This is a genomic window from Variovorax sp. FW301-JW7 (assembly GCF_058788795.1).
This window is the reverse complement of sequence record NZ_JBYTBC010000003.1, coordinates 679930-732431: the sequence shown is the minus strand read 5'-3', so window position 1 is coordinate 732431 and position 52502 is coordinate 679930. Positions and strand designations below refer to the sequence as shown.

Below are 52502 nucleotides of genomic sequence, written 5' to 3'. Positions count from 1 at the left end.
TCATCGCTTCGAACTCGGTGCCCTTTTGCAGGTTGTTCAGGTTCACCACGTAGGCGTTGTGGTGCTTGCCGTGGTGGAACTCGAGCGTTTCCTTCGAATACTCGGGGGCCAGAGCGTCGATGGCGTACGGCAGGGGTGGGAGCACATGTTCCATGGTTTTTTCTCGTGGGTTGGTTGTCGGGAATGAAGGATTCTAGGAAGTAATCAGGGGGCCGGCGTCGGACGTGTTCCCGTCGCGCCGCCGGGCGTCACGATCAGGTCGACCGAGCCATCCGAAAGGCGTGCGACCACGGCATCGCCGGCCTGCAGACTGCCTGCGCTGACGACCGCGCGACCTTCGCCGTCGGTCAGCAAGGCGTAGCCACGCTGCAGCACCAGGGCCGGGTCGAGCAGCCGCAGGCGCAGAGCCACGCGCTCGAGCCGCTCACGCCGCTGCGTCAGCGAGCGCGCGAACTTCGCGGAGAAATCGGTGGCGATGGCCTGCGGCACCTGCGCCAATCGCTCCCGGCGCGACAGCACCGCATAGTGCAGCCGCTGCGCGTGGTGCGCCAGCCGCAACTGCTGGCGTGCGACCAGGCCCGATGGGCGGCCCAGCCGCGCCGCCGCCTGGTCCAGCCGTTGGCCGAGCACGTCGAGCCGCCCGCCCAGTGCATCGCCGAGCCGCTCATCGAGCAGATCGAGCGCGCCAAGCCACAGGTCGCGCGGCGCGCTGACGAGTTCGGCGGCGGCCGTGGGTGTCGGCGCGCGCAGGTCGGCGCAGAAGTCGGCAATCGTGAAATCGGTTTCGTGCCCCACGCCGCTGATCACAGGCACGGGACTCTGCACGATGGTGCGCGCCAGCGTTTCGTCGTTGAAGGCCCAGAGGTCCTCGATCGAGCCACCGCCGCGCACCAGCAGGATCACGTCGACGGCCGGCTCCAGCGTGTAGAGCGACTGCAAGGCGCGCACCAGCTCGCCCGGCGCGCTGGCGCCCTGCACTGCCGCCGGCGCCAGCACCACGGGAATATGTGGGACGCGCCGCCGCAGCGCGGTCACGACGTCATGCAGCGCCGCGGCGCCCAGCGAGGTGACGACGCCCACGGCACGCGGCATGGACGGCAGCGCCCGCTTGCGCGCCGGATCGAACAAGCCCTCGGCTTCGAGGCGCGCCTTGCGCTGCAGGAACTGCTCGAACAGCGCGCCCTGCCCCGCGCGCCGCAGGCTTTCGACCACCAATTGCAGGTCGCCGCGCGGCTCGTACACCGCCAGCCGACCACGCACCTCGACCTGGTCGCCGTCACGCGGCGTGAAGTCGAGCAGGCCGGCCGCTCGGCGGAACATCGCGCAGCGCAGCTGGCCGGATTCGTCCTTGAGCGAGAAATAGCAATGACCGCTCGACGCACGCGAGAAACCCGAAATTTCTCCGCGCACCGAGACCGGGTTGAAACGCGCGTCGAGCGCATCGGCCACCGCGCGGCACAGCGCGCCCACGGCCCACACGCGCGGCCCGGGCGCTGCATTCGGCTCCCTGAAGCTCATCGCGCCCCTCCGCCACCGACCGCCACTCTTCCACAACGGGCGCTGCGCCCCCCACTTTGGAGGGGTATGGTGGAACAGATGCACGAGTTCTCGTGCAAGCTGTTGATTTCATTAAAAAAAGTGCTGCTCAAAATTCAATCGATCTAACGAAAAGCCCGTCCCATGCGGGTTCGGCGGCATTGCGCCACGGGTTAATCACAAAGTTATCCACAGAATCTGTGCGTCCTTGCCGACACGCAAACAAGCCGCGAGCCGATGGTGGCTCGGTGGATAATCGCCGCGCATTTGCAGTCTACGGGCCGGAGGATTTTCTTGTTTTCCATCATTGTTGCCGCGGGCTGGCCAATCTGGCCATTGCTCGCCTGTTCGGTCATCGCACTCGCGCTGGTCATTGAACGTTTCACCAGCCTGAAGACCGTCAAGGTCCTGCCGCCGAAGCTGCTGGACGAGACCATCACCGTGTCGCGCGGCGCGGTTCCCGGCCCGGATGTCGTTACCAAACTGGAAAGCAACTCGATGCTCGGCCAGGTGCTGGCCGCCGGCCTGCGCGCGCTGAACGCCAACCCGCGCTGCACCGAAGAAGACCTGCGCGCCGCCATGGAGGCCTCGGGCCGCACCGTGGCGCACAAGCTGGAGCGCTACCTGCCGGCACTGGCCACCATCGCCTCGGCGGCGCCGCTGCTCGGCCTGCTGGGCACGGTGATCGGCATGATCGAGATCTTCGGCTCGCAGTCGCCCGGCAGCGGTGCGGTGGGTTCGGGCAACCCGGCGCAGCTGGCGCACGGCATCTCGATCGCCCTGTACAACACGGCCTTCGGCCTGATCGTGGCCATTCCGACGCTGATCTTCTGGCGCTATTTCCGCAGCCGCGTCGACGAGTACCTGCTGAACCTCGAACTCTCGGGCGAGCGCTTTGCGCGCCACCTGAACGCCCTGCGCAAATGAGCTCGCGTGGCCGCATGCAGTTTCGCCACGGCGCGCGCGACGAGCCGGAGATCAACCTGATCCCGTTCATCGACGTGCTGCTGGTCGTGCTGATCTTCCTGATGCTGTCGACCACCTACAGCAAGTTCACCGAGATGCAGCTGCGGCTGCCGACCGCGGACGTCGATGCCCAGCGCGACTACCCGAAAGAGGTGATCGTGGCGGTGTCGGCCGACGGCCGCTACGTGATCAACAAGTCGCCGCTGGCGGACCGCAGCGTCGACACCGTGGCCGCCGCACTCGGTGCCGCCGCCACCGGTGGCAAGGACAGCGTCGTGATCATCAGCGCCGATGCCGCCAGCCCGCACCAGGCCGTGGTGACGGTGATGGAGGCTGCGCGCCGCGCCGGCCTGATGCAGATCACCTTCGCCGCCCAGTCGACGGCCCAGGCCGGTCACTGAGTGTCGACCGGCGCGCGGCTGCAGGATGCCTGGCTGCGCCGCGGTGCGCTGGCCTGCCTGCTGTGGCCACTGTCGCTGGTCTATGGCGCCCTCTTCGCGCTGCGGCGCGCCTTCTATCGATGGGGCTGGCAGAAAACCGGACGCGTGCCAGTACCCGTGATCGTGGTCGGCAATGTGATCGCGGGCGGGGCCGGCAAGACACCGGTCGTGATGGCGGTCGTGCGGCATCTCCAGGCGCGCGGGCTGCGTGTGGGCGTGGTGTCGCGCGGCTATGGCCGGCGTACCGACGACTGCCGTGAAGTCCTGCCGGACAGCGATCCGCAGGACGTCGGCGACGAACCCGCGCTGATCCACCATGCCACCCGCGCACCCGTCTTCGTCGCCCCGCAGCGCATCGAGGCCGCACGCGCCCTGCTCGAGCGGCACCCGGCCACCCAGGTCATCGTCAGCGACGACGGCCTGCAGCATTTGGCGCTGGCCCGCGACATCGAGATCTGCGTATTCGATGACCGCGGCGTCGGCAACGGCTGGCTGCTGCCTGCCGGCCCCTTGCGCGAGCCGTGGCCGCGCCGCTGCGACCTGCTGCTGCACAGCGGCGAGCGGCCCGCCTTCGCCGGCGGCTACACCGCCACCCGCGAACTGGCGCCGTACGCCCTCGCGAAGGACGGCCGTCGCATCCCGCTCGACACGCTCGCCGGCCAGCCCGTGATCGCGCTCGCCGCCATCGCACGGCCGGAAGCCTTCTTCACGATGCTGCGCGCACGCGGCCTGACGCTTGCGGACACCTTCGCGCTGCCCGACCACCACGACTTCACCGGCTGGCAACGCCCGGCCGGTCCCGCCCTGCCCCTCGTCTGCACCGAAAAAGACGCCGTCAAGCTCTGGCACCAGGCACCCGACGCGCTTGCCGTGCCGCTGCACTTCGAACCCTCGCCGGCGTTCTTCGCAGCGCTCGACGCAAAGCTATCATCGCTCGATGGATACCAAGCTGCTTGAACTGCTCGTCTGCCCCGTCACCAAGGGCCCGCTGACCTGGAACGCCGAGAAGCAGGAACTCTGCTCGCGCAGCGCGCGCCTGGCCTACCCGGTGCGTGACGGCATCCCGGTGCTGCTCGAGAACGAGGCCCGCACGTTGTCCGACGAAGAGCTGGGGCTGTGAGCTTCACCGTTCTGGTGCCGGCCCGGCTGGCTTCGACGCGGCTTCCCAACAAACCGCTGGCCGACATCGCCGGCCTGCCGATGGTCGTGCGCGTGGCACAGCGCGCCCGCCAATCCGGCGCCCTTCGCGTGGTGGTGGCCGGCGACGACGCCGCCATCATCGAGGCCTGCAAGGCGCACGGTGTCGAGGCCCTGCTGACCCGCCAGGACCACGCTAGCGGCACCGACCGCTTGGCCGAAGCCTGCGAACAGCTCGGGCTCGACGGCGACGCGATCGTCGTCAACGTGCAGGGCGACGAGCCGCTGATCGACCCCGCGCTGATCGACGCCGTCGCCGCCACGCTGGCCGCTCGCCCGCAGGCCGCGATGAGCACCGCCGTCCATGCGATCGACTCGCTGGCCGACTTCATGAATCCGAACGTCGTGAAGGCCGTGCTCGACGCACAGGGTCATGCGCTCTATTTCAGCCGTGCACCGATCCCCTGGTGGCGCGACGGCTCTTCAGGCGGCGCGGCACCCTCGGTGCTGCCCAGCCCGGCACCGCTGCGCCATATCGGCATCTACGGCTATCGCGCGGGCTTCGTGCGGCAATTTCCGTTGCTGTCGCCCGCGCCCGTCGAAGCCACCGAAGCACTCGAACAGCTGCGCGCGCTGTGGCACGGACACCGCATCGCAGTGCATGTGAGCGATGTGGCACCGGGCCCCGGGATCGACACGCCCGAAGACCTGGCGCGCGTGCGCGCGGTCTTCGCAGCCGGCTCGCCTGCGTGAACTGCCCGCCGTCCCCGAGGGAACGGCGGCAATTTGTCACGGGCACGCATGCTATCCTCGACGCAATTCCGCCTCGGCGCGCCTGAGGGTGCGCATGGGGCGCGACACAAAATCTAAGAACCTTCCGAGGACACCATGAGACTTATTTTGCTGGGCGCGCCCGGGGCAGGCAAAGGCACGCAAGCGACCTTCATCTGCCAGAAATACGGCATTCCCCAAATTTCGACCGGCGACATGTTGCGCGCCGCCGTCAAGGCAGGCACCCCCCTCGGGCTGCAGGCCAAGACGATCATGGATTCGGGTGCACTGGTCAGCGACGACCTGATCATCAACCTCGTGAAGGAACGCATCGCGCAGCCCGACTGCAACGGCGGCTTCCTGTTCGACGGCTTCCCGCGCACCATTCCTCAAGCCGACGCCATGAAGGCGGCCGGCGTCAAGCTCGACTACGTGCTCGAGATCGATGTGCCCTTCGGCGACATCATCGAACGCATGAGCGGTCGTCGCTCGCACCCGGCATCGGGCCGCACCTACCACGTCAAGTTCAATCCGCCGAAGGTGGAAGGCAAGGACGACGTGACTGGTGAAGAGCTGATCCAGCGCGAAGACGACAAGGAAGAGACCGTGCGCAAGCGGCTCGACGTCTACAGCCAGCAGACCCGTCCGCTGGTCGACTACTACTCGGCCTGGGCCAAGGCCGATCCGGCCGCCGCGCCGAAGTACCGCGCCATCCAAGGCGTGGGCACGGTCGATGAGATCACGCAGCGCGCGCTTGCCGCACTGAACAGCTGATTTGATTCAGCGGCTGACCCCGTCAGCCGCTCTCCTAACCGCCCTCCGACTCCGGCAGGGCGGCCACTCCCAAGAGTTCCAGCACCAGCGCGACCCGCGCCTTCACCGGCGTGAGTGCGCCCGCATCACGCAGCCCGTCACCGAGTTTCGGAAGGATGCGTCCGTTCGCACAGCGCGTGGCGCGCAGCACCGACACGCCGCCGTCCTGCGCCTTCAGCGCCGCGGCTTCCAGCGCGTGGTGCACGGTGCCATTGCCGGTCGCGGCCACGACCAGTCCGCGCAAGGGCTCAGCCGACGGAAGCAGCAACGCCTCGACGATCGCACCGCTCGCACCCGCGTGGCTCATGACGATCTCGACGCGGGGCCACGGCTTCGACACGGCCGTCAGCCGCGCCGCATCGAACGGCGCCCCCTGCGGCCACGCGCGAACGCGCCGCACCTCGCCCTCTTCCACATAGCCGACCGGCCCCGCATCGCCCGACGCGAAGGCATCGAGGCGGTAGGTGTGCACCTTCTGCACGTCGAGGCCGCTGTGGACCGTGCCCGCGCAGACCACCGTCACGCCCCGCGCGCCAGGCGTCGAAGCCACCACGAGCGCGTCGCGCACGTTCTGCGGACCATCAGGCGACAGGGCCGTCGCCGGGCGCATCGCGCAGGTCACCACCACCGGCTTGGCCGGCGCCAGCACGGCGTGCAGGAAGAAGGCGGTTTCCTCCAGCGTGTCGGTGCCGTGCGTGATCACGATGCCAGCCACATCAGGCTGCGCCAGCCAGTGTGCGCAGCGCATGGCCAGCTGGCGCCAGGTGTCGGCGTCCATGTCCTTGCTGTCGAGCTGCGCGACCTGCTCCGCCACCAGCGTCACGCCGGCCGGCGCCTCGATGCCGCCCAGCAGGTCCGCCACCCCCACCTGTCCCGCCGTGTAGCCGATGTTGTCGCCGCTGCTGGCAGCCTTGCCGGCAATGGTGCCGCCGGTGCCCAGCACCACCACGCGGCGCGTCTCGGACGAAGAGGAATGAGTCATGGCTTGTCAACTTTTGAAAACTGGTTAAAAATACAGGTACTGGATATCTAGCCAGTGCCGCAAGGAAACCACTATGCAGTTCGCAGTGAAGCTTACCGCCCGCCAGCAGCAGATCCTGGACCTGATCCAGGCCGCCATCGCACGCACCGGTGCGCCGCCGACGCGCGCCGAAATCGCCAACGAGCTGGGCTTCAAGTCGGCCAATGCCGCCGAGGAGCACCTGCAGGCCCTGGCCCGCAAGGGCGTCATCGAACTCGTCAGTGGCACTTCGCGCGGCATCCGCCTCAAGGGCGATGCGCTGCGCTCGCTCCACGAAACGCGCCACCGCGAAGGCAACCAGTTCTCGCTCTCGCTGCCCGGCATGGCCCAGCTCGCGCTGCCGCTCATCGGCCGTGTGGCGGCGGGTTCGCCCATCCTCGCGCAAGAGCACGTCGACCAGACCTATTACGTCGAGAACACGTTGTTCCAGCGCCAGCCCGACTACCTGCTCAAGGTGCGCGGCATGTCGATGCGCGACGCCGGCATCATGGACGGCGACCTGCTCGCCGTGCAGGCCACCAAGGAAGCGCGCAACGGCCAGATCGTGGTGGCGCGCCTCGGCGAAGAAGTCACCGTGAAACGCCTGAAGCGCAACAAGCAGGTGATCGAGCTGCACGCCGAGAACCCCGACTACCCGACCATCATCGTCCAGCCCGGCGAGCCCTTTGAAATCGAAGGCCTCGCGGTCGGCCTCATCCGCAACACCATGCTGATGTAGGTCCCGGGCCTGCTGCCCACGAGCAGCAGCACCTCATCCGGCCGCGACAGGTGGCGGGCGTATGGCGCGAAGTCGCCATCACCCTGTTGCGGCCGATTCAAGAAATCCTGCCTGTGTTCAACCTCATACTTTTTTGGAGTTCACATGGGAATCGCCCTCCTCGCCATCGCCGACCTCTGGTCGCCCCTGCAATCGCTGGCCACCCGCTGGATGCCCGCCCGCCGCCCGTCGCACGGTGACAGCAGCGACGCTGCAGCCGGTCTGCGCTACGTGGCCATTCGCCCGGCCTGCACGGCACGCACGGCAGGCAGCCCAATGCCGGCCACGTCGCCATCCGCCGCTACGCCCGCCCGCCCGCTGCGCGTGGTCCGTGTGGTCGACCGGCAAGGCTCGCAGCGCGGCTGCGCCAACCGGGTCGTGATTTCCGGCCGCATGGCCGACGTGTGCGCCGAACTCGACCGGCTCGCCGCTCTGGAAGCTGCGGAAACCGGGAGCGGCACGCCCCGCCCCAGCCACCTGCACTGAGAAGGTGCGAACGAGCCCGCCGTGCCTGCGCGCCCCGCACGCGCATGGCGGATTCACCCCCAACGGCCTGAAACAGGCCTCCCGGGCGCCATCTGGCACGGGGTATCCAAACGTTCACACGTGCGACGTGCCGATGCTGCGAGGCACAATGGCATGCCATGAACATTGTGATCCTCGACGATTACCAGGACGCCGTGCGCAAGCTGCAGTGCGCCGCCAAACTGGACGCCTATGCCGCCAAGGTCTACACCAACACGGTCAAGGGCATCGGCCAACTGTCGGTTCGCCTCAAGGATGCGGACGTCATCGTGCTCATCCGCGAGCGCAGCCAGATATCCCGCCAACTGATCGAGAAACTGCCCAAGCTCAAGCTGATTTCTCAAACGGGCCGCGTCGGCGGCCACATCGACGTCACGGCCTGCACCGAACGCGGCGTGGCGGTGGCCGAAGGCTCGGGCTCACCGCAGGCGCCCGCCGAACTCACCTGGGCGCTGATCATGGCGGCCATGCGCCGCCTGCCGCAGTACATCAGCAACCTCAAGCACGGGGCCTGGCAGCAGTCGGGCCTCAAGTCGGCGTCGATGCCGCCGAATTTCGGCGTGGGCTCGGTGCTCAAGGGCAAGACGCTGTGCATCTGGGGCTACGGCCGCATCGGCCAGCTGGTGGCCCGCTACGGGCAGGCCTTCGGCATGCAGGTCGTGATCTGGGGCCGCGAGGCCAGCTGCGCCAAGGCGCGCTCCGACGGCTTCCAGGTGGCGCAGAGCCGCCACGAATTCTTTGCCGCGGCCGACGTGCTGTCGGTGCATCTGCGGCTCAACGAGGACACCCAGGGCCTCGTCAAGCTCGAAGACCTCTCTCGCATGAAGCCGACGGCGCTGTTCGTCAACACTTCGCGCGCCGAGCTGGTCGAAGCCGATGCCCTGCTGGCCGCGCTCAATCGCGGGCGCCCCGGGCTGGCGGCCATCGACGTGTTCGAGAGCGAGCCGCCGCTGCAGGGCCATGCGCTGCTGCGTCTCGAAAACTGCATCTGCACGCCGCACATCGGCTACGTGGAGCAGGAAAGCTACGAAAGCTACTTCGGCCAGGCGTTCGACAACGTCGTGAGCTACATCAACGGCAACCCCACGAACATCGTGAACCCCGGCGCACTGCAGGTTCGCCGGTGAGTTCATGAGCCGGCCCGCGCCGCAGCGAGGCGCGCTCTGGGCGCTGCTGGCCGGCAATTTCGTGATCGGCACGGGCGTGATGGTCGTGCCCGGCACCCTCAATGAAATCAGCGTCTCGCTGGCGATCCAGGTCGCCACGGCGGGCCAACTGATCACTGCAGCCGCCTTCGTGATGTGCCTGGGCGCCCCGCTGCTGGCCGCCGCGGTCGCCGGTTGGGACCGCCGCAAGCTGCTGGCCCTCACCCTGCTCTGGTACGCCGCGTGGCACGTGGTCGCGGCGCTCATGCCCAGCTTCGGCGCGCTGCTGCCGGTGCGCATGCTGACGGTGATCGCGCCCGCCATCTTCACGCCCCAGGCCGCGGCCTGCGCCGGCATGCTGGTGCCGCCCGAGCAGCGCGGGCGCGCCGTGACCTTCGTCTTTCTCGGCTGGTCGGTGGCCTCGGTGCTGGGCCTGCCGATCGGCGCGCTGATCGGCGGCCACCTGGGCTGGCGCATGGCCTTCATGGCCATCGCGGCGCTCAGTGTCGTGAGCGCCGCTTCGGTCTGGCTCACGCTGCCCAGCGGCATCCGACCCGCCGCGCTCACGGCCGCTGCCTGGTCGCGCGTGCTGCGCAGCCCGGTGCTGATGGGCATCGTGTCGGTCACGGCACTGCAGGGCGTCGGCCAGTTTGTGCTGTTCAGCTACTTCGGCCCGCTGCTCAAGCAGGGTTTCGGCGCAGACGCCAACACGCTGAGCCTGATGTGGGCGCTGTTCGGCGCCTTCGGCCTGCTGGGCAACATGGTGGTGAGCCGCTACATCGACCGCGTCGGCGCCGGGCGCATGGTGCTGCTGACGACCGGGCTGATCGCGCTGAGCCTGCTGCTGTGGCCGCTGGCCAGCACGCTGGCGTGGCTCGCGGTGGTGCTCGTGCCCTGGGGCCTGGGCTGCTTCGCCACCAACTCCTCCCAGCAGGCGCGCCTGGTGGGGCTGGCGCCTGCCCTGGCGCCGGGCTCGGTGGCGCTCAACAGCTCGGGCATCTACATCGGCCAGGCTTTGGGTGCGGCGCTGGGCGGCTGGCTGCTGGCGAACGACGCCACCGAGTGGATGAGCCGGGTCGGTTTTGCACTGATGCTGCTGGCGATGGGCCTGAGCATCGCCATCGACCGCAGCCGCCGTCCGGCCTGATTCCGATGCCCCGCGTAACACCCGGGGCGCGGGCCTCCCGCGAGATTGCAAAATCGGAGCTTTCGTCCGCGTCGCGCACCCGCGCCGGCGCGGCCGCCCCGGACACCCACCAACCCATGAGAACCTTGATCCCATGACAGTGAACTACCCCCGAATCGGCGTGATCGGCGCCGGCGCCATGGGGCGCGGCATCGCGCAGATCGCCGCCCAGGCCGGCAGCGAAGTGCTGCTGCTCGACAGCTTCGCCGGCGCCGCCGAGCGCGGCCGCGAAGCCCTCGCCACCCAATGGAACAAGCTGCACGAGAAGGGCAAGATCGACGCCCCCACGCGCGATGCCTACGTGGCGCGCGTGAAGGCGGTCGACGGCATGCAGGCGCTCGCAGGCTGCGACCTCGTGGTCGAGGCCGTGGTCGAGAACCTCGAGGTCAAGCGCACGCTGTTCCGCGAGCTCGAGGACGTGGTCGCGCCCACCGCCACGCTGGTCACCAACACCTCGTCGCTGTCGGTCACGGCCATCGCGGCCGGCCTGCAGCACCCCGCGCGCTTTGCGGGCTTTCACTTCTTCAACCCGGTGCCGCTGATGAAGGTGGTCGAGGTGGTGGCGGGCTTCAAGACCTCGCCCGAGGTCTGCCAGAAGCTGGCCGGCTATGCCACGCAGATGGGCCACAGCGCCGTGCAGGCGCAGGACACGCCCGGCTTCATCGTCAACCACGCGGGCCGCGGCTACGGCACCGAGGCGCTGCGCATCGTCGGCGAAGGCGTGGCCGACTTCGCCACCATCGACCGCATCCTGAAGGACCAGGCGGGCTTTCGCCTCGGCCCGTTCGAGTTGCTCGACCTGACGGCGCTCGACGTGTCGCACCCGGTGATGGAGTCGATCTACCACCAGTACTTCGAAGAGCCGCGCTTCCGCCCGAGCGTGATCACCGCGCAGCGCCTGGCCGCCGGCGCGCTGGGCCGCAAGACCGGCGAGGGCTTCTACCGCTACGACAACGGCGTGATGCAGCAGACACCCGAAGCACCGGCGCCGGTGATCGAAGGCACGCCCGCGGTCTGGGTGTCGCCGCGTGCCGCGCGCCGCGCCGAGCTGCTGCGCCTGGTGAACACGCTGGGTGCGCAGATCGACAGCGGCAGTGCTCCCGCACCCCAGTCGATCATCCTGGTCGCGCCGCTGGGCTTCGACGTGACGACGGTCGCGGCCGTCGAGCGGCTGGACGCCACGCGCACCGTCGGCATCGACATGCTCATCGACGACGTCGCCACCAAGCGCCGCGTGCTGGCCACCAACCCGGCCACGCGCCGCGACGTGCGAGACGCCGCGCACGCCCTCTTCGCGCGCGACGGCAAGGCCGTGAGCGTGATCCGCGACAGCGGCGGCTTCGTCACGCAGCGCGTGATCGGCGCCATCGTCAACATCGCCGCCGACATGTGTCAGCAGCGCGTGTGCACGCCGGCCGACCTCGAGACCGCCGTGCAGCTGGGCCTGGGCTACCCGCGCGGCCCGCTCGCCATGGGCAACCTCTACGGGCCGACCAACATGCTCGAGGTGCTGTTCAACCTGCAGACCGTGTATGGCGACCCGCGCTATCGCCCGAGTCCGTGGCTGCGCCGCCGCGGCGCGCTGGGCCTGAGCCTGCTGCACGAAGAAGAATAAGCACGCACACCATGACCGCCGAACTCAAGAGCACCAGCGAAGGCAGCACCATGGTGCTGACCATCGTCAACCCGACCCAGCGCAATGCGCTGGGCCCCGAGATCTATGCCGCCGGCATCGAGGCGCTGAATGGCGCCGAGAGCAGCGACGAGATCCGCAGCGTCGTCATCGTGGGCGAAGGCGCCTGGTTCTGCGCCGGCGGCTCGCTGCAGCGGCTGCTGGCCAACCGCCAGCTCGACCGCTCCGTACAGGCCGAGAGCATCGAGGGCCTGCACAACTGGATCGACTCGATCCGCACCTTTCCCAAGCCGGTCATCGCGGCCGTCGAGGGTGCGGCGGCCGGCGCCGGCTTCTCGCTCGCGCTGGCCTGCGACTTCGTCGTGGCCGCGCGCGACGCCGTGTTCGCCGCCTCGTACAGCAACGTGGCGCTCTCGCCCGACGGCGGCCTCAGCTGGCACCTCGGGCAGGCGCTGCCGCGCCAGCTGGCGAGCGAATGGCTCATGAACGGCGAGCGCATCGAGGCCGCGCGCCTGCATGCCTTCGGCCTCGTCAACGAACTCACCGACAGCGGGCAGGCACTGGCCGGCGCGATGGCCCTGGCCACCCGCCTGAACGCGCGCGCACCCAATTCGCTGGCCAGCATCAAGGAGCTGCTGAGCGACGCGCGCGGCGCCACGCTGGCGTCGCAGCTATCGCAGGAGCGCGATCATTTCGTGCGCAACCTGCACCACGCGAACGCGGGCATCGGCATTGCCGCGTTCCTCGACAAGACACCGCCTCGCTACGAGTGACGCCTGACGGCGTCGCTCTTGAGACACCCCACAGCTTTTCAGTCGCCGAGAGGACAGACCATGGACGACCCCATTCTTACCATCGAAGAACGTGAAGCGATCAACAGTGGTCGCTGGTTTTCTTCCCTATCTCCATCACTACGGCACGACATCCTCCGATGCGCCTTTGTCAAACGCTACAAGGACGGCGACCTGCTCGCCGCGCGCGGCGACCCGCCCGAGCACTGGATCGCCTGTGCCAAGGGGGCGTTGCGCGTGAGCTCGACCGCGGTGTCGGGCAAGCAGGTGACGCTGACCTACGTCGAGCCGGGCATCTGGTTCGGCGACGTGGCGATGTTCGACGGGGAACGGCGCACGCACGACACGTACTCGCACGGCGACACCACCGTGCTGTGCGTGGCGCGGGCCGATTTCCAGAAGATCCTGGCCACGCACGTCGAGCTGTACGAAGCGCTGATGCGGCTGCAGGCGCGCCGCATCCGCACGCTGTTCGGGCTGGTGGAAGACCTCAACACCCTGCCCTTGCGCGCACGCCTGGCCAAGCAACTCATTCATCTGGTGCGCAGCTACGGCGTGCCCAGCCTGGACGACGGCAGCCAGACGCGCATCGGCCTGCAACTGGCACAGGAAGAACTCGCACAGCTGCTCGGCGCCTCGCGCCAGCGGGTCAACCAGGAACTCAAGACGATGGAGCGCGAGGGCACCATCCGCATCGAGCCGGCCGGACTGGTCGTGCTGGACCGCTCGGCGCTGATGCAAATCTCCGTAGCAGACAACTAAAAGAATCGACATGAGCCAGGACTTCTCCAGTTTCATCGGCACCCGTGCGGTGTCCCAACAGCACACCTTCGACGTGGACGCGCTCGCGGCCTGGCTCGAAAAGAACCTCGAGGGCTTCCAGGGTCCGTTGACGGTCGAGATGTTCAAGGGCGGACAGTCCAACCCGACCTACAAGCTCGTCACGCCCACGCAGAGCTACGTGATGCGCGCCAAGCCCGGCCCGGTCGCCAAGCTGCTGCCTTCGGCCCATGCGGTCGAGCGCGAATACAAGGTCATGCGCGGCCTGCAGGGCACCGATGTGCCCGTGCCACGCATGTACTGCCTGTGCGAAGACGAGGCCATCATCGGCCGCGCCTTCTACATCATGGAGTTCATGCAGGGCCGCGTGCTGTGGGACCAGTCGCTGCCCGGCTTCAGCAACGCCGAACGCGCGGCCTACTACGACGAGATGAACCGCGTCATCGCGGCGCTGCATACGGTCGACTTCGCCGCCCGCGGCCTGGGCGACTACGGCAAGCCCGGCAACTACTTCGAGCGCCAGATCGGCCGCTGGAGCAAGCAGTACAAAGCCTCGGCCGACGGTGCCGGCGAACTGTCGCAGCCCATCGAGGCCATGGAGCGCCTGATCGACTGGCTCCCCGCCCACATGCCGGCAAGCGCACGCGACGAAAGCAAGGTCTCGATCGTGCATGGCGACTACCGCCTGGACAACGTGATGTTCCACGCCACCGAGCCGCGGATCATCGCGGTGCTCGACTGGGAGCTCTCCACGCTGGGCCACCCACTGGCCGACTTCAGCTACCACTGCATGTCGTGGCACATGCCCCCCACCACCGGCCGCGGCATCGGCGGCGTGGACGTGGCGGCGCTGGGCATTCCCACCGAGAGCGAATACATCCGCCGCTACTGCGAGCGCACGCGCATCAGCACGCCCGAGGCGCTGGCGCCCGACTGGAATTTCTACCAGGCCTACAACCTGTTCCGCATGGCTGCCATCCTGCAGGGCATTGCGAAACGGGTCGAAGCCGGTACCGCATCGAGCGAGCAAGCCGTGGCGTCCGCCCGTGGCGCACGGCCGATGGCCGAGATGGCCTGGCAATTTGCCCAAAAGGCATAGCCAGCCCTCCCCCTTAACCCCACCAGGAGACAGCATGGATTTCGAATATTCGGCCAAAACCAAGGAGCTTCAGAAGCGCGTTCTCGCCTTCATGGAAGACCACATCTACCCGGCCGAAGCCGAGTACAGCGCCGAACTGGCCGCCAACACGGTCGCCGGCAAGCGCTGGAGCGCCCTGAAGACCGTCGAGAAGCTCAAGGACAAGGCCAAGGCACAAGGCCTGTGGAACCTGTTCCTGCCGGTCGACAGCGCCTCGGCCTCGGGCTATGAGGGCGCGGGCCTGACCAACCAGGAATATGCCCCGCTGGCCGAGATCATGGGCCGCGTGCCATGGGCCTCCGAAGCCTTCAACTGCTCGGCGCCCGACACCGGCAACATGGAAACCATCGCCCGCTACGGCTCGGAAGAGATCAAGGCGCGCTGGCTCAAGCCGCTGCTCGAAGGCCAGATCCGCTCGGCCTTCGCGATGACCGAACCCGACGTCGCCTCCAGCGATGCCACCAACATCGCCACCCGCATCGAGCGCCAGGGCGACGAGTACGTCATCAACGGCCACAAGTGGTGGATCTCCGGTGCCGCCGACCCGCGCTGCGCCGTGTTCGTCACCATGGGCAAGACCGATCCCGAAGCGCCCAAGCACTCGCAGCAGAGCATGGTCATCGTGCCGGCCGATGCCAAGGGCATCCGCATCGTGCGCCCGCTGAACGTGATGGGCTACGACGACGCACCGCACGGCCACGTCGAGATGTACTTCGAGAACGTGCGCGTGCCCGTCGGCAACATCCTGCTGGGCGAAGGCCGCGGCTTCGAGATCGCCCAGGGTCGCCTTGGCCCCGGACGCATCCACCACTGCATGCGCCTGATCGGCCTGGCCGAGCGTGCGCTCGAGCTGATGTGCAAGCGCGCCTCGTCGCGCGTGGCCTTCGGCAAGACCGTCGCCTCGCAGACCGTCACGCAGGAACGCATCGCCGAAGCGCGCTGCAAGATCGACATGGCCCGCCTGCTCACGCTGAAGGCTGCCTGGCTGATGGACGTGGCCGGCAACAAGGTCGCGCGCACCGAGATCGCCATGATCAAGGTGGTGGCGCCCACCATGGCCTGCCAGGTCATCGACTGGGCCATGCAGGTCCACGGCGGCGGCGGCATGTGCGACGACTTCCCGCTGGCCGCGGCCTACGCCGGTGCGCGCACGCTGCGCTTTGCCGACGGTCCGGACGAAGTGCACCGCAACGCGATCGCCAAGTGGGAGCTGGGCAAGTACGCCGCCGACAAGTCGGGTGCCACCGCCGACGCGCCTGTCACGCGCTTCTGATCCGGGGAAAAGAAAGGGCGCGATCGCCGCGCCCTTCTCTTGTCTGCTCCGGCCATGCCGCCCACGCCTTGCGCGTCGGCGGCATTTTCATTGGCCTGACGCCGTCAGAGCTTCTTCTGCAGGAAGACGGCGTGGCCGAATTCCGGGTCGAGCTGGTAGCTGACGAAGCCTTCGCGTTCGTAGCTGCGCAGCGCGGGCGCATTGCCCGAGAGCACCTCGAGCGTGAGCTTGCAGGCGCCGCGCCGCCGAGCTTCCAGCTCGACCTGCGCAAACATCTGCTGCGCCACGCGCTGACCGCGGTGGCTGGCGCGCACGACCACGTCGTGCACATTCACCAGCGGCTGGCAGGCGAAGGTCGAAAAACCTTCGATGCAGTTGATCAGGCCCACGGGCGTGTCGCCGTCGAAGGCCAGCACGCTGAACGCCTGCGGACGTGCCGCCAGCGCGGCGGGCAGGCCTTCGCGCACCGACGCCGGCAGCGGCGTGCCGCCGCCGGCGGGGTCGCGTGCGTAGCTGTCGAGCAGCTCGACCACGGCCGCCGCCTGCAGCGGATCGCGGTAGTCGGCCAGGCGGGTGTCGATGCGGCCCGTCGTCGTCATGCGGCGGGCTTGAGCGTGGCCGCGAGGCGCTCGGCGCAAGACTGCGATTGCTTCGGATCACGCGCCTCGACCATCACGCGCACCAGCGGCTCGGTGCCGCTCGCACGGATGAGCACGCGGCCGGCGTCGCCCAGTTCGGCTTCGATGCGCTTGGTTTCGCTGGCGAGCGCTGCGTTGCTCTTCCAGTCCTGGTCGGGCGCGAGGCGCACATTGATGAGCGTCTGCGGGAACAACGTGACGCCTTCGAGCAGCTGCGCCACCGTCTTGCCGCTGCGCACGCAGGCCTGCAGCACCTGCAGTGCACTCACGATGCCGTCACCGGTGGTATGGCGGTCGAGCGCCAGCAGGTGGCCGGAGCCTTCGCCGCCGAGCAGCCAGCCGCGCTTGTCGAGCTCCTCGAGCACGTAGCGGTCGCCGACCTTGGCGCGCACGAACTCGATGTCCTGCGCGCGCAGGGCCATCTCGACGGCCTTGTTGGTCATGAGCGTGCCGACCACGCCCGCCGGCTTCTCGCCGCGCGCCACGCGTTCGGCCACCATCAGGTACAGCAGCTCGTCGCCATTGAACAGGCGACCGCTGGCATCGACCAGCTGCAGCCGGTCGGCGTCGCCGTCCAGGGCGATGCCGTAGTCGGCCTTCTGCGCCGTCACCGTAGCGACCAGCGCCTCGGGATGCGTGGCGCCGAAACCCTTGTTGATGTTGAGCCCGTCGGGCGCGCAGCCGATGCTCGTAACGTCCGCGCCCAGTTCGTGGAACACGTTCGGCGCCACCTGGTAGGCCGCGCCGTGGGCCGCATCGACCACCAGCTTCATGCCGCGCAGCGACAGGTCGTTGGCGAAGGTGCTCTTGCAGAACTCGATGTAGCGCCCGTCCGCGTCGTTGAGGCGGCGGGCCTTGCCCAGGTTGGCCGAATCCACCCAGACGGGTTCTTCTTCGAGCGCGGCCTCGACGGCCAGCTCCCAGGCGTCGTCGAGCTTGGTGCCCTGCGCGCTGAAGAACTTGATGCCGTTGTCGGGAAAGGCGTTGTGGCTGGCGCTGATGACTACGCCCAGGCTGGCGCGCTGGGCGCGCGTGAGGTACGCCACGCCCGGCGTGGGCAGCGGACCGAGCAGCACCACATCGACGCCGGCGGAGTTGAAGCCCGACTCGAGCGCCGACTCGAGCATGTAGCCCGAGATGCGGGTGTCCTTGCCGATCAGCACCGTGGGACGGGCCTGGGTTTTCTTGAGCACGCGGCCGACCGCGTGTGCGAGGCGCAGCACGAAATCGGGGGTGATGGGCGATTGGCCGACCGTGCCGCGGATGCCGTCGGTGCCGAAATACTTACGGGTCATGTTGTTGCTCTTTGAAGGTGTTCTTGCGGTGCTTCCGCGCGCATGGCACGCCATACGGCGAGGGCGGCGACGGTGTCGCGAACGTCGTGCACCCGCACGACCGCCGCCCCCCGGTCCACGGCCAGCACGGCGGCTGCCACGCTGGGCACGGTACGCCCGAATGCATTGTCGATGCCGGTGACAGCCCCGATGGAGGACTTGCGGGACCAACCTAGCAACAAGGGGTAACCGGTTGCCAACAATTCCCGCTGCCGTCCGAGGAGCGCGAAGTTCTGCGCCACGCTCTTGCCGAAGCCGACACCCGGATCGAGGGTGATGCGCGCGGGGTCGATGCCCAGCGCCGTCAGCGGTGCCAGTTGTTCGTCCCAGAAAGCCAGCACCTCGGGAATCACGTCGCCCTGCATCGGCAGCGTCTGCATGGTCTGCGGGTCGCGGTGCATGTGCATCAGGCAGATGCCGCAGGTCGGGTGCGCCGCCACGGCCTCGCGTGCGCCCGGCTGGCGCAGCGCCCAGATGTCGTTGACGATGTCCGCGCCCAGGTCGAGCACGGCGCGCATCACCTCGGGTTTGTAGGTGTCGATGGACAGCGGCACGTTCAGCTTCACGGCCTCGCGCACCACGGGCAGCACGCGCGCCAGCTCGGCGTCGAGTGGCACGGCGGGGCTGCCGGGACGGGTCGATTCGCCGCCGATGTCGAGGATGTCGGCACCCTCCTTCAGCAACTGCTCGCAGTGCGCCAGTGCAGTGCTTGTGGACGCATGCGCGCCACCGTCGGAAAAGGAATCGGGCGTGACGTTGACGATGCCCATCACGCGCGGCTGCGCGAGATCAATCCTGAAGCGCGAGGTCTGCCAAACCGCACCATCTGGCTCACCATGGAAAACGGGGCCAGGGGCCCCGTTGTTGCTTGATTGCAAGCCCACCTCAGGCCGCAGTGGGCGCCGGGTCGGTCGTGACGGCCGGCGTGCCACCGCTGCCACCGCTGCCCGAAGGCGGGATGCGCGGCGTCCAGTCCTTGGGCGGGCGCGGTGCGCGGCCGGCCATGATGTCGTCGAGCTGTTCGCTGTCGATGGTTTCCCATTCGAGCAGCGCCTTGGCCATCGCGTGCATCTTGTCGCTGTTCTCTTCGATCAGGCGGCGCGCCAGGGCGTACTGCTCGTCGATGATGCGGCGCACTTCGCCGTCGACCTTTTCCATGGTCTGTTCGCTCATGTTCGTGGTCTTGGTGACCGAACGACCCAGGAACACTTCGCCCTCGTTCTCGGCATAGACCATCGGGCCCAGCGCGTCGGTCATGCCGTAGCGCGTGACCATGTCGCGGGCGATGGAGGTCGCACGCTCGAAGTCGTTGCTGGCGCCGGTGGTCATCTGGTGCATGAACACTTCTTCGGCGATGCGGCCACCGAACAACATGCTGATCTGGTTCAGCATGTATTCGCGGTCGTAGCTGTAGCGGTCTTGTGCCGGCAGGCTCATGGTCACGCCGAGAGCGCGGCCGCGAGGAATGATCGTGACCTTGTGGACCGGGTCGCACTTGGGCAGCAGCTTGCCGATGAGGGCGTGGCCGGACTCGTGGTAGGCCGTGTTGCGGCGCTCTTCCTCGGGCATGACCATGCTCTTGCGCTCGGGGCCCATGAAGATCTTGTCCTTGGCCTTCTCGAAGTCCTGCATCTCGACCACACGCGCATTCCGGCGGGCGGCCATCAGGGCGGCTTCGTTGCACAGGTTGGCCAGGTCGGCGCCGGACATGCCGGGCGTGCCGCGGGCGATGACGCTCGGATTGACGTCCTGGCCCAGTGGGACCTTGCGCATGTGCACGCCGAGGATCTGCTCGCGGCCGCGGATGTCGGGCAGCGTGACGTACACCTGACGGTCGAAACGGCCGGGGCGCAGCAGCGCAGCATCAAGGATGTCCGGGCGGTTCGTGGCAGCCACGACGATCACGCCGAGGTTGGTTTCGAAGCCGTCCATCTCGACCAGCATCTGGTTGAGGGTTTGCTCGCGCTCGTCGTTGCCGCCGCCGAGGCCGGCGCCGCGCTGACGACCCACCGCATCGATTTCGTCGATGAAGATGATGCAAGGCGCGTTCTTTTTGGCGTTCTCGAACATGTCGCGCACGCGGGCTGCGCCCACGCCGACGAACATTTCGACGAAGTCGGAACCCGAGATCGAGAAGAACGGCACCTTGGCTTCGCCGGCGATCGACTTGGCCAGCAGCGTCTTGCCGGTGCCCGGAGGGCCGACCAGCAGCAGGCCGCGCGGAATGCGGCCGCCGAGTTTCTGGAAGCGCTGCGGGTCTTTCAGGAAGTCGACGACTTCACGGACTTCTTCCTTGGCCTCGTCGCAGCCTGCAACGTCGGCGAAGGTCACCGTGTTGTTGTTCTCGTCCATCATGCGGGCCTTGCTCTTGCCGAAGCTGAACGCCCCGCCCTTGCCGCCGCCCTGCATCTGGCGCATGAAGTAGATCCAGACGCCGATCAGCAGCAGCATCGGGCCCCAGCTGACCAGCAGGGTCATGAGGAGTGAGCCTTCTTCGCGCGGCTTGACGTCGAACTTGACGCCGTGGTCGATCAGGTCGCCCACGAGGCCGCGGTCGAGGACCGTGGCGGTCGTGCGGATCTTGCGATCGTCGTTGGTGACCGCGACGATTTCGCCGCCACCGGCGCCTTCAGGAATGATGGCGCTCTTGATCTGGTTGTTGCGGACCTGGTCCAAAAACTCGGAATAGCTCACCGTTCCCGAGCCGACGCCACCGCGGGTGTCGAACTGCTTGAACACAGTGAACAACACCATGGCAATGACGAGCCATACGGCAACTTTGGAAAACCACTGATTGTTCAAACGAAGCTCCAGTCGAAAGCGCGTGACGGGAATATGAAATACGCGCTGAGGGTACGCAATTGCGCCCCATTTTAGGCTTTTCAAGCTGCGAAAAGCGGACATTTCCCTATAGCAGCCATAGGCTGACAAGGGTTTGCGCCCCTGGAGGGCACGCTGCGGCAAGGTATCAATGCGTATCGAGCGCCTTCAATCCCCTGCCGATGAGGAAGGTTTCGGCCGATTTATCGCGTGACGCCTTCGGTTTGAGCGGCTTCACGACGCGGAAATTGGCCTTGAACATCTGGACCAATTCGTCATACCCGCTGCCGTGGAATACCTTGGCCACCAATGCCCCTTCGGGCTTCATGTGGTTCTGGGCGAAGTCGATGGCCAGTTCGATCAGGTGCGCCACGCGGGCCGCATCGGCCGAATGGATGCCCGACAGGTTGGGCGCCATGTCGGACACCACCAGGTCGGCCTTGCGGCCGGCCAGCACGGCCAGGAGCTGCGCCAGCAATGCGTCTTCGCGGAAGTCGCCCTGCAGGAAGGTCACGCCTTCGATGGGCTCCATCGGCAGCAGGTCGAGCGAAATGATGGTGCCGTTGAGGTCGCCGGCCGCCGCCCCGCCCGGCGACATGCGCCGCCGCAGGTACTGGCTCCAGGCGCCGGGGGTCGAGCCGAGGTCGACCACCAGCTGGCCGGGCTTGACCAGCCCGAGCGACTCGTCGATTTCCTTGAGCTTGTAAGCCGCGCGGGCGCGGTAGCCCTCTCTGGTCGCGAGCTTCACGTAGGGGTCGTTGATGTGGTCGTGAAGCCACGCCTTGTTGACTTTTTTGCTTTTGGCTTTGGTGCTCATGAGGGTGTTCGTGTACGGGTCGATAATACGGGGATGCCCGCCATTCAACTTACCCCTGCCGAGCGCAAGGTGCACCGCGCCGAAGCTCACCACCTGGATCCGATCGTCATGGTCGGTGGAGACGGGCTCACCCCTGCCGTGAAAAAGGAGGCCGACGCGGCCCTGAAGGCCCATGGCCTGATCAAGGTGCGCGTGTTCTCCGACGACCGCCTCGCCCGTGACGCCATGCTCCAGGAGCTCGCCGACGAGCTCGACGCCGCCCCGATCCAGCACATCGGCAAGCTGCTCGTGCTGTGGCGCCCGAAGCCCGAAAAAGAGCGTGTGATCGACGAAGACCGCATGCCCGGCCCGCGCGACGTGAAGATCGTCAAGTACAGCAAGCGCGGCGGCCAGCGCCCTGAAATCAAGACCCTGCGCGTGCTCGGCAACCAGCGCCTCACCCCGGGCGGCACCATCAAGCGCGCCAAGGCCAAGCGTCCGCTGTCGGCCAAGAAACGCAACCAGGCGGACTGAACTTGGTGGCAGCGCAAGGCGCCCAGCGCCATATCCTCTGCATGAAGTGGGGCACCAAGTACGGCCCCGAGTACGTCAACCGGCTCTACGCCATGGTGCGCCGCCACCTCAGCGGCGACTTCAAGTTCGTCTGCCTGACCGACGACGGCAACGGCATCCGCCCCGAAGTGACGTGCCTGCCCATTCCGCCGCTCAACCTCCAGCTGGCCCCGGGTCAGCGCGACGGCGCCTGGAAGAAGCTCACGACCTTCGAGCAGGACCTGCACGGTATGCGCGGCACCGCCCTCTTCCTGGACGTCGACGTGGTGATCGTCGGCAGCCTGGACGCCTTCTTCGAGCAGCCCGGCGAGTTCCTGATCATTCACGACTACGCCCGCCCCTGGCGGCGCGAGCGGATCACGGGAAATTCATCGGTCTACCGCTTCGAGCTGGGCGCCCATGCCGACGTGCTGGCGTACTTTCGCGCCAACATGGACAAGGTGCAGGCCGAGTACCGCAACGAGCAGGCCTACCTGTCCGACGTGCTGCACAAGCAGGGCAAGCTGGCCTACTGGCCCGCGGCCTGGTGCCCGAGCTTCAAGTACCACGGCATCCCGACCTGGCCGACCAACTACTGGGAAGAGCCCTTCGTGCCCGAAGGCGCCCGCGTGATGGTGTTCCACGGCGAGTGCAACCCGCCCGATGCGCTGGCGGGGCGGCGCAACCGCGCCTTCCGCTACATCCGGCCGGCGAGCTGGGTCGCCAAGCACTGGAAAGAGTGAAGCCGGAGGGCGGCGGCGAGCGCGTCGCCGCCCCGGTTCAGCGTGGCGCCCGAGCGGCGCCGCCCATGCGCCACAGCAACGTGCCGGCGCAGGCCCACTGAACGAAGTACATGCCCGTGCCCACGGCATGCCACAGCTTGAGGTTGTCGCGCGCCACGATGCGCGGCGCCACGGCGTACTGCTGCAGCAGCGCCAGCAACAACGCCGCCAGCACCAGGAAGATGGCCGTCAACACCGGTTGGGTCATGCCATCGTCGGCCTTCTGGCGGAAATGGATCAGCAGGATCAGCCCGCAGCCGATGGCGATCCAGCTTTGCGCCTCGAACAGCTGGGCGGCGAAATTGCCTGCCACCGCCGGGTTGCCGAGCTTCGCGAACAGCATCGGCACGACCAAGAAGCCGATCGTGGTGAGGCTGCCCCACCAGAGGGCCGCCAGCATCAGCGCGACGCGGTCTTTCATCCGATTCAGAGGTAGCTGACCGCCACGATCTCGTAGCGCTTGAGGCCGCCCGGCGCCTGCACCTCGGCCGTGTCGCCCTCTTCCTTGCCGATCAGCGCGCGCGCGATCGGGCTCGAAATGTTGATCAGGCCCAGCTTCAGGTCGGCCTCGTCTTCGCCCACGATTTGGTACTTGACGGCTTCGCCCGACTCTTCTTCCTCGAGTTCGACGGTCGAGCCGAACACCACCTTGCCGCCGGCGTCGAGCTCGCTCGGGTCGATGATCTGGGCGGCGGAGAGCTTGCCCTCGACTTCCTGGATGCGGCCTTCGATGAAGCCCTGGCGATCCTTGGCGACTTCGTACTCGGCGTTTTCGCTCAGGTCGCCCTGGGCACGTGCCTCGGAAATGGCGTTGATGACCCAGGGACGGTCGACCGTCTTGAGCTGGTGCAGTTCGGCGCGCAGTTTTTCAGCGCCGCGCTTGGTGATGGGAATGGTGGCCATGCAGTTGGTTCTCCATAAAGCGAAACCGCCGAACGATGCCGTTCGGCGGTCGATTGGGGGGACAGATCAGACGAGATTGCGTCCGGTCAGCCGGCTCAGGATGGCGAGCGGGCTCGAATCTGAATTGTATTGCTTCGATGCGGCCAGATGAAGGGTCTGCTCGAGCATGTACTGACCCGCCATCACGGCGTGCGAGGTCTGGTCCGAGAAGCACACCCACACCGAACCCGGCGGGAACTTGGCCGTTTCCTGGGGCGAGTTTTCCTGGTACGCCATGTCCGACTTCATGCCGTCGTGCAGCTGCAGCATCAGGTGGTCGTACTCGCTGCGGAACGACTTGGTGACGTGCAGCGCCTGCAGCAGCTTGGCCTGCCAGCGCGCATAGGGCTTGGCCCGCGGCAGGAAGCGCTTGGCGATGTCCTCGAAAGGCTCGCCCACACGCCACACGCGCGGTGCGCCATCGGGGTTGACGTTGGTGAACACACGCAGGATGCGCTCGCCATAGTTGGGCCGCGACGGGAACGCATCGACGTGCAGGCGCCGATCGTCGGCGCGCCACGACTGCACGCGCGTCTCGACCTGGGCCGGCCGGTAGCTGGTCGGCGCCAGGCGCAAGGCCGGCGTGTAGTGCGGCAGCAGGCCATGGATGAGTTGCTGCGCCTGCGTGCGAAAGCGCTTCACCATCGCCGCCGTGGCGCGCTGCACCGCCTCGTCCCCCACGGCACCCTTGAGCTTGCCGTGGGCATCGAGGCTGATGTTGCGCACGTCGGGCGACAGCAGGCTGGGCGTCAGCAGGCTGCGCTCTTCAGGCCGCAGCTCGAAGCCCAGCCGCGGGAAGTACAGCACCTTGCCGGCTTCCAGCTCTGCGATCCACGCCTCGTTGGGCGTGGCCGCGGCCCAGTCCGTCAGGCCCAGTTCGACCAGCTGCGTTTCCATGGCGGTGCCCAATCAGGCAGCAGCCAGCTGCGCGTGCATCTCCTGCACCGAGATCACGCCCAGCTCGTCCATGAAGCCCATGCCTTCGACCGCGGCTTCGGCGCCGAAGATCGTGGTGAAGGTGGTCACGCGCGCCAGCAGTGCCGAGGTGCGGATCTGGCGCGAGTCGGTGATCGCGTTGCGGCGCTCTTCCACCGTGTTGATGACCAAGGCAATCTCGTTGTTCTTGATCATGTCCACGATGTGCGGGCGGCCTTCGGTCACCTTGTTGACCGTCTCGCAGGCGATGCCGGCGGCGCTGATGGCCGCGGCGGTGCCCTTGGTGGCGACCAGTTCGAAGCCCAGCTTGGCCAGGCCGCGCGCCACTTCGACGGCACGTGCCTTGTCGTTGTTCTTCACCGAGATGAAGGCCTTGCCCGACTTCGGCAGGTGCGTGCCGGCGCCCAGCTGCGACTTCACGAAGGCTTCGCCGAAGGTCTTGCCCACGCCCATCACTTCGCCGGTCGACTTCATCTCGGGGCCGAGGATGGTGTCCACGCCCGGGAACTTGACGAACGGGAACACGGCTTCCTTCACGCTGAAGTACGGCGGCGTAACTTCCTTCGTGATGCCTTGCGACGCCAGCGATTGCCCGGCCATGCAGCGTGCAGCCACCTTGGCGAGCTGGATGCCCGTGGCCTTGCTCACGTACGGCACGGTGCGCGAGGCGCGCGGGTTCACTTCGAGCACGTAGATGACGTCCTTGCCGTCCTTCTGCTGGATCGCGAACTGCACGTTCATCAGGCCGACCACGTTCAGCGCCTTGGCCATGGCGGCGCTCTGGCGCTTCAGTTCGGCGATGGTGTCGGCGTTCAGGCTGTAGGGCGGCAGCGAGCAGGCCGAGTCACCCGAGTGCACGCCGGCCTGTTCGATGTGTTCCATCACGCCGCCGATCAGCGTGCCGCCTTCGGCGTCGCGGATGCAGTCGACGTCGCACTCGACGGCGTCGTTCAGGAAGCGGTCGAGCAGCACCGGCGAGTCGTTGCTCACCTTGACCGCTTCGCGCATGTAGCGCTCGAGGTCGCGCTGCTCGTGCACGATTTCCATCGCACGGCCGCCCAACACGTAGCTCGGGCGAACCACCAGCGGATAGCCCAGGGCCGCAGCCTTTTCGAGCGCTTCAGGTTCGGTGCGCGCGGTGGCGTTCGGCGGCTGGCGCAGGCCCAGCTCGTGCAGCAGCTTCTGGAAGCGCTCGCGGTCTTCGGCCGCGTCGATCATGTCGGGCGAGGTGCCGATGATCGGCACGCCGTTGGCTTCGAGGTCGAGTGCGAGCTTGAGCGGCGTCTGGCCGCCGTACTGCACGATCACGCCGAGCGGCTTTTCCTTGTCGACGATCTCGAGCACGTCTTCGAGCGTCAGCGGTTCGAAGTACAGGCGGTCGGACGTGTCGTAGTCGGTCGACACGGTCTCGGGGTTGCAGTTGACCATGATGGTCTCGTAGCCGTCTTCGCGCATGGCGAGCGCGGCGTGCACGCAGCAGTAGTCGAACTCGATGCCCTGGCCGATGCGGTTGGGACCGCCGCCGAGCACCATGATCTTCTTCTTGTCCGTCGGGTCGGCCTCGCACTCGTCCTCGTAGGTCGAGTACATGTAGGCCGTGTTGGTGGCGAACTCGGCCGCGCAGGTGTCCACGCGCTTGTAGACCGGGCGCACGCCCAGGGCGCGGCGCTTCTCGCGGATGGCCGTGTCGGTGGTCTTGAGCTGCTTGGCGAGGCGGCGGTCGGAGAAGCCCCTCTTCTTCAGCGCGAGCAGCGTGTCCTTGTCGATGTCGTCGAGCGACTTGGTTTCCAGTTCGAGTTCGATCTTCACGATCTCTTCGATCTGCACCAGGAACCACGGGTCGATCTTGGTCAGTGCGAACACTTCATCGACGCTCAGGCCCATGGCGAAAGCATCGCCCACGTACCAGATGCGCTCGGGACCAGGCTCGCCCAGTTCCTTCTCGAGCACTTCGCGGTCCTGCGTCTTCTCGTTCAGGCCGTCGACGCCCACTTCGAGGCCGCGCAGGGCCTTCTGGAACGACTCCTGGAAGGTGCGACCCATGGCCATCACCTCGCCCACCGACTTCATCTGCGTGGTGAGACGCGAGTCGGCCTGCGGGAATTTCTCGAACGCGAAACGCGGGATCTTGGTGACCACGTAGTCGATCGACGGCTCGAACGACGCGGGCGTGGCGCCACCGGTGATTTCGTTGCGCAGCTCGTCGAGCGTGTAGCCCACGGCCAGCTTGGCCGCGACCTTGGCGATCGGGAAGCCCGTGGCCTTGGAGGCCAGCGCCGAGGAGCGCGACACGCGCGGGTTCATCTCGATGACGACCATGCGGCCGTCCTTCGGGTTGATGGAGAACTGCACGTTCGAGCCGCCGGTGTCCACGCCGATCTCGCGCAGCACAGCCAGCGAGGCGTTGCGCAGGATCTGGTATTCCTTGTCGGACAGCGTCTGCGCGGGTGCCACGGTGATCGAGTCGCCGGTGTGCACACCCATCGGGTCGAGGTTTTCGATCGAGCAGACGATGATGCAGTTGTCGGCCTTGTCGCGCACGACTTCCATCTCGTACTCTTTCCAGCCGAGCAGCGATTCTTCGATCAGCAGTTCGTTGGTGGGCGAGGCTTCGATGCCGCGCTTGCAGATGGTCTCGAATTCGTCGGGGTTGTAGGCAATGCCGCCGCCGGTACCACCGAGCGTGAAGCTGGGGCGGATCACGGTCGGAAAGCCGAGCGTCTTCTGCACGGCCCAGGCCTCGTCCATCGTGTGCGCAATGCCCGAGCGCGCCGAACCGAGACCGATCTTGGTCATCGCGTCCTTGAACTTCAGGCGGTCTTCGGCCTTGTCGATGGCTTCGGGCGTGGCGCCGATGAGTTCGACCGGCTTGTTGGTGGCCGCGCCCGTGTACTTGTCGAGCACGCCGTTGCGCCAGAGGTCGAGCGCGCAGTTCAGCGCGGTCTGGCCGCCCATGGTCGGCAAGATCGCGTCGGGGCGTTCCTTGGCGATGATCTTCTCGACCGTCTGCCAGGTGATCGGCTCGATGTAGGTGACGTCGGCCGTGGCCGGGTCGGTCATGATCGTCGCGGGGTTGCTGTTGATCAGGATGACCTTGTAGCCCTCTTCGCGCAGCGCCTTGCAGGCTTGCACGCCGGAGTAGTCGAACTCGCAGGCCTGGCCGATGATGATCGGGCCGGCGCCGATGATGAGGATCGATTTGAGGTCGGTGCGCTTAGGCATTCTTGTTCTCCGTCTTGTGCTTTTCCATGAGTGCCGTGAAGCGATCGAACAAATAGCCGATGTCATGCGGGCCCGGCGAGGCTTCCGGGTGGCCCTGGAAGCAGAACGCGGGCTTGTCGGTGCGCGCCAGGCCCTGCAGCGTGTTGTCGAACAGGCTGATGTGGGTGGGACGCAGGTTGGCCGGCAGCGACTTCTCGTCGACCGCGAAGCCGTGGTTCTGGCTGGTGATGCTCACGCGGCCGTTGTCCAGGTCCTTCACCGGATGGTTCGCGCCATGGTGGCCGAACTTCATCTTGAAGGTCTTGGCGCCCGAGGCGAGCGCCATGATCTGGTGGCCCAGGCAGATGCCGAAGGTGGGAATGCCGGTCTCGATCAGTTCCTTGACGGCGCTGATGGCGTAGTCGCAGGGCTGCGGGTCGCCGGGGCCGTTGGCCAGGAAGATGCCATCGGGCTTGAGCTTGAGCACGTCGGCCGCGGGCGTCTGCGCCGGCACCACGGTGATGCGTGCGCCGCGCTGCGCGATCATGCGCAGGATGTTCTTCTTGACGCCGTAGTCGAAGGCGACAACGTGGAACTTGGGCGTGATCTGCACGCCGTAGCCCGCGCCGAGCTTCCACTCGGTTTCGGTCCATTCGTAGGTCTGCGTGACCGACACCACCTTGGCCAGGTCGAGGCCGGCCATGCTCGGCGCGGCCTTGGCGGCGGCAATGGCCTTGTCGATCAGCGCCTGCGTCACAGTCTCGCCCGCGGCCAGCCCCAGGATGCAGCCGTTCTGCGCGCCGTGGGTGCGCAGGTGGCGCGTGAGCTTGCGGGTGTCGATGTTCGCAATGGCCACCGTGTGGCCGGACACGAGGTACTCGGTCAGCGTGGCGGTCTTGCGGAAGTTGGACGCGACGAGAGGCAGGTCCTTGATGATCAGGCCCGCGGCATGGATCTTGTCGGCTTCGATGTCCTCGCCGTTGACGCCGTAGTTGCCGATGTGCGGATACGTCAGGGTGACGATCTGCTGGCAGTAGCTGGGGTCGGTGAGGATTTCCTGGTAACCGGTCATCGCGGTGTTGAACACCACTTCACCGGTCGTGGAGCCGGCGGCTCCGATCGAGTTGCCGAGAAAGACCGTGCCGTCTGCGAGCGCCAGGATGGCGGGCGGGAAACTTCCCTTGAGAGACAAAAGCACTGGGTTCTCCGGATGGTTACGGTCGCCCGGAGCCCCAGGCGCGTTGCCTGCGGACTGCTGCTTAAGGGGATTTTGGCGTTGAAGGCGGCCGGGCGACGCTGATTTGCGAGTAAGCCCCCGATTGTAGCTCGGACTGGGTGTGTTATTTGGCCTGCAGGGCCGCTCCGCTTGCGTGCAGGCAGATGGCGGCGGCGGCCGCCACGTTGAGCGACTCCTCGCCGCCAGGCTGCGCGATGCGAATGTGGTGGCTGGCCCGGGCCTCCAGCGCGCCTGAGACGCCCTGCCCTTCGTGGCCCATCAGCCAGGCGCAGGGGTGCGGCAGTTCGGCCTTGTGCAGCCATTCGCCCCGGTGTGAACTCGTGGCAACCAGCGGCACCCGGAGCGCATCGAGCGCGTCGATGTCCACGCCTTCGACCAGCCGCAGGCCGAAGTGGGCCCCCATGCCGGCGCGGAGCACCTTCGGTGCCCACAGCGCGGCCGTGCCCTTGAGCGCGATCACCTGGGTGAAGCCGAAAGCCGCCGCACTGCGCAGGATGGAGCCGGCATTGCCGGCATCCTGCAGTCGGTCGAGCACCACGCTCGGCGCGTCGGGCAGGATTTCGGGCCGCGGCGGCAGATCGAGCACAAAGCCCATCGGCGCGGGCGACTCCAGGCCACTCACTGCGCGCAACAGGTCGTCGGCAACCACTACCGTTTTGATAGCGCTTTGCACCCATTCAGTGGGCGCCGAAGGCCAGAACGCCTCCGAGAACACTGCCACCGCCGGCTTGACGCCGCGTGCCAGCGCCGCGCGGCACAGGTGATCGCCCTCAAGCCAGAGGCGACCCAGCTTGCGATAGGCGCCCGGGTCCTGCGCGAGCTTGCGCAGGTCCTTGAGCAAGGGGTTGTCGCGCGAGCTGATGTGGCTCGGGCCGGTGTCGGTGGTCATGGCAGGCTCAGGGGGCGGCGCGCGGATCGAGGCGTGCGCTCTGGTTTTCGGCGGCACCGATCACGAGGGTCGCTGGCACCTCGCCGGTCACAAGGGTGGCGCCCGAAGTCGCAGCGGCCGTGCGCGCCAGCGCCGCCGCCACCGGACTGAACGATCGACGGTGGTGCACGCAGGCGCCGTGGCGTTGCAGCGCTTCGAGGTGCTCACGCGTGCCGTAGCCCTTGTGGCCGGCAAAGCCGTAGTGCGGGAATTCGTCGTGCAGCTGCGTGCAGAGCCGGTCGCGGTGCACCTTGGCCAGGATGGATGCGGCCGAGATCGCCTTGACCCGCGCATCGCCCTTGACGATGGCCTCGGCCAGCACGTCGAGCCGGGGCAGCCGGTTGCCGTCCACCAGCACCTTGACCGGCTTCAGCCGCAGGCCTTCGACCGCGCGACGCATCGCGAGCATCGTGGCCTGCAGGATGTTGAGGCTGTCGATCTCCTCGACCGAGGCCTGGGCGATGGAGCAGCACAGCGCCTTGGCCAGGATCTGGTCGTGCAGGCGTTCGCGCTGCAGCGCCGTGAGCGTCTTGGAGTCAGCCAGGCCGCGGATCGGGCGCAGGTCGTCCAGGATCACGGCCGCGGCCACCACCGGGCCGGCCAGGGGTCCGCGTCCGGCTTCGTCGACGCCCGCCATCAGGCCCGGCGCGTCCCACACGAGCGGGACCTGTTCAGCCTTCAAGAACTTTCTGGATCGCATCGGCGCAGAGTGTGGGCGTGTCGCGCTGCAATTGCACATGCAGCGCAGAAAATCTTTGTTGCAGCGCCTGCGTCTTCGCGGGCGCGTCGAGCCATTCGAGTGTGGCCTGTGCCAGCGCCTCGGGCGAGGCGGCTTCCTGCAGCAGCTCGGGCACCACGAACTCGCGGCACAGGATGTTCGGCAGTCCGACCCAGGGCTGCAGCTGCTTGCGCTGCATGAGGCGCCACGAGAGGCCGTTCATGTTGTAGGCAATGACCATCGGCCGCTTGAACAGCGCCGCCTCGAGCGTGGCGGTGCCGCTGGCGATCAGCGTGACATCGCAGGCGGCGAGCGCAGCGTGCGACTGGCCATGTAGCAGCGTCACCCGCCCCGCCATGCCGGCAGCCTGCAGCAGGCCTTCGACCTCGGCGCGCAGCCCCGGCAGGATCGGTGCGATGAACTGCAGCTTCGGCTTGGCCTTCTGCATCAGCGCCGCAGCGGCGAAGAAGCGGGCGGCGAGATAGCGGATTTCGGAGCGGCGGCTGCCGGGCAGCAGCGCGACGACCTGTGCCTCGGGGTCCAGCCCCAGCGCGGCGCGGGCGGCCGCGCGGTCGGGCGTCATCGGGATCACGTTGGCCACCGGATGCCCCACGTAGCTCGCGGCGACGCCCTGCTTTTCGAGCAGTTCGGGCTCGAACGGGAAGATGCACAACACGTGGTCGGCGGCGGCCCGAATCTTGTCGATGCGGTCGGCGCGCCAGGCCCAGATCGAGGGGCAGACGAAATGAACCGTCTTGATCCCCTCGCGACGCAGGCCGGCTTCGAGGTCGAGGTTGAAGTCGGGCGCATCCACGCCGATGAACAGCTCGGGGCGCTCGCGCAGCAGCCGCGCCTTGAGCTGGCGGCGGATACCCGCGATCTCGGCGTAGTGCCGCAAGACCTCGATGTAGCCACGCACCGCGAGCTTTTCCTGCGGCCACCAGCTCTGGAAACCGTGGGCCAGCATGCGTGGACCGCCGATGCCGGCGGTCTGCAGCGCAGGCCAGCGGGCTTCGAGGCCGTCGAGCAGCAGGCCCGCCAGCAGATCGCCGGACGCTTCGCCCGCGACCAGCGCGAAGCGGCGCTGTTCGTTCGTGCTCATCGCGCCCATGTCAGCGCGCGATGCCGCGCGTCGAATGGGCGAGGAAGGCCTCCATCAGCCCGACATCGCCAGCGGCCTCGGGCATTTCCGCCGTGAGCGCGGCAATGCCGGCGCGTGCTTCTTCGAGCGTCTTGCCCTGCCGGTACAGCAGGCGGTGCATCTGCTTGACCGCCGCGAGCCGCTGCGCCGAAAAATCGCGCCGGCGCAGGCCCACGACGTTGAAGCCGCGAACCGCCAGCGGATTGCCGTCGACCAGCATGAAGGGCGGCACGTCCTGAGTCACGGCACTCGCGAAGCCGACCATGGCATGGGCGCCAATCGACACGAATTGGTGGATGCCGGTCAGCCCGCCGATCGTGACCCAGTCGGCCAGATGCACGTGACCAGCCAGCGTGGTGTTGTTGGACAGCGTGGTGTGGTTGTCGACCTGGCAGTCGTGCGCGATGTGCGTGTACGCCATGATCCAGTTGTCGTTGCCGACACGCGTGATGCCCCCTGCCCCGGGCACGCCGAGGTTGAAAGTACAGAACTCGCGGATCACGTTGCGGTCGCCGATGGTGAGCTCGGTCGGCTCGCCCGCGTACTTCTTGTCCTGGGGAATCGCGCCGAGCGACGAGAACTGGAAGATCCTGTTGTCGCGGCCGATGGTGGTACGCCCCTCGATCACGCAGTGCGGGCCGATGGTGGTGCCTGCGCCGACCCGCACATGCGGGCCGATCACGGTGTAGGGACCGACCGACACCGAGGCGTCGAGCTGGGCCTTCGGGTCGACGATCGCGGTCGAGTGAACCTGGGTCATGCCTTGCAAGAGACGATGCGCCGGATCAGCTGTTGATCTGGCGCATGGCGCACATCAGCGAGGCTTCGCACGCCAGTTCGCTGCCCACGAGCGCACGGCCCTTGAACTTCGAGATGCCGGCCTTCATGCGCTCGATTTCGACTTCCAGCGTGAGCTGGTCGCCCGGCTCCACGGGGCGCTTGAAGCGCGCGCCGTCGATCGCTGCGAAGTAGTAGACGGTGTTGTCGTCGGGCACGATGTCGAGCGAACGGAACGACAGCAGCGCCGCGGCCTGCGCCATGGCTTCGAGCATCAGCACGCCCGGCATCACCGGACGGTGCGGGAAGTGGCCGTTGAAGAAGGGCTCGTTCATCGTCACGTTCTTGAGCGCCGTGATGCGCTTGCCCTTTTCCATGCTCAACACCCGGTCCACCAGCAGAAACGGGTAGCGATGCGGCAGCAACTTGAGAATTTGGTGGATATCGAGCGTCGTGTCCGTCATGGTGTTCTGTTCCTGCATCGTCGTCATTGTTTCGAGGGGGCTTTTTCCAGCGCCTTCAGTCGTTCGCGCAGGCTGTGCAACTGCTTGAGTGTTGCCGCGTTCTTTTCCCAGTTCGCATTGTCATCGATCGGAAACATGCCCGTGTACTGGCCGGCCTTGCGGATGGAGCGCGTCACCACGGTGGCCGCCGACACGTGCACGCCGTCGGCTACCGTGAGGTGACCCAGCACGATGGCGCCGCCGCCGAAGGTGCAGTGGGCGCCGATGGTGGCGCTGCCGGCCACGCCGACGCAGCCCGCCATGGCGGTGTGCTTGCCGACGCGCACGTTGTGGCCGATCTGGATCAGGTTGTCGAGCTTCACGCCGTCTTCGATGACGGTGTCGTCGAGCGCGCCGCGGTCGATGCAGGTGTTGGCGCCGATCTCGACGTCGTTGCCGATGCGCACCGCGCCCAATTGCTCGATCTTGACCCACGCGCCCTGGTGCGGCGCGAGGCCGAAGCCGTCGGCCCCGATCACCACGCCAGGGTGCAGCAGGCAGCGCTCGCCGATGGTGCAGTCTTCGCCGACCGTGACACGCGACTTCAGCACGGTGCCCGCACCGATGCGCGCGCCCCGCTCCACCACGCACAGCGCGCCGATGCGTGCAGTGGCGTCAATCTGGGCCTCGGGATGGATCACGGCCGAGGGATGGATGCGATCGGCTTCCGGGCGCGCGTGGTGCGCTTTCCACAGCTGCGTCAGGCGCGCAAAGTAGTAGTACGGGTCGGACGTGACGATGTAGGCGCCACGCGCCGCGGCGGCCTCGCGCATGGCGGGCGACACGATGACGCAGGCCGCCTTGGAGGCGGCCAGTTCCTGCTGGTACTTGGGATGGCTCAGGAAACTGAGCGCATCGGGCTGTGCATTCTGGAGCGGCGCGAGCCGCTCGATGGACAGCGTGGCATCTCCATGAAGCTCGCCCCCGAGGGCGTCAACGATGGCTCCGAGCTGCAGCGACACGCCGGTTCGCGGCGTTACTTGCCGGCCGCAGGCGCAGAGGAGCCGACCGACGCGTTCAGCGCCTTGATCACCTTGTCAGTGATGTCGTGCTTCGGGTTGATGTAGATCGCTTCCTGGAGGATGGCGTCGTACTTTTCGGTTTCAGCGACCTGCTTGACCACGCGGTTGGCGCGCTCATAGACCTGCTGGAGCTCTTCGTTCTTGCGCGCGTTCAGGTCTTCCTGGAACTCGCGGCGCTTGCGCTGGAAGTCGCGGTCCTGGTCGACCAGCGAACGCTGGCGCGAGACGCGCTGGCTTTCCGACAGGGTCGGTGCCTCGCGCTCGAACTTCTCGGACGCCGTCTTCAGCGCTTCGCCCTGCACGGTCAGGTCCTTTTCGCGCTTGAGGAACTCGGCCTCGAGCTTGGCTTGCGCGGCCTTGGCCGGCTGCGCTTCACGCAGCACGCGGTCGGGGTTCACGAAACCGATGCGAAAGCTTTCCTGGGCCTGCGCAGGCGCAGCCACCAGGGCAAAAGCGGGAATCAGGAACGCGCCGGCTGCGGCACGAATCAATTGCTTCATTTAGAAAGACGTTCCGATCTGGAATTGGAGGCGCTGAATTCTATCCTTCGGGATCACAACGAACCCGGTGCTCGGGTCCGTCACTTCCTTCTGGGACTTGACGGGGAAGGCATACGCCAGGCGCAGCGGGCCCAGCGGCGAGATCCAGCTGATGCCGAGGCCGACCGAGGCGCGCAGCTTCTTCTGGGCTTTCCACTGCTCGTCCGTCACGTTGGGCGCACGGGAGCCGAACACGTTGCCGACGTCGAAGAAGCCGTACAGGCGCAGCGTGCGGTCGTTGCCGGCACCCGGGAACGGCGTGCTCAGTTCGGCGTTGAAGATGGCCTTCTTGGTGCCGCCCAGTGCCGCGCCTTCGGTCTGGCCGAGCAGCGGCTGGTCGCGCGGGCCCAGCGAGTTCTGCTCGAAGCCGCGGATCGACCCCAGGCCACCGGCGTAGAAGTTCTTGAAGATCGGGTAGGTCTTGCCGCCGAACGCCTTGGCATAGCCGACTTCGCCGTTGATGGCAAAGGTGTACTGCTTGTTGATCGCAAAGAACTGCTGGTACTGGTAGCTGCTCTTGAGGTACTTCATGTCCCCACCCACGCCCAGCTCGAGGTTGGCGCGCTGCAGGCGGCCGGTGGTCGGGACCAGCGCGCTGTCGCGGCTGTCGCGGCCCCAGCCCACGGTCAGAGGCACACCCCAGACGCTCTTCTGGTCGCAGCCCGTGACGAACCAGCCGGTCGCGTCCCGCACGCACTTGAAGTAGTTGAGGTAGGACTGCGGCGTGGTGACGCCGGCGAGCGCCGAGCGGTTCGGGTCGAACGCGTAACGCTCCAGGCCGACGCCGAAGAAGACGGTGTCGAGTTCGCTGAACGGCACGCCGAAACGGATCGAGGCGCCCTGGTTCACCAGCTTGTAGTCGCCGTCTTCGTTCGTGGAGTACGGACGCGTCGTCGTGTGGTAGACGCTGATCGTGCGCGAGATGCCATCCTTCGTGAAGTACGGATCGGTGGTCGTCAGCGACAACGTGCGGTTGTACTTGCTGGTGTTGACCTGCACGCCCAGGAAGTTGCCCGAGCCGAACACGTTCTCTTGCGAAATGCCGAAGGTCAGCGCGACCTTTTCCGCGCTCGAGTAGCCGGCGCCCAGTTGCAGCGTGCCGGTGGGCTTCTCGGCCACGTTGACGGTCAGATCGACCTGGTCGGGCGAGCCAGGCACTTCCTGGGTCTCGACGTTCACTTCGGTGAAGAAGCCCAGGCGGTCCACGCGGTCGCGCGAGACCTTGATCTTGTCGCCGTCGTACCACGAGGCTTCGAACTGGCGGAACTCGCGGCGGATCACTTCGTCGCGGGTCTTGTTGTTGCCGCCGACTGACACGCGTCGCACGTAGACGCGCCGTGCGGGCTCAGCCTGCAGCGTCAGCGTGACGCGGTTGTTCACGCGGTCGATGTCCGGACGGGCCTGCACGCGGGCGAAGGCGTAGCCGAAGGTGCCGAAGTAGTCGCTGAAGGCCTTGGTGGTCTCGGTGACCTGCTCGCCGTTGTAGGGCTCGCCGGGCTTGATGGTGATGAGCGACTTGAACTCGTCGTCACGGCCGAGGTAGTTGCCATCGAGCTTGATGCCCGCCACCACGAACTTCTCGCCTTCGGTGATGTTGACCGTGACGGTGAGGTCCTTGCGGTCCGGCGAAATGGCAACCTGGGTCGAATCGATGCGGAACTCGAGGTAGCCGCGCGTGATGTAGTACGAGCGCAGGGTTTCGAGGTCGGCGTTGAGCTTGGCGCGCGAATACTGGTTCGACTTGGTGTACCAGCTCATGAAGCCGCCGCTGTCCTGGTCGAACAGGCTCAGCAGCGTCGATTCGCTGAAGGCCTTGTTGCCGACCACGTGCACTTCGCGGATGCGGGCGGATTCGCCTTCGGTCACGGTGAACGTGAGGTTCACGCGGTTGCGCTCGATCGGCGTGACGGTGGTCACGACGTTCGCGTTGTAGAGGCTGCGGCTCACGTACTGGCGTTTGAGTTCCTGCTCGGCGCGGTCGGCCAGTGCCTTGTCGTACGGGCGGCCATCGGCCAGGCCGATTTCGCGCAGGGCTTTCTGCAGCGCCGCCTTGTCGAATTCCTTGGCGCCGACGAAGTCGACGTCGGCGATGGTGGGGCGCTCTTCGACGATCACCACCAGCACGTTGCCGTTCACATCGATGCGCACGTCCTTGAACAACCCCAGGTCGAACAACGCACGGATCGCAGCCGAGCCGCGGTCGTCGCTGTAGGTGTCGCCCACACGCAGGGGCAGCGACGCGAAGATCGTGCCGGCCTCGACGCGTTGCAAGCCTTCGACGCGGATATCGCGCACCGTGAAAGGCTCGACGGCCCAGGCGGCCGTGGCTGCCAGCGCGCTGGCCACCACCGCGGCAACGCTACGCAGGCGAAAGCGACTGAAGTTTGTGTTCATCTGTGAATTGAGCCGGCACGGAAAGGGCCGGCAGAAAGTTAACCAAAGAGCCGTGTGACGTCGTTGAAGAGTGCGACCGACATCATCACCAGCAGCAAGGCGACACCGCCGCGCTGCAGCCGTTCCATCCAGGCGTCGGAGACGCTTTTCCCGGTCAGGCCCTCCCAAAGATAATACATCAGGTGCCCCCCATCGAGGACCGGCAGCGGCATCAGGTTGAGCACCCCGAGACTCACGCTGATGAGAGCGAGAAAGACCAGATACTGCGTCAAACCGAGGCTCGCGGACTTGCCCGCGTAGTCAGCAATTGTTAAGGGACCGCTCAGGTTCTTGATCGACGCCTCACCGATCAGCATCTTGCCCATCATGCGAACCGTGAGCGCGGACACCTCCCAGGTGCGCACCACGCCGCGCCAGATGCCATCGACCACCCCCTGGCGGACCGTGACCATCTCGGGCGGTGCGCCGACGTAGGCGCCGATGCGCGCGACCTTGGCCGCGCCCTCCTCGCGCACTTCGGGCTTGACCTCGAGCGACAGCGGCTGGCCGCCGCGCTGGAGCTGCCAGGTCTGCGTGCGCGCCTGGCCGTTGGCATCGAGCGAGGCACGAATGACTTCGCGCAGCTGCTGTCCGTCGAGGATGGGGGTGTCGCCGATGGCGAGGACTCGGTCGCCGTTGCGAAGGCCTGCGCGCTCGGCCGCGCTGCCCGCCATGACCTCGCCGATCTCGGGGCGGGTCAGCGGCGAGACCACGCCAATCTTGCGGAACATCTGCGGATCGGCGTCCTTGGCCTCCATCCGGCTCAGAGGCAAGACCAGTTGGCGACTGGGCCGACCGCCCTCACCGGCCACTTCGAGCGTGAGGTCGCGGCCGTCGAGCGCGCCGCGCGTCATGCGCCAGCGCAGGTCTTCGAAGGACTGGACCGGCGACAGGTCGCCGTCGAAACCGGCCTGGGTGATGTGTTCACCGCCGCGCAGGCCGGCCGCTTCGGCCAGCGACGCCGCCACCGGTCGGGCCAGCTTGGCCACGGGCTCGTCGACGCCGATCCAGTTGACCGCCGTGTACAGCACGACCGCCAGCAACAGGTTGGCGATCGGGCCGGCGGCCACGATGGCGGCACGCGAGCGCAGCGGCTGGGTGTTGAAGGCGCGGTGCCGCTCCTCGGGCGCCACGGGGCCTTCGCGCTCGTCGAGCATCTTGACGTAACCGCCAAACGGGAAAGCGCCGATCACGAACTCGGTCTGCTGCCCCGGGTGCTGGCGCTTGGGCTGCCAGCGAAGGATCGCCTTGCCGAAGCCGACCGAGAAGCGCTCCACCTTGACGCCGCAGGCCACGGCGACGCGGTAGTGGCCGTATTCGTGGACCGCGATGAGGACGCCGAGGGCGACCACAAAAGCTATGACGGTGAGCATCAGGGTCCTCTGCGCAGTAGGGAATCAGGCCGCGAAACGTGCCGCGGCGGCATTGGCCGCCTCGCGGGCGCTGGCGTCGAGCGCCAGCAGGTCGGCCAGCGATGCCGGCTTGGAGGGCATGACCGCCTCCAAAGTTTCCAGGTTGACCGCATGAATGCGATCGAAACGCAGGCGCCGGTCAAGGAAGGCGGCCACCGCCACCTCGTTGGCCGCGTTCAGCACCGCCGTGGTGCCCGAAGCGGCACGCAGGGCCTGCCATGCCAGCCCCAGCCCGGGGAACAGCGCAGGATCGGGCGTGTCGAAGGTCAGCGAGCCCATCTGGCGGAAATCGAGCCGTGCCGCCCCGCTTTCGATGCGCTCCGGCCAAGCCAGCCCGACCGCGATCGGCACCCGCATGTCGGGCGTGCCGAGCTGGGCAATGACCGAGGCATCAGTGAACTGCACCATCGAATGGACCACGCTCTGCGGGTGGATGACGACCTCGATCTGCTCCGGCGTCACGCCGAACAGGTGGCGCGCCTCGATCACCTCGAGCGCCTTGTTCATCATCGTGGCCGAGTCGACCGAAATCTTGCGGCCCATCACCCAGTTGGGGTGGGCGCAGGCCTGCTCGGGCGTCACGGCGCCCAGCGTGTCGGGCGCGCGGGTGCGGAACGGGCCGCCGGACGCCGTGAGGATGATCTTGTCGATGCGCCGCGCCCAGGTGGACGGGTCTTCGGGCAGCGACTGGAAAATGGCCGAATGCTCGCTGTCGATGGGCAACAGCGTGGCGCCGCCCTCCTGCACCGTGCGCATGAACAGCTCGCCGCCGACGACCAGGGCTTCCTTGTTGGCCAGCAGCAGGCGCTTGCCGGCGCGCGCGGCGGCCAGGCATGGCGCCAGGCCGGCTGCGCCGACGATGGCGGCCATCACGGCATCGACTTCGTCGTCCGACGCTATTCTTTCGAGAGCATCGTCGCCCATCAGGACGCGGGTCGGCAGATTGTTCTGCTTGAGCCTTTCGGCCAGCAGCGCGGCATGCGGCGCACTCGCCATGACGGCGAAGCGCGGCGAGAAGCGCGCGCATTGGGCCAACAACTCGTCGACCTTGGTGGCAGCCGAGAGCGCGAACACCTCGAAGCGTTCGGGGTGACGAGCAATGACGTCGAGCGTGCTGACTCCGACCGAACCGGTCGAGCCGAGCACCGTGACACGTTGTTTGGGAGTGTTCACAGGAAAGCCAGCATCATGGCAATGGGAAGTGCCGGCAAGAGGGCATCCACGCGGTCGAGCACGCCGCCGTGGCCCGGCAGCAGGCGGCTGCTGTCCTTGGCGCCGGCGCTGCGCTTGATCAGCGATTCGACGAGGTCGCCGACGACGCTCATCGCCGCCAGGAACACCGCCCCGATCAACAGCAGCCACCAGCCGCGCTCATGCAGGCGGGTGTAGAGGCTGGGCACCGTGGCGCCCAGGCTCTTGTCGGCCCAGACCCAGGCGAACGCCAGCACGATGACGCCTGCCATGCCGCCCCAGACACCTTCCCAGCTCTTGCCGGGACTGATGGCGGGCGCCAGCTTGGCGCGCGTGAACTTCAGGCCGAAGGCGCGGCCGGCGAAATAGGCGAACACGTCCGCCACCCAGACCAGCACCAGGATCGACAGCAGGAAGTTGATGCCGACCATGCGCGCCTGCACCGCCGCGAGCCACGCGACCCACAGCGCCAGCAGGCCACCCACCAGCCGCAGTCCACGCGGAATGCGCGGCCAGCCGGGCACCGCGACGCGCAGCAGCGCCGCGCCGCCAAGCACCCAGGCCGCGCTGGCCAACATCCACATCAGGAACAGGCGCTGCTCCAGCAGGCCCAGCCCCCACGACAACCCGCACAGCACCACCATCTCGGCACCCAGGAAGAGCGACATGCCCTGCCCGTAGCCGTTCAGGCGCCCCCACTCCCACGCAGCGGCGCCGATCAGCACCAGCATCACGCAGGCAAAGGGAATGTGGTTTCGATAGAACAGCGCTGGCAGCAGGATCGCGAGCAGCACGATCGCCGTGAGGATGCGTTGTTTGAGCATGCGGAAGGTGGTGTCGGGCCGTGTCAGGCCGCGGAAGCCGAAACCTGTGCCGAGGTCTGGCCGAAACGACGCTCGCGGCCCTGGAACGCGGCGATGGCCTCGTCCAGTGCGGCTTCGTCGAACTCGGGCCACAGCTTGTCGCTGAAGAACAGCTCGGCGTAGGCACTCTGCCAAAGCAGGAAATTCGACAGCCGTTGCTCCCCGCCCGTGCGGATGAACAGGTCGGGGTCGGGCACGTGGGCCAGCGCCATGGCGCGATCGAGGTTCATCTCGGTCATGGGCAGACCCTGCTCGGCGAGCTTGGCCGCGGCGCGGGCGATGTCCCAGCGCCCGCCGTAGTTGAAGCAGATGTTGAAAATCAGACGCGTGTTGTGAGCCGTGGTCTGCTCGGCCGACACCAGGCCAGCCACCATTTTGTCGGACAGGCCGGCGCGTTCGCCCACAAAATGCAGCCGCACACCGTCGGCGTTGAGGCGTGGCACTTCGCGCGCCAGCGCCCCGACCATCAGCTGCATCAGCCCGGAGACCTCTTCAGGAGGACGGTTCCAGTTCTCCGAGGAGAACGCGAACACGGTGAGCACGCCCACGCCGCGGTCGACGCAGGCCTTGACACAGCGCCGCAGCGACTCCACGCCCTGCTTGTGCCCCGCCACGCGAGGCAGGAAGCGCTTGGTGGCCCACCGGCCGTTGCCATCCATGACGATGGCAACGTGGTGCGGAGGGGTCGTCGTCTGCGGCGAGGAGGCCATGCGAAGCCTCAAACGGCCATGATCTCCGCTTCTTTCGCGGCGACCAGACGGTCGATTTCCGCGATGTGCTTGTCGGTGACCTTCTGGATGTCGCCTTCGGCGCGCTTCTGGTCGTCTTCCGAAGCCAGCTTGTCCTTCACGAGCTTCTTGACCGCTTCGTTCGCGTCACGGCGCAGGTTGCGCGTGGCGATCTTGGCGCTCTCGCCTTCGTTGCGGACCAGCTTGGTCATTTCCTTGCGGCGCTCTTCGCTCATGGCGGGCAGCGGCACGCGGATCAGGTCGCCCATCGAGGCCGGGTTCAGGCCCAGGTCGCTTTCGCGGATGGCCTTCTCGATCTTGGCGCCCATGCCCTTTTCCCAGGGCTGGACGCTGATGGTGCGCGAATCGAGCACCGACACGTTGGCCACCTGGCTCAACGGCACCTGCGAGCCGTAGTACTCGACATGGATCGAGTCGAGCAGCGCCGAATTGGCGCGGCCCGTGCGGATCTTGGTGAGGTTGTTCTGGAAGGCGGCGAGCGACTGATTCATCTTCGCGTCGGTCGCACTGCGAATGTCTGCAATGGTCATCTCATTTACTCCTAGGCATGCACCAGCGTGCCCTCGTCCTCGCCCATCACGACGCGCTTGAGGGCGCCGTTCTTGAGGATCGAGAACACCTTGATCGGCAGCTTCTGGTCGCGGCACAGCGCGAAGGCCGTGGCGTCCATGATGCCGAGGTTCTTGGCGATCGCCTCGTCGAAACTCAACGTGGCGTAGCGGGTTGCATGGGGGTCGATTTTCGGATCGGCCGTGTACACGCCGTCCACCTTGGTCGCCTTGAGCACCAGCTCGGCGCCGATTTCGGCACCGCGCAGCGCGGCGGCCGTGTCCGTCGTGAAGAAGGGGTTGCCGGTACCGGCAGCGAACACCACGACCTTGCCCTCTTCGAGGTACTGCAGGGCCTTGGGGCGCACGTAGGGCTCGACCACCTGCTCGATGGCGATGGCGGACATCACGCGGGCCACGAGGCCCTGCTTGTCCATCGCGTCGGCGAGGGCCAGCGAGTTCATCACTGTGGCCAGCATGCCCATGTAGTCGGCCGTGGCGCGGTCCATGCCGACGGAGCCTCCCGCGACACCGCGGAAGATGTTGCCGCCGCCGATCACGACCGCCACCTGGACGCCCATGTTCACGACTTCTGCCACCTCTTCGACCATGCGCACGATGGTGGCGCGGTTGATGCCGAAGGCGTCGTCGCCCATCAGTGCCTCACCCGACAGCTTCAACAAGATTCGCTTGTGGGCTGGGCGGGCATCAGACATGGGCATTTTCCTTAGAGGGTTGGCGGGGGCGAGTGTAAAACGTGGCGGTGAAAAAGCGGCGGCACGCTGTCGCGCACCGCCGCTTGCAGGACAGCCGGATCAGGCGGCAGCCTTGGCAGCAGCGACCTGGGCAGCGACTTCGGCAGCGAAGTCGTCGACCTTCTTTTCGATGCCTTCGCCGACCACGTACAGGGTGAAGCCCTTGATCGTGGTGTTGGCGGCCTTGAGCATCTGCTCGACGGTCTGCTTGTCGTTCTTCACGAACGGCTGGTTGTGCAGCGAGACTTCCTTGAGGTACTTCTGCACGCCGCCTTCGATGCGCTTGGCAACGATGTCGGCCGGCTGCGGCTTCTTGCCCTCTGCTTCGGCGACCTTGCGGTCTTCTTCAGCCTTGCCAGCGGCCACGGCACGCTCTTTTTCGATCAGCTCGGCAGGCACGTCCGAGGCCTGGATGGCGACCGGCTTCATGGCGGCGATGTGCATCGCGACGTCCTTGGCCGACGTGTCGTCGCCCTCGAACTCGACCATCACGCCGATGCGCGTGCCATGCAGATACGACGCCAGCTTGCCGTTGCCCGTGAAGTGCTTGAAGCGGCGGAAGCTCATGTTCTCGCCGATCTTGCCGATCAGGCCCTTGCGCACGTCTTCGAGCGTGGGGCCGAAACCGTCTTGCTCATAGGCCAGCGCACCCAGCGCAGCGATGTCTGCGGGGTTGTTCTTGGCAACCAGCATCGCGGCAGCGTTGGCCAAAGCCAGGAAGCTGTCGTTCTTGGTGACGAAGTCGGTTTCGCAGTTGATTTCGATCATGCCGCCGGCAGCGCCGTCGACGAAAGCCGTGACCACGCCTTCAGCGGTGACGCGGCCCGATGCCTTGCCAGCCTTGTTGCCGAGCTTGATGCGCAGCAGCTCTTCGGCCTTTTCCATGTTGCCGTCGGCCTCCGTCAGGGCCTTCTTGCATTCCATCATGGGCGCATCGGTCTTCGCGCGCAGTTCGCCGACCATGCTTGCGGTGATTGCAGCCATTTGTGTATCTCCGTAAATCCAAAAATCAGGTTAAAAAAAAGGGGCACCAAAGCCCCTTCTTCAGGCTCGCGAGAGCACCAATCAGGCCGAAGCGCCTTCTTCGACTTCGACGAATTCGTCGCCATTGCCTTCGGCAACGGCCTTGACCACGTCACCACCGGCGCTGTTGCGGCCTTCGATGATGGCATCGGCGATGCCGCGGGCGTACAGCGTGACAGCCTTCGACGAGTCGTCGTTGCCGGGGATCACGTAGTCGATGCCTTCAGGCGAGTGATTGGAGTCAACCACGCCGATCAGCGGGATGCCGAGCTTCTTGGCCTCGGCCACGGCGATCTTGTGGAAGCCCACGTCGATCACGAAGATCGCGTCCGGCAGCGCAGCCATGTCCTGGATGCCGCCAATGTCCTTCTCGAGCTTCGCGATTTCGCGCGAGAACGTGAGCTGCTCTTTCTTGCTCAGGCTGTCGAGGCCGGCTTCTTGCTGGGCCTTCATATCCTTCAGACGCTTGATCGAGGTCTTGACGGTCTTGAAGTTGGTCAGCATGCCGCCGAGCCAGCGGGTATCGACAAAAGGCACGCCGGCGCGGCGGGCTTCTGCAGCGACGATTTCACGGGCCTGACGCTTCGTGCCGACCATCAGGATCGTGCCGCGGTTGGCCGTGAGTTGCTTGGCGTACTTCATCGCGTCCTGGAACATCGGGAGCGACTTTTCCAGGTTGATGATGTGAATCTTGTTGCGGTGACCGAAGATGAACGGAGCCATCTTGGGGTTCCAGAAGCGGGTTTGGTGACCGAAGTGGACACCGGCTTCCAGCATTTCGCGCATGGTGGTCGACATTGAATTTACTCCAAAGGTTGGGTCTAAAATCCAGCCCGTTTTGCGCCCCTTCGACGGGGTCGCAACACCTTGATTGGGCCGGTTTGCGGATGTGCTTGACTGGCGGCGACAAAACTGTCGCATAACCAGCGAAACCCAAAGAGTATAGCACGGCGGCCACGCCCTCCTCCCTCGAACCGAGCCGTTCCAAGGTACCCTCGAAGCCATGAACGACCTTCACGCCACCCGTCTCACCCTTCTGGCTGGCGGTTCCGATGCGCGCACCGAAATGGAGCGCGCCATCGCCCTCTCCGAATCCCCGGCCTGCGCCCACGTTTTCACCCGCACGATGTTCGACGAGGCCCGCGTGGCCGCCGCCGCATCGGCGCCTGAAAGCCGCCTCGCCGGGCTTGCCTTCACCAGCAAGGACCTGTTCGACGTCGCCGGCCAGCCGACGCCCGCCGGCTCGGCCGTGCTCTCGCATGCGCCGGCCGCCCCGGCCGATTCACTCGCCGTGGCGCGACTGCGCGCCGCCGGCGGCGTGCTGACCGGGCGCACCAATATGACGGAGTTCGCCTTTTCCGGCGTCGGCGTCAATCCGCACCACGGCACACCGGCCAACGTGAGCGACACCGCCACGCCGCGCATTCCGGGCGGATCGTCGTCCGGCGCGGCGATTTCGGTGGCGAGCGGCGCGGCCTTCATCGGCCTGGGCTCCGACACCGGCGGCTCGATCCGCATTCCGGCCGCGCTGAACGGCATCGTCGGCTTCAAGAACACCGCCCGCCTCACACCGGCCGACGGCGCCCTGCCGCTGTCGACCACGCTCGACACCGTCTGCGCCATGACCCGGTCGGTGCGCGATGCCATCACCGCGCACGAAATCCTCTCGGCGCAGCAGGTGACGCCCGGCTCGGCACCACTGTCGGCCTACCGGCTGGCCGTCGTGAAGAACGTCTTCCTCGACGACCTCGCGCCCGCCGTGGCCACAGCCTTTGAGCGCACCCTCGCCACCCTGCGCGCCACCGGCGCCCATGTCCAGGACATCGTGCTGCCCGAACTGGTCGACCTGCAGTCCATCAATGCCACCGGCGGTTTCTCGGCGGCCGAGTCGTACGCATGGCACCGGCTCTTGCTGGAGCGCAGCGGCGCCGGCTACGACCCGCGCGTGGCGCAGCGCATCCTGCGCGGCGCCGGCATGAAGGCACACGAGTACATCGACCTGGTCCGCGCCCGCCGCGACTGGATCGCCCGCGTCGAGAAGGCGCTGGCGCCGTTCGACGCCGTGCTGTCGCCGACCGTGCCGATCACGGCGCCGTCCATCGCCAGCGTGGCACCGGGCGCCGAGCGCGACGACGAGTTCTTCCGCGTCAACGCCCTGCTGCTGCGCAACCCGTTGATCGTCAACATGCTCGACGGCTGCGCCATCTCGCTACCCTGCCACGTCGCCGGCGAACTGCCGGTCGGCCTGATGCTGTGGCACAGCGCAATGCACGACGACGCCGTGCTCGCGGTGGCGCTCCAGGCCGAACGCGCGCTACAGAAATAACAGCTGCCAACGCCCGCCTCACGGGCGTCAGCCGCCTCTTTTATCTAGAACATTTCAATGAAAATCGCGATCGTGGGCGCCGGCATCGTCGGCGTCACCACCGCCTGGGAACTGGTTTCCGACGGCCATGAAGTGACCGTGTTCGAGCGCCGCGGCGCCGCCGCCGAAGAGGCCAGCTTCGCCAACGCCGGCGTGGTCGCGCCGGGTTATGTCACACCGTGGGCCGCACCGGGCATGCGCGGCAAGGTGCTGCGCTCGCTGCTGTCTTCGCACGGCGCCATCAAGCTGCGCTGGCCGCTGAGTTCGCGCGACCTCGGCTGGATGTCGCGCTGGCAGAAGGCCTGCAAGCTTGAAACCTACCTGGCCAACCGCGCCCGCATGCAACGGCTGGCCTTCTACAGCCGCACCCGGCTGCACGCGGTGACCGAAGCACGCGAGCTGAGCTACGAACGCAGCGACGGCTACCTGGTGCTGCTGCGCTCCAAGCGCGAGAAAAAACTGATTCAGCCCGGCCTGGAAGTGCTGCGCTCGGCCGGCAGCGTGTTCCGCGAGATCGACGCCGACGAGGCCCGCCTGATCGAGCCCGCGCTCAACCCCGACACCCCGCTGGCAGGCGCGATCCACCTGCCCGAAGACGAAGTCGCGAACTGCCGCCAGTTCGCGCTGCTGCTCAAGTGGGAAGCCGAGGCGCTGGGCGCACAGTTTCATTTCAATTGCGACATCGCTCCGCTCAGCCGCGCGGCGCCCACTTCGCTGACGCTCGCCAGCGGCTCGGACGCATTGCAATTCGATGCCATCGTGGTGTGCGCCGGCCTGTCGTCTGCCACGCTGCTGCGTCCGCTGGGACTGCGCATTCCGTTGGCGCCGGTCTACGGCCACTCGGTCAGCGCCCCGGTGCGCGAGCCGCTCAACGCGCCGCGCAGCGCGGTGATGGATGAACGCTACAAGGTCGCGATCTCCCGCCTGGGCCAGCGCGTGCGCGTGGCCGGCAGTGCCGAGATCGGCGGCTCGCCGGACACCATGAGCCCGACCGCGATCCAGACGCTCTACAAGGTGCTGCACGACTGGTTTCCGGGCGCAGCCACGCTGCAGTCGGGCATCCAGCAATGGAAAGGCGCGCGACCGATGCTGCCCGACGGCCCACCGGTACTGGGCGCCAGCGGCATTCCCGGCGTGTGGCTCAACCTGGGCCACGGTTCGAGCGGCTGGGCGCTGTCGTGCGGCAGCGCACGCGTGCTCGGCGACCTGATCGGGGGGCAAGACCCCGGCATCGACCTCGAAGGCCTGGGGATCGAACGGCTCAGTCTTTAGGGCTCCAGCGGCGCAGTTGCTCGGGGGTGGCCGGTTTTTCCGCCGGCAGTTCGGGCCGGGGCGCCCAGCGTTGGGCGATCAACCCCAGGACAGCTGGCGCAATCAGTCCGAAGAACACCAGCACCACCAAGTCCACGCCCAGCATCAGCCACTGCGTGCCGGACCCCGTTTCGACCGGCACGTCGAGCCACCGGATGACGCCGATGCCATAGCCCACGCCCAGCGCCCAGGCGACGTCGCGCAGCGGCACCCGGCGCAACACCTCGGCCAACAGGAACAGCCCCCACACCACGACCAGCAGGCCGACCGCCCAGGCCGCGCCGGCCGTCATCGCCACGGCCGTACCGATGAACCCGGCCAGGCACGCCAGCAGCAGAACCAGCAACCAGCCGAAGGTCTTGAGCGTCATCGGTCGATGATAGGAGGCGCGGCGTCGGCGGCACAATGGCTTGATGCATCGCATCACGTCCGCCAGCGCCGCCGACCTGTTCGACATCGCCGCCACGCGCCGCATCGAGCAGGCAGCCGCCTCCGCCTTGCCCCCTCACACGCTGATGCAGCGTGCAGGCCTCGCCGCGGCGCGGCTCGCGATGGCACTCGCGCCGCACGCGCGAACGATCTGGATCGCGTGCGGACCGGGGAACAACGGCGGCGACGGCTTCGAAGCTGCGGCGCAGTTGCGGCGCCGGGGCTTCTTTCCGGTCGTCACCTTCGTGGGGGATGAAGCCCGGCTGCCGCCGGGTGCCAAGTCGTCGCTGCAGCGTGCACGCGATGCGGGCGTCACCTTCGCTTCGGAGCCGCCATCGAGCTTCGACTTGGCGGTGGATGCACTGCTCGGTATCGGATCGACCCGCCCGCCCTCGGGCACGATGGCCGAATGGATCGCGCGGATGCACGAGGGCACGCAACCAGTGCTGAGTCTCGATGTGCCCTCGGGCCTTGATGCCGACACTGGCACGTTGGCTCCTGGCGCCAATCACCCATCGCGATCGGTTCGCGCCACCCTCACCCTCCTCACACTGAAGCCCGGCTTGTTCACGGCTCAGGGCCGCGACGCGGCCGGCACGGTGTGGTTCGATGACCTTGGCTACGGCGCTTTCGCCCAGGAGCGACCGACAGCCCGCCTCGCAGGCACGCCCGATATCCAGCCGCGCACCCACGCCTCGCACAAAGGCAGCTACGGCGACGTCGCAGTGATCGGCGGCGCCTCGGGCATGGCGGGGGCCGCGCTGCTGGCCGGCTCGGCCGCCCTCCATGCAGGCGCAGGACGCGTGTTCGTCGGATTGCTCGATCCCCGCGCAGCGCCAGTCGACACTTCGCAGCCTGAGTTGATGCTGCGCGACGCCCACGCACTGGACCTCGCCGGCATGACGGTCGTGTGCGGCTGCGGTGGCGGCGATGCCGTGCACGAACTGCTGCCGCGCGTGCTGTCGACGGCAGCTGCGCTGGTGCTCGACGCCGACGCGCTCAACGCCATCGCCGCCGCCCCCTCACTTCAGACGCAATTGATCGCGCGAGGCCAGACCGGCGCACCCACCGTGCTCACGCCGCATCCATTGGAAGCCGCCCGCCTGCTCGGCGACACGACGAGTGGCGTGCAAGCCAACCGCCTCGCCGCGGCCCGTGCACTGGCGTCGCGCTTCGGCGCCGTGACAGTGCTCAAGGGTTCTGGAACAGTGATTGCCGCTGGGGGCGACGAGCCGCCGGTCATCAACCCGACCGGCAATGCCCGCCTTGCCACGGCAGGCACCGGCGATGTGCTCGCCGGCATGATCGGCGCGGCGCTCGCGATGCGCCGCCCCGCGTTCGAGGCGGCGTGCGAAGCCGTCTGGCAGCACGGCCGCATCGCCGACCTGTGGCCGGCCGACGCAGCCCCGCTCACGGCTGGCTCGCTGGCCCGCCGCGCGCCCGACTGAGCGCAGGTCTCAGCCGCGCCCGACGAAGGGCATCTTCGTCGCCATGATGGTGTGAAAGAGCACGTTGGCTTCCAGCGGCAGGTTCGCCATGTAGAGCACCGACTGGCCGACGATCTTGACGTCGATCAGCGGCTCGATCGCGAGCTCGCCGTTGGCCTGCGGCACGCCGGTGGCCATGCGCGCGGCCAGCTCGGTCATGGCATTGCCCACGTCCACCTGTCCCACCGCGATGTCGTACTTGCGGCCGTCGAGCGACGCGGTCTTGGTCAGGCCTTCGACCGCGTGCTTGGTCGAGGTGTAGGCCGCGGAATTCGGCCGCGGCGTCGTCGCCGAGATCGACCCGTTGTTGATGATGCGACCGCCCCGCGGCGTCTGCGCCTTCATCGTCCGGAAGGCCTGCTGGATGCAGAAGAACATGCCGGTGAGGTTGATGTCGACCACGCCCTTCCACTGCTCGGGCGTCCAGTCCTCGAACGGTCCCGGCGGGTTGCCCACGCCGGCGTTGTTGAACAGCAGGTCGACGCGCCCGAAGCGCTCGACCGTGGCACCGAACAGCGCCTGCACTGACTCGGCATTGGCCACGTCGGTGGGCACCGCGAAGGCGCGCGCACCAGCGCCCGACTCTTCCGCCACCTGCTCCAGCGGCTCGAGGCGACGCCCCGCAAGGGCCACGCTCCAGCCGTCAGCCAGCAAGGCCAGCGCGGCCGCGCGACCGATGCCCGACCCCGCGCCCGTGACGATCGCGATGCGGCCCTTGTTGTTTTCCACGCTCATGCTTCATGTCTCCTTTTCAGCTGGTCCATACACACGGTAAACACGTAGTGTGCACGGCGCATCTCATCCACGGCGGGGCTTGCGCCCCTTGCCCTGCATCTTGTTGGCGGCTTTCTTCACCGCCGACTTGAAGGCCTGCATGGCCGATTGCGGGCCGGCAGGTGCCACGGCAGCGCCGCCACCGTGCTCCGAGCGTGACTCGCCACCGGCCTCCGCCTTGTGGCGGGCGCTTCGCTTGGCCGACGCCTTCACCGGTGCGCTGCCCTTGTCCTTCATCGCACGCGAGGTCAGGTCTTCGCCTTCGCGCACAAGGCGGAAGTCGATCTTGCGGCCATCGAGGTCGACGCGGCTCACCTGCACCCGCACCCGCGTACCGATGGCATAGCGGATGCCGGTGCGCTCGCCGCGCAGCTCCTGGCGCATCTCGTCGAACTTGAAGTATTCGCCGCCGAGCTCGGTGATGTGCACCAGCCCCTCGACGTACATCGCATCGAGCGTGACGAAGATGCCGAAGGTGGTGGCTGCGGTGACCACGCCGCCATACTCCTCGCCGAGGTGCTCGCGCATGTACTTGCACTTGAGCCAGGCCTCGACGTCGCGGCTGGCCTCGTCGGCGCGGCGCTCGTTGGCGCTGCAATGCAGGCCCGCAGCTTCCCATGCCAGCACTTCCTTGGTCGGTGCGATCGTGGCTTTTTGCGGCTTGGTCGTTGGCGCCTTCACGCGCGAAGCCAGGCGCTTGGCCAGCTTGGCATGCGCCTCGCCCGGCGTCGGCAGCATCGGCAGCTGGTAGCGCGTCTTGCCGAGGATCGCCTTGATCACACGGTGCACCAGCAGGTCGGGGTAGCGGCGAATCGGGCTCGTGAAGTGCGTGTAGGCCTCATAGGCCAGGCCGAAGTGGCCGCTGTTGAACGGCGTGTAGATCGCCTGCTGCATCGAGCGCAGCAGCATGGTGTGGATCTGCTGCGAGTCAGGACGCTCCTTGGTGGCTTCGGCGATCGCCTGGAACTCACCGGGACGCGGATCGTCGGTGATGCTCAAGCCCACGCCCATGGCCTTCAGGTAGCCGCGCAGGATTTCTTTTTTCTCGGGCGTCGGGCCTTCGTGCACGCGGAACAGGCCCGGGTGCTTGCCTTCGGCGATGAAGTCGGCGCTGCAGACGTTGGCGGCCAGCATCGCCTCTTCGATGATCTTGTGCGCCTCGTTGCGCGTGCGCGGCACGATCTTCTCGATGCGGCCGGCGTCGTCGCAAATGATCTGCGTCTCGGTGGTTTCGAAGTCGACCGCGCCGCGCTTGCCGCGCTGCTTGAGCAGGGCCCTATAGACGTCGGCGAGGTTCAGCAGGTCCTTGACGCGCTCCTTGCGCTTGGCTGCTTCGGGGCCACGCGTGTTGCCGAGGATGGCCGCGACTTCGGTGTACGTGAAGCGCGCATGGCTGAACATCACGGCCGGGTAGAACTGGTAGGCGTAGATCTCGCCGTCGGCCGCGACCAGCATGTCGCACACCATGCACAGACGCTCGACCTCGGGGTTGAGCGAGCACAGGCCGTTCGACAGCTTCTCGGGCAGCATCGGAATCACGCGGCGCGGGAAGTAGACGCTGGTGGCGCGGTCGTACGCATCGATGTCGATGGCCGAACCGGTCTGCACATAGGCGCTCACGTCGGCGATGGCCACCAGCAGTCGCCAACCCTTGCCACGGCCCACCTTGGCGGGCTCGCAATACACGGCGTCATCGAAGTCACGGGCGTCTTCGCCGTCGATGGTGACGAGCGGCACGTCGGTGAGGTCGATGCGGCCCTTCTTGTCGGCGGGGCGCACCTTCTCGGGCAGAGCCTTGGCCTGCGCCAGGCACTCCGCAGAAAACTCATGCGGCACGCCGTACTTGCGCACGGCGATCTCGATTTCCATGCCGGGGTCGTCGATTTCGCCCAGCACTTCTCTCACGCGGCCCACGGGCTGACCGAACAAGGCCGGCGGCTCGGTGAGCTGAACGACCACGACCTGACCGACCTTTGCAGGGCCGGTGGCGCCCTTCGGAATCAGAACATCCTGGCCGTAGCGCTTGTCTTCTGGTGCAACGAGCCAGATCCCGCCTTCGTGCAGCAAGCGGCCGATGATCGGCTGCTCGGGTCGCTCGACGATCTCGACCACGCGCCCCTCAGGGCGGCCGCGACGGTCCTGTCGCACGATGCGCGCCTTGACGCGATCCTTGTGCAGCACCGCGCGCATCTCGTTCGGCGGGAGGTAGATGTCTGCCTCGCCGTCGTCGCGCTGCACGAAGCCGTGCCCGTCGCGATGTCCTTGAACAGTTCCTTCGATTTCATCCAACAAGCTGCTGGAAGTGACATTATTTTTGATATGATCTCCTTCTTTCCTGAAATTCAAAACGTGGCTGCTTCTGCAGTCATGTGGGCCCAGATGGC

The 52502-nt window shown here is 67.1% G+C and carries 51 protein-coding genes and 1 pseudogene; 20 read left to right on the top strand and 32 right to left on the bottom strand.

The genetic code is table 11. The annotated features are described in order from the left end of the window. A pseudogene (locus tag AC3WQM_RS11865) lies at positions 1–154 on the bottom strand (superoxide dismutase [Fe]); the annotation flags it as partial. Positions 155–204: 50 nt separating this feature from the next. Then, positions 205–1518, bottom strand: coding sequence for an exodeoxyribonuclease VII large subunit (gene xseA / locus AC3WQM_RS11860; protein ID WP_492678865.1), 1314 nt, complete (start codon positions 1516–1518; stop codon positions 205–207). A gap of 312 nt (positions 1519–1830) precedes the next feature. Here xseA and AC3WQM_RS11855 point away from each other — a divergent pair, with 312 nt between their 5' ends. From AC3WQM_RS11855 to adk, 6 genes are all read left to right on the top strand, one after another. Next, entirely contained in the window at positions 1831–2463 is a 633-nt protein-coding gene (locus AC3WQM_RS11855) for a MotA/TolQ/ExbB proton channel family protein (RefSeq protein WP_070060550.1), read from the top strand. Between the two features lie 14 nt (positions 2464–2477). Next, positions 2478–2903, top strand: a complete 426-nt coding sequence (locus AC3WQM_RS11850) for an ExbD/TolR family protein (RefSeq protein ID WP_062471507.1) — start codon at positions 2478–2480, stop codon at positions 2901–2903. Further along, positions 2904–3899 (top strand): tetraacyldisaccharide 4'-kinase, encoded by a 996-nt coding sequence (gene lpxK, locus AC3WQM_RS11845; RefSeq protein ID WP_492678863.1) that lies wholly within the window; start codon positions 2904–2906, stop codon positions 3897–3899. Then, a complete protein-coding gene (locus tag AC3WQM_RS11840) occupies positions 3880–4062 on the top strand; it encodes a Trm112 family protein (RefSeq protein ID WP_013541700.1) in 183 nt (60 codons plus the stop codon). The genes lpxK and AC3WQM_RS11840 overlap by 20 nt, the downstream gene beginning before the upstream one ends. Next, entirely contained in the window at positions 4059–4832 is a 774-nt protein-coding gene (gene kdsB / locus AC3WQM_RS11835; protein WP_492678861.1) for a 3-deoxy-manno-octulosonate cytidylyltransferase, read from the top strand. The genes AC3WQM_RS11840 and kdsB overlap by 4 nt, the downstream gene beginning before the upstream one ends. 135 nt (positions 4833–4967) lie before the next feature. Beyond that, complete coding sequence (gene adk / locus AC3WQM_RS11830; RefSeq protein ID WP_056581227.1) at positions 4968–5624, top strand: adenylate kinase; 657 nt, start codon at positions 4968–4970, stop codon at positions 5622–5624. 34 nt (positions 5625–5658) lie between these two features. On the opposite strand, the gene AC3WQM_RS11825 is transcribed toward adk, so the two are convergent. After that, positions 5659–6645, bottom strand: coding sequence for an asparaginase (locus tag AC3WQM_RS11825; RefSeq protein WP_492678859.1), 987 nt, complete (start codon positions 6643–6645; stop codon positions 5659–5661). 73 nt (positions 6646–6718) lie between these two features. Here AC3WQM_RS11825 and lexA point away from each other — a divergent pair, with 73 nt between their 5' ends. The 9 genes from lexA to AC3WQM_RS11780 all read left to right on the top strand — a co-directional run bounded on the left by lexA (position 6719) and on the right by AC3WQM_RS11780 (position 15912). Next, the gene (gene lexA / locus AC3WQM_RS11820; protein WP_056581233.1) at positions 6719–7402 is read left to right on the top strand and encodes a transcriptional repressor LexA; all 684 of its coding nucleotides are present in this window, start codon (positions 6719–6721) and stop codon (positions 7400–7402) included. Between the two features lie 144 nt (positions 7403–7546). Continuing rightward, entirely contained in the window at positions 7547–7927 is a 381-nt protein-coding gene (locus AC3WQM_RS11815; RefSeq protein WP_492678857.1) for a hypothetical protein, read from the top strand. A gap of 158 nt (positions 7928–8085) precedes the next feature. Then, complete coding sequence (locus AC3WQM_RS11810) at positions 8086–9093, top strand: D-2-hydroxyacid dehydrogenase family protein (protein ID WP_489056884.1); 1008 nt, start codon at positions 8086–8088, stop codon at positions 9091–9093. A gap of 4 nt (positions 9094–9097) precedes the next feature. Then, positions 9098–10258 carry an MFS transporter gene (locus tag AC3WQM_RS11805; RefSeq protein WP_492678855.1) on the top strand — a complete coding sequence of 387 codons (1161 nt, stop codon included), beginning with the start codon at positions 9098–9100 and terminating at the stop codon, positions 10256–10258. Between the two features lie 133 nt (positions 10259–10391). Further along, entirely contained in the window at positions 10392–11912 is a 1521-nt protein-coding gene (locus tag AC3WQM_RS11800; RefSeq protein WP_492678853.1) for a 3-hydroxyacyl-CoA dehydrogenase, read from the top strand. Between the two features lie 11 nt (positions 11913–11923). Next, positions 11924–12703 (top strand): oxepin-CoA hydrolase, alternative type, encoded by a 780-nt coding sequence (locus AC3WQM_RS11795; RefSeq protein ID WP_070060542.1) that lies wholly within the window; start codon positions 11924–11926, stop codon positions 12701–12703. A gap of 60 nt (positions 12704–12763) precedes the next feature. Next, positions 12764–13483 (top strand): Crp/Fnr family transcriptional regulator, encoded by a 720-nt coding sequence (locus AC3WQM_RS11790; protein ID WP_056581250.1) that lies wholly within the window; start codon positions 12764–12766, stop codon positions 13481–13483. A 10-nt stretch (positions 13484–13493) separates the two neighbouring features. Beyond that, positions 13494–14600, top strand: a complete 1107-nt coding sequence (locus AC3WQM_RS11785) for a phosphotransferase (RefSeq protein ID WP_492678851.1) — start codon at positions 13494–13496, stop codon at positions 14598–14600. 34 nt (positions 14601–14634) lie between these two features. Continuing rightward, complete coding sequence (locus AC3WQM_RS11780) at positions 14635–15912, top strand: acyl-CoA dehydrogenase family protein (RefSeq protein WP_492678849.1); 1278 nt, start codon at positions 14635–14637, stop codon at positions 15910–15912. Positions 15913–16016: 104 nt separating this feature from the next. Here the strand turns inward: AC3WQM_RS11780 and AC3WQM_RS11775 are convergent, their stop codons facing one another. The 5 genes from AC3WQM_RS11775 to AC3WQM_RS11755 form a co-directional block, all read right to left on the bottom strand. Next, positions 16017–16511: a GNAT family N-acetyltransferase gene (locus tag AC3WQM_RS11775; protein WP_492678847.1), complete on the bottom strand. Its 495-nt coding sequence runs from the start codon at positions 16509–16511 to the stop codon at positions 16017–16019. Next, positions 16508–17845 carry a phosphoglucosamine mutase gene (gene glmM, locus AC3WQM_RS11770; RefSeq protein WP_307693723.1) on the bottom strand — a complete coding sequence of 446 codons (1338 nt, stop codon included), beginning with the start codon at positions 17843–17845 and terminating at the stop codon, positions 16508–16510. The genes AC3WQM_RS11775 and glmM overlap by 4 nt, the downstream gene beginning before the upstream one ends. After that, positions 17842–18654: a dihydropteroate synthase gene (folP, locus tag AC3WQM_RS11765; RefSeq protein WP_492678885.1), complete on the bottom strand. Its 813-nt coding sequence runs from the start codon at positions 18652–18654 to the stop codon at positions 17842–17844. The genes glmM and folP overlap by 4 nt, the downstream gene beginning before the upstream one ends. A 115-nt stretch (positions 18655–18769) precedes the next feature. After that, positions 18770–20686, bottom strand: a complete 1917-nt coding sequence (gene ftsH, locus AC3WQM_RS11760; protein WP_489056891.1) for an ATP-dependent zinc metalloprotease FtsH — start codon at positions 20684–20686, stop codon at positions 18770–18772. A 166-nt stretch (positions 20687–20852) separates the two neighbouring features. Further along, positions 20853–21521 carry an RlmE family RNA methyltransferase gene (locus AC3WQM_RS11755; protein WP_489056892.1) on the bottom strand — a complete coding sequence of 223 codons (669 nt, stop codon included), beginning with the start codon at positions 21519–21521 and terminating at the stop codon, positions 20853–20855. A 33-nt stretch (positions 21522–21554) separates the two neighbouring features. On the opposite strand from AC3WQM_RS11755, the gene AC3WQM_RS11750 reads away from it, so the two are divergent. Together AC3WQM_RS11750 and AC3WQM_RS11745 are read left to right on the top strand one after the other, a co-directional pair. Beyond that, positions 21555–22034 (top strand): YhbY family RNA-binding protein, encoded by a 480-nt coding sequence (locus AC3WQM_RS11750; RefSeq protein ID WP_062471564.1) that lies wholly within the window; start codon positions 21555–21557, stop codon positions 22032–22034. A 41-nt stretch (positions 22035–22075) separates the two neighbouring features. Then, the gene (locus AC3WQM_RS11745) at positions 22076–22795 is read left to right on the top strand and encodes a glycosyltransferase (RefSeq protein ID WP_492678845.1); all 720 of its coding nucleotides are present in this window, start codon (positions 22076–22078) and stop codon (positions 22793–22795) included. 37 nt (positions 22796–22832) lie between these two features. Here the strand turns inward: AC3WQM_RS11745 and AC3WQM_RS11740 are convergent, their stop codons facing one another. From AC3WQM_RS11740 to rpsB, 21 genes are all read right to left on the bottom strand, one after another. Then, positions 22833–23255, bottom strand: a complete 423-nt coding sequence (locus AC3WQM_RS11740) for a DUF4149 domain-containing protein (RefSeq protein ID WP_489056893.1) — start codon at positions 23253–23255, stop codon at positions 22833–22835. Positions 23256–23260: 5 nt separating this feature from the next. Next, a complete protein-coding gene (gene greA / locus AC3WQM_RS11735) occupies positions 23261–23737 on the bottom strand; it encodes a transcription elongation factor GreA (RefSeq protein ID WP_489056894.1) in 477 nt (158 codons plus the stop codon). A gap of 66 nt (positions 23738–23803) precedes the next feature. Next, positions 23804–24673 carry a Kdo hydroxylase KdoO gene (kdoO, locus tag AC3WQM_RS11730; protein WP_492678843.1) on the bottom strand — a complete coding sequence of 290 codons (870 nt, stop codon included), beginning with the start codon at positions 24671–24673 and terminating at the stop codon, positions 23804–23806. Positions 24674–24685: 12 nt separating this feature from the next. After that, the gene (carB, locus tag AC3WQM_RS11725) at positions 24686–27934 is read right to left on the bottom strand and encodes a carbamoyl-phosphate synthase large subunit (protein WP_492678841.1); all 3249 of its coding nucleotides are present in this window, start codon (positions 27932–27934) and stop codon (positions 24686–24688) included. Then, positions 27927–29111, bottom strand: a complete 1185-nt coding sequence (gene carA / locus AC3WQM_RS11720) for a glutamine-hydrolyzing carbamoyl-phosphate synthase small subunit (protein ID WP_492678839.1) — start codon at positions 29109–29111, stop codon at positions 27927–27929. The genes carB and carA overlap by 8 nt, the downstream gene beginning before the upstream one ends. 142 nt (positions 29112–29253) lie before the next feature. Further along, a complete protein-coding gene (locus AC3WQM_RS11715) occupies positions 29254–30039 on the bottom strand; it encodes a TrmH family RNA methyltransferase (RefSeq protein ID WP_492678837.1) in 786 nt (261 codons plus the stop codon). Between the two features lie 7 nt (positions 30040–30046). Beyond that, positions 30047–30778 carry a ribonuclease HII gene (gene rnhB, locus AC3WQM_RS11710; protein WP_492678835.1) on the bottom strand — a complete coding sequence of 244 codons (732 nt, stop codon included), beginning with the start codon at positions 30776–30778 and terminating at the stop codon, positions 30047–30049. Further along, positions 30750–31898, bottom strand: a complete 1149-nt coding sequence (gene lpxB / locus AC3WQM_RS11705; protein ID WP_492678833.1) for a lipid-A-disaccharide synthase — start codon at positions 31896–31898, stop codon at positions 30750–30752. Before lpxB ends, rnhB begins: the two co-directional genes overlap by 29 nt. Before the next feature lie 10 nt (positions 31899–31908). Continuing rightward, entirely contained in the window at positions 31909–32697 is a 789-nt protein-coding gene (lpxA, locus tag AC3WQM_RS11700) for an acyl-ACP--UDP-N-acetylglucosamine O-acyltransferase (RefSeq protein ID WP_492678831.1), read from the bottom strand. 25 nt (positions 32698–32722) lie between these two features. After that, positions 32723–33205 (bottom strand): 3-hydroxyacyl-ACP dehydratase FabZ, encoded by a 483-nt coding sequence (gene fabZ, locus AC3WQM_RS11695; RefSeq protein WP_255221048.1) that lies wholly within the window; start codon positions 33203–33205, stop codon positions 32723–32725. Further along, positions 33202–34179, bottom strand: coding sequence for a UDP-3-O-(3-hydroxymyristoyl)glucosamine N-acyltransferase (gene lpxD, locus AC3WQM_RS11690; protein ID WP_492678829.1), 978 nt, complete (start codon positions 34177–34179; stop codon positions 33202–33204). Before lpxD ends, fabZ begins: the two co-directional genes overlap by 4 nt. Positions 34180–34193: 14 nt before the next feature. Next, the gene (locus AC3WQM_RS11685) at positions 34194–34739 is read right to left on the bottom strand and encodes an OmpH/Skp family outer membrane protein (RefSeq protein WP_153284435.1); all 546 of its coding nucleotides are present in this window, start codon (positions 34737–34739) and stop codon (positions 34194–34196) included. Continuing rightward, positions 34740–37172, bottom strand: coding sequence for an outer membrane protein assembly factor BamA (bamA, locus tag AC3WQM_RS11680; protein ID WP_492678827.1), 2433 nt, complete (start codon positions 37170–37172; stop codon positions 34740–34742). It abuts the gene before it with no gap. 38 nt (positions 37173–37210) lie between these two features. Continuing rightward, the gene (gene rseP / locus AC3WQM_RS11675) at positions 37211–38587 is read right to left on the bottom strand and encodes an RIP metalloprotease RseP (RefSeq protein WP_492678883.1); all 1377 of its coding nucleotides are present in this window, start codon (positions 38585–38587) and stop codon (positions 37211–37213) included. 21 nt (positions 38588–38608) lie between these two features. Further along, positions 38609–39796, bottom strand: coding sequence for a 1-deoxy-D-xylulose-5-phosphate reductoisomerase (gene ispC / locus AC3WQM_RS11670; RefSeq protein WP_492678825.1), 1188 nt, complete (start codon positions 39794–39796; stop codon positions 38609–38611). After that, a complete protein-coding gene (locus AC3WQM_RS11665; RefSeq protein ID WP_492678823.1) occupies positions 39793–40638 on the bottom strand; it encodes a phosphatidate cytidylyltransferase in 846 nt (281 codons plus the stop codon). Before AC3WQM_RS11665 ends, ispC begins: the two co-directional genes overlap by 4 nt. A 23-nt stretch (positions 40639–40661) precedes the next feature. Then, positions 40662–41387, bottom strand: a complete 726-nt coding sequence (uppS, locus tag AC3WQM_RS11660) for a polyprenyl diphosphate synthase (RefSeq protein WP_492678821.1) — start codon at positions 41385–41387, stop codon at positions 40662–40664. A gap of 8 nt (positions 41388–41395) precedes the next feature. Continuing rightward, positions 41396–41956, bottom strand: coding sequence for a ribosome recycling factor (gene frr, locus AC3WQM_RS11655; RefSeq protein WP_062471609.1), 561 nt, complete (start codon positions 41954–41956; stop codon positions 41396–41398). Between the two features lie 11 nt (positions 41957–41967). Next, positions 41968–42690 carry a UMP kinase gene (gene pyrH / locus AC3WQM_RS11650; RefSeq protein ID WP_307693738.1) on the bottom strand — a complete coding sequence of 241 codons (723 nt, stop codon included), beginning with the start codon at positions 42688–42690 and terminating at the stop codon, positions 41968–41970. Between the two features lie 99 nt (positions 42691–42789). Beyond that, positions 42790–43713: a translation elongation factor Ts gene (tsf, locus tag AC3WQM_RS11645; protein ID WP_489056909.1), complete on the bottom strand. Its 924-nt coding sequence runs from the start codon at positions 43711–43713 to the stop codon at positions 42790–42792. An 81-nt stretch (positions 43714–43794) separates the two neighbouring features. After that, positions 43795–44550 carry a 30S ribosomal protein S2 gene (gene rpsB / locus AC3WQM_RS11640; protein WP_095745188.1) on the bottom strand — a complete coding sequence of 252 codons (756 nt, stop codon included), beginning with the start codon at positions 44548–44550 and terminating at the stop codon, positions 43795–43797. Positions 44551–44755: 205 nt separating this feature from the next. Here rpsB and AC3WQM_RS11635 point away from each other — a divergent pair, with 205 nt between their 5' ends. Together AC3WQM_RS11635 and AC3WQM_RS11630 are read left to right on the top strand one after the other, a co-directional pair. Next, a complete protein-coding gene (locus AC3WQM_RS11635) occupies positions 44756–46078 on the top strand; it encodes an amidase (RefSeq protein ID WP_492678819.1) in 1323 nt (440 codons plus the stop codon). A gap of 57 nt (positions 46079–46135) precedes the next feature. Beyond that, complete coding sequence (locus AC3WQM_RS11630; protein WP_492678817.1) at positions 46136–47389, top strand: D-amino acid dehydrogenase; 1254 nt, start codon at positions 46136–46138, stop codon at positions 47387–47389. On the opposite strand, the gene AC3WQM_RS11625 is transcribed toward AC3WQM_RS11630, so the two are convergent. Beyond that, on the bottom strand, positions 47379–47798 hold the full coding sequence (locus tag AC3WQM_RS11625; protein ID WP_492678815.1) for a hypothetical protein: 420 nt from the start codon (positions 47796–47798) through the stop codon (positions 47379–47381). The genes AC3WQM_RS11630 and AC3WQM_RS11625 overlap by 11 nt on opposite strands. A 43-nt stretch (positions 47799–47841) precedes the next feature. Between AC3WQM_RS11625 and AC3WQM_RS11620 the strand changes: the two genes are divergently transcribed. Then, a complete protein-coding gene (locus tag AC3WQM_RS11620; protein WP_492678813.1) occupies positions 47842–49305 on the top strand; it encodes an NAD(P)H-hydrate dehydratase in 1464 nt (487 codons plus the stop codon). Positions 49306–49314: 9 nt separating this feature from the next. Here AC3WQM_RS11620 and AC3WQM_RS11615 read toward each other — a convergent pair whose 3' ends face one another. Beyond that, entirely contained in the window at positions 49315–50079 is a 765-nt protein-coding gene (locus tag AC3WQM_RS11615; RefSeq protein ID WP_492678811.1) for an SDR family oxidoreductase, read from the bottom strand. A 63-nt stretch (positions 50080–50142) separates the two neighbouring features. Further along, a complete protein-coding gene (gene rnr, locus AC3WQM_RS11610) occupies positions 50143–52410 on the bottom strand; it encodes a ribonuclease R (protein ID WP_489056915.1) in 2268 nt (755 codons plus the stop codon). Positions 52411–52502 lie beyond the last annotated feature (92 nt).

Excerpts from the sequence above, each read along its gene's own strand:
- AC3WQM_RS11750 (WP_062471564.1), top strand. The coding sequence starts at position 21,555 with ATGCCCGCCATTCAACTTACCCCTGCCGAGCGCAAGGTGCACCGCGCC.
- AC3WQM_RS11630 (WP_492678817.1), top strand. The coding sequence starts at position 46,136 with ATGAAAATCGCGATCGTGGGCGCCGGCATCGTCGGCGTCACCACCGCC.
- tsf (WP_489056909.1), bottom strand. The coding sequence starts at position 43,713 with ATGGCTGCAATCACCGCAAGCATGGTCGGCGAACTGCGCGCGAAGACC.
- AC3WQM_RS11685 (WP_153284435.1), bottom strand. The coding sequence starts at position 34,739 with ATGAAGCAATTGATTCGTGCCGCAGCCGGCGCGTTCCTGATTCCCGCT.
- folP (WP_492678885.1), bottom strand. The coding sequence starts at position 18,654 with ATGGGCATCGTCAACGTCACGCCCGATTCCTTTTCCGACGGTGGCGCG.
- lpxB (WP_492678833.1), bottom strand. The coding sequence starts at position 31,898 with ATGAGCACGAACGAACAGCGCCGCTTCGCGCTGGTCGCGGGCGAAGCG.
- AC3WQM_RS11615 (WP_492678811.1), bottom strand. The coding sequence starts at position 50,079 with ATGAGCGTGGAAAACAACAAGGGCCGCATCGCGATCGTCACGGGCGCG.
- pyrH (WP_307693738.1), bottom strand. The coding sequence starts at position 42,690 with ATGTCTGATGCCCGCCCAGCCCACAAGCGAATCTTGTTGAAGCTGTCG.
- carB (WP_492678841.1), bottom strand. The coding sequence starts at position 27,934 with ATGCCTAAGCGCACCGACCTCAAATCGATCCTCATCATCGGCGCCGGC.
- kdoO (WP_492678843.1), bottom strand. The coding sequence starts at position 24,673 with ATGGAAACGCAGCTGGTCGAACTGGGCCTGACGGACTGGGCCGCGGCC.
- AC3WQM_RS11810 (WP_489056884.1), top strand. The coding sequence starts at position 8,086 with ATGAACATTGTGATCCTCGACGATTACCAGGACGCCGTGCGCAAGCTG.
- uppS (WP_492678821.1), bottom strand. The coding sequence starts at position 41,387 with ATGGCCTCCTCGCCGCAGACGACGACCCCTCCGCACCACGTTGCCATC.
- fabZ (WP_255221048.1), bottom strand. The coding sequence starts at position 33,205 with ATGACGACGATGCAGGAACAGAACACCATGACGGACACGACGCTCGAT.
- frr (WP_062471609.1), bottom strand. The coding sequence starts at position 41,956 with ATGACCATTGCAGACATTCGCAGTGCGACCGACGCGAAGATGAATCAG.
- AC3WQM_RS11740 (WP_489056893.1), bottom strand. The coding sequence starts at position 23,255 with ATGAAAGACCGCGTCGCGCTGATGCTGGCGGCCCTCTGGTGGGGCAGC.
- AC3WQM_RS11790 (WP_056581250.1), top strand. The coding sequence starts at position 12,764 with ATGGACGACCCCATTCTTACCATCGAAGAACGTGAAGCGATCAACAGT.
- AC3WQM_RS11815 (WP_492678857.1), top strand. The coding sequence starts at position 7,547 with ATGGGAATCGCCCTCCTCGCCATCGCCGACCTCTGGTCGCCCCTGCAA.
- AC3WQM_RS11795 (WP_070060542.1), top strand. The coding sequence starts at position 11,924 with ATGACCGCCGAACTCAAGAGCACCAGCGAAGGCAGCACCATGGTGCTG.
- AC3WQM_RS11625 (WP_492678815.1), bottom strand. The coding sequence starts at position 47,798 with ATGACGCTCAAGACCTTCGGCTGGTTGCTGGTTCTGCTGCTGGCGTGC.
- AC3WQM_RS11785 (WP_492678851.1), top strand. The coding sequence starts at position 13,494 with ATGAGCCAGGACTTCTCCAGTTTCATCGGCACCCGTGCGGTGTCCCAA.
- lpxA (WP_492678831.1), bottom strand. The coding sequence starts at position 32,697 with ATGACCCAGGTTCACTCGACCGCGATCGTCGACCCGAAGGCCCAGCTC.
- AC3WQM_RS11850 (WP_062471507.1), top strand. The coding sequence starts at position 2,478 with ATGCAGTTTCGCCACGGCGCGCGCGACGAGCCGGAGATCAACCTGATC.
- glmM (WP_307693723.1), bottom strand. The coding sequence starts at position 17,845 with ATGACCCGTAAGTATTTCGGCACCGACGGCATCCGCGGCACGGTCGGC.
- lexA (WP_056581233.1), top strand. The coding sequence starts at position 6,719 with ATGCAGTTCGCAGTGAAGCTTACCGCCCGCCAGCAGCAGATCCTGGAC.
- AC3WQM_RS11840 (WP_013541700.1), top strand. The coding sequence starts at position 3,880 with ATGGATACCAAGCTGCTTGAACTGCTCGTCTGCCCCGTCACCAAGGGC.
- AC3WQM_RS11715 (WP_492678837.1), bottom strand. The coding sequence starts at position 30,039 with ATGACCACCGACACCGGCCCGAGCCACATCAGCTCGCGCGACAACCCC.
- rpsB (WP_095745188.1), bottom strand. The coding sequence starts at position 44,550 with ATGTCGACCACCATGCGCGAAATGCTGGAAGCCGGTGTCCACTTCGGT.
- AC3WQM_RS11665 (WP_492678823.1), bottom strand. The coding sequence starts at position 40,638 with ATGCTCAAACAACGCATCCTCACGGCGATCGTGCTGCTCGCGATCCTG.
- AC3WQM_RS11800 (WP_492678853.1), top strand. The coding sequence starts at position 10,392 with ATGACAGTGAACTACCCCCGAATCGGCGTGATCGGCGCCGGCGCCATG.
- AC3WQM_RS11755 (WP_489056892.1), bottom strand. The coding sequence starts at position 21,521 with ATGAGCACCAAAGCCAAAAGCAAAAAAGTCAACAAGGCGTGGCTTCAC.
- AC3WQM_RS11635 (WP_492678819.1), top strand. The coding sequence starts at position 44,756 with ATGAACGACCTTCACGCCACCCGTCTCACCCTTCTGGCTGGCGGTTCC.
- xseA (WP_492678865.1), bottom strand. The coding sequence starts at position 1,518 with ATGAGCTTCAGGGAGCCGAATGCAGCGCCCGGGCCGCGCGTGTGGGCC.
- AC3WQM_RS11825 (WP_492678859.1), bottom strand. The coding sequence starts at position 6,645 with ATGACTCATTCCTCTTCGTCCGAGACGCGCCGCGTGGTGGTGCTGGGC.
- AC3WQM_RS11780 (WP_492678849.1), top strand. The coding sequence starts at position 14,635 with ATGGATTTCGAATATTCGGCCAAAACCAAGGAGCTTCAGAAGCGCGTT.
- AC3WQM_RS11775 (WP_492678847.1), bottom strand. The coding sequence starts at position 16,511 with ATGACGACGACGGGCCGCATCGACACCCGCCTGGCCGACTACCGCGAT.
- adk (WP_056581227.1), top strand. The coding sequence starts at position 4,968 with ATGAGACTTATTTTGCTGGGCGCGCCCGGGGCAGGCAAAGGCACGCAA.
- bamA (WP_492678827.1), bottom strand. The coding sequence starts at position 37,172 with ATGAACACAAACTTCAGTCGCTTTCGCCTGCGTAGCGTTGCCGCGGTG.
- greA (WP_489056894.1), bottom strand. The coding sequence starts at position 23,737 with ATGGCCACCATTCCCATCACCAAGCGCGGCGCTGAAAAACTGCGCGCC.
- AC3WQM_RS11745 (WP_492678845.1), top strand. The coding sequence starts at position 22,076 with ATGAAGTGGGGCACCAAGTACGGCCCCGAGTACGTCAACCGGCTCTAC.
- rnhB (WP_492678835.1), bottom strand. The coding sequence starts at position 30,778 with ATGCGATCCAGAAAGTTCTTGAAGGCTGAACAGGTCCCGCTCGTGTGG.
- AC3WQM_RS11805 (WP_492678855.1), top strand. The coding sequence starts at position 9,098 with ATGAGCCGGCCCGCGCCGCAGCGAGGCGCGCTCTGGGCGCTGCTGGCC.
- AC3WQM_RS11620 (WP_492678813.1), top strand. The coding sequence starts at position 47,842 with ATGCATCGCATCACGTCCGCCAGCGCCGCCGACCTGTTCGACATCGCC.